Here is a 57671-nt window from a genome sequence, read left to right as displayed (position 1 = left end):
TTTTCAAGGCGACTCACTTACGCACCACCGACACGGTGCAGTGGGCATGCGCAATGACCTGGCGCGCCACGGAACCGATCAGCCAATGCTCGAAAAACGTATGGCCGCGATGCCCGACCACAATGTGATCAATGCCGCGCGTTTCGGCATACCGCACGATTTGCTGCGTGGGGTGACCCACCTCGACCTGGAATTGGACATTCAGGGACTCGTGATCGAGCCGACTTTTGAGCGAGTCCAGGAGCCCGCTGTAATGCCGACGCGAGTTCTCGATTACCGCCTCGGTCTCGACTTCGTTGCTCAGTTCCGGCGGACGAGCCACCGCGAGGACATGCAGCTCTGCACCGTACTTGCGGGCGAGATCGACGGCAAACAGGAATGCCTGGTCGGCCGATTCCGAACCATCGTAGCCCAGCAAAACCCTGCGGATCATGGCGCTCTCCTTGTTGGCGTCTGCTGCGCGGTTGGTGGTGACAACGTGGTTTCGGTCACCGCATTTGTGCTCAGCAAGTGGCGCGGCAAAAAGAATGCATTCGCGATCAGCGTGGGCACCACAGCGCTGCCGATGACCGCCGCCACGAGCGCGGAATACTGGGCCTGATCGATGAGTTGATGGGAAAGCCCGAACAAGGCGGAAATCGTGCCGAAGGTCAGGCCGGTGGCCATCAACAGCGTCGTGTATAAGCCCTCCTGTCGGGGTGAATTGTAGAGTCGCGTGACTGGATAGACTCCGGCTATTTTGGTTGCCATCTTCGCCACAAGCAGAACCAGAAACGCGGCCGGCGCAGCCACGAGTGCCTGCACTGAAACAAGTGATCCGGCGCGGATGAAATAAAACGGGGTCAGCAGACCGAACGTGAGCGTGCGCAACCGTCGCACCAGGGCGTGATCCTTGCCTACGGTGCCGGCCAGCACCATGCCGAGCAAATAGGCGGGCAGCACTGCTTCACTGTCTGCCCAAGTGGCGAGTGCGCCCATGCCGAACAAGGCGAACATCAGAAACTTGGCCTCCAGTTCCGATGGCCGGCCGCCGTAGCGACGGAAGAACCGGGGGGTGAGCCATGGCAGCACGATAAAAATGGCCACCCCCGCGCCGAGAAAGATCAGGGTTCTGTAAGTGAATGGTGCAAAGATAAGTCCGAGCGCGACCACCGTCGCCAAATCGGTGATAAAGCAAGCCGCCAGTACAACTTTTCCATAGTCCGTTGCATTGAGGCCGAATTCCAGCATGACGGCGTAAACCACCGCCACCGAAGTGGTGGACATCGCGATACCCGCAAGCCAGCTTGCCTCCGGTGACCAGCCCAGCCCCCAGCGAGCGATCGCAGTGCAGCCCAGAAAGGGCGCAGCAAAGCTCGCCAGTCCTATGGCGCTCGCCTGCTTCCATTGTTTGCGAAACACGACTGGATCCAGTTCCGCGCCGGCCAGAAACGTTAAAAGGATCGCGCCGGCGCCCGAGAGGAACTTGATCCAGGTTGCGTCCCCCGCCAGCAAGGCGCTGCCCAACGCCGCACCGATCACGAGCTGCGCGATCGTGCCTACTACGATCTCGGACAAGGCGGTCGCAATCCGGAACCGAATCGACAGGAGCGATGCCGCCAGCGCCAGGCCCAGCCAGAGCGAGGCCTGCGCCCAGATCTCGGTCATTGTTCGCTCTCACCGAGCGTGCCGAACTCCACTGTCGATTTGACGTAGAAGACCTGGACGCCTTCTGCCCGCAACCGCGCGAAGAGGCGATCGGATTCCTCCGCGGAGACCGCCATCACAACTTCCACGGGCTGGTCGGCAAGATCGAAGAAGTGCGCGGAATGAATGCGGCGATGATGGCCGAATCCTTCTGCACCCGTGAACATCGTCGCGCCGCGCAAACCCATCTGCTTGGCCAATTGCACCAACCAGTCGCCAATCTGCTTACCATGGTGACGGCGGTCCTGCTGGGTGAAAAACGTGATTTGGTATCCGTTCATGATTCCCCTCCTCAGCGAGTATTCACGACTGCCATTATGCAACTGCCGCCAGCGTCATTAACAACGAACCGGTGACGACCGAATGGACCTGTCCTTTTTGTTGCAAACATTTTTGGACAGGTGCGCGAATGCCTACGCGACCCGTCCGGGCCAAAGCGTAGGCATCATCAGCCACCCTCGAATGAGCGTGGCGGTTAATGGAGGAATGCCATCTCCATGCTGTTGCGAATCTTAGCAAATCCCGCTTGTTCTGACACAGGCGAATACCACCGCCACTCGCTGATGAAAGCGGGTAGTTCCCGGCGACGCCGGGAGGCATCGCAACGCATGGACCAGCTCAGCGCTTGTCGGGGGAATAAGCCGTCGCAGCGCGGGACGGCTGCAGCAGCTGGAAAAACACTTCGTCCTGCTTGACCATGCCGAGTTCGGAGCGGGCCCGTTCCTCGATCGCGTCGTAACCCTGCTTCAGGTCCAGCACTTCGGCGTCGAGCATCGCGTTGCGTGCCGCCAGCTGCGTGTTGGTCTCGCGCTGGGCTTCGACTTGGGCGTCGAGTTCATGCACGCGCAGCCACCCGCCTTTGCCGAACCAGAGCGGATTCTGGATCAGCGCGATCAACAGCACGAGGACGAGGCCGAGGAAGCGCATTCGATCAGCCGCGATGCAACTGGTAGAACGCATCGCGGCCGGCATAACTCGCCGAATCGCCGAGGTCTTCCTCGATGCGCAGCAACTGGTTGTACTTGGCCAGGCGATCGGAGCGCGACAGCGACCCGGTCTTGATCTGCAGCGCATTCGTGCCGACTGCGAGGTCGGCGATGAAAGTGTCCTCGGTTTCGCCCGAGCGGTGCGACACTACAGCGGTGTAGCCCGCGCGTTTGGCCATCTCGATCGCCGCGATGGTTTCGGTCAGCGTGCCGATCTGGTTGATCTTGATCAGGATCGAATTGGCGATGCCCTGGCGGATGCCTTCGGACAGGATCTTGGTGTTGGTGACGAACAGGTCGTCGCCGACGATCTGCACTTTCTTGCCCAGGCGGTCGGTGAGAATCTTCCAGCCTTCCCAGTCGCCTTCGGCCATGCCGTCCTCGATGCTGATGATCGGATACTTGTCCACCCACGCCGCCAAATAATCTGTGAACTCTCTCGCGCCGAGCATGAGCTTCTCGGAGGCGATGTCGTACTTGCCGTCCTTGAAGAATTCCGAGCTGGCGCAGTCGAGCCCGATCGCCACCTGCGAGCCGGGTGTATAGCCCGACGCTTCGATCGCTTCGATTATCAGCTTCAACGCCGCTTCGTTGTTGGGCAGGCTGGGCGCGAAACCGCCTTCGTCGCCGACCGTGGTGGACAGGCCCTTCTTATCGAGCAGTTTTTTCAGCGTCTGGAAAATCTCGGCACCGCAGCGCAGCGCTTCGCGAAAACTCCCGGACCCCAGCGGGATGATCATGAATTCCTGCAGGTCGAGGCTGTTGTTCGCATGCGCCCCGCCGTTGATGACGTTCATCATCGGCACCGGCAACTGCATTCTTCCCGCGCCGCCGAGGTAGCGATACAGCGGCAGGCCCGATTCCTCGGCAGCCGCCTTCGAAACCGCGAGCGATACCGCCAGCATGGCGTTGGCGCCGAGGCGCGACTTGTTTTCGGTGCCGTCGAGTTCGATCAGGGTCTGGTCGATGAAGCACTGCTCCACCGCATCCAGGCCGACGATCGATTCGCAGATTTCGGTGTTGATGTGCTCGATCGCCTTGAGCACCCCCTTGCCACCATAGCGGCTCTTGTCGCCGTCGCGCAGTTCGATGGCCTCGCGCGTGCCGGTCGAGGCGCCCGAGGGCACGGCCGCTCGACCGCTGACACCGGATTCGAGCAGGACATCGGCTTCGACGGTAGGATTGCCGCGAGAGTCGAGAATCTCGCGCGCAACGATGTCAACAATGGAGCTCATCCTGTGGTTTCCTTGTCATCGATCCGTTCGGTTATCGGGCTGGTTTTGCCAGCAGTGCGCTTTCGGCGAGCCCGCGGGTTTTCACCAGTTCATCGAGCGACTTCAGCGTTTCGAGCAGCGACTTCATCAGGTGCAAAGGCCATGCATTCGGACCGTCGGACAGCGCCTTTTCCGGATTCGGGTGCGTTTCCATGAACACGCCGGCGACGCCGGTTGCCACCGCGGCGCGTGCCAGCACCGGCACGAATTCGCGCTGGCCCCCGCTCGAAGTGCCTTGCCCGCCCGGCAGTTGCACGGAATGCGTGGCATCGAACACCACCGGACATTCGGTCTCTCGCATGATCGCCAGCGAACGCATGTCGGAAACCAGATTGTTGTACCCGAAGGACGCGCCGCGCTCGCACACCATGATGTTGTCCCATCCGCTCGCCTCGCGCGCCTTGTCGACGACGTGCTTCATGTCGCCGGGGGCAAGGAACTGGCCCTTCTTGATGTTCACCGGCTTGCCGCTCATCGCCACGGCGCGGATGAAATCGGTCTGCCGGCACAGAAACGCGGGCGTCTGCAGCACATCGACCACCGCCGCTACCGCCGGCACCTCGTCTTCCGCATGCACGTCGGTCAGCACCGGCACGCCGATCTGCTTCTTCACGTCGGCAAGAATCTCCAGGCCTTTGTCCACGCCGAGGCCGCGGAATGATTTGCCCGAACTGCGGTTGGCCTTGTCGTAGGACGACTTGTAGATGAACGGTATGCCGAGCGCAGCCGTCATTTCCTTCAGCTTGCCCGCCGTATCCATCGCCATTTCCCGCGACTCGACGACGCAGGGGCCCGCTATCACGAATAGTGGATGATCGAGGCCGACGTCGAAACCGCAGAGCTTCATGTCAGGCGATGCTCTTGATCTTGGCCGGCTCCCGCGCAACGTGATCATCGCTTTCGCGGTAGCGCACGGCGGCGCGGATGAAGGCCGAAAACAACGGATGGCCAGCGCGCGGCGTGGAGGTGAATTCCGGGTGGAACTGGCAACCGAAGAACCAGGGATGGTCCGGCAGCTCCATCATCTCCGGCAGGTTCTCGCTCGGCGTGCGCGCGGAAACCTTGTAACCCTTCGATTCGAGTGCGGGCACGTAGGCGTTGTTGACTTCGTAGCGATGGCGATGCCGCTCGTTGACCCGAGTCCCGTAGATTTGCCCCGCAAGCGTGCCGGGCTCGACAGGACACGACTGCGCGCCGAGCCGCATGGTCCCGCCCATGTCGGATTCACCGCTGCGGCGCTCGACCCGGCCGGTGCGATCCAGCCATTCGGTGATCAGTGCGACCACCGGATGCGGCGTATCGGGATCGAATTCCGTGCTGTTGGCGTCCGCGAAGCCGCCCACGTTGCGCGCGAATTCGATGGTGGCGAGTTGCATGCCGAGGCAGATGCCGAGATAGGGAATCCTGCTCTCGCGCGCGAGGCGAATCGCCGCGATCTTGCCTTCGACGCCGCGCTTGCCGAAACCGCCCGGCACCAGGATGGCGTCCATTTTCGCCAGGCAACCGACCCCATCCTTCTCGATGCTCTCGGAATCGATGTAATGAATGTTGAGCTTGGTGCGGGTATGGATGCCGGCGTGGATCAGCGCTTCGGAGAGCGACTTGTAGGAATCGGCGAGGTCGACGTATTTGCCGACCAGCGCGACGTTCGCCTCGTGGAGCGGATTCTCGCAGTCGTGAATCAGCTTTTCCCATTTCGACAGGTCGGCGGGTTTTGCCGTGATGTCCAGCTTGCGGCAGACGATTTCGTCGAGCCCCTGCTTGTGCAGGAAACCGGGAATCTTGTAAATCAAATCGACATCCACCGCCGAAATCACGGCCTCTTCCTCGACATTGGTGAACAGCGCGATCTTGCGGCGCTCGTTGTCCGGGACCATGCGGTCGGCGCGGCACAGCAGGATGTCGGGCTGTATGCCGATCTCGCGCAGTTCCTTGACCGAGTGCTGCGTCGGCTTGGTCTTGATCTCGCCGGCCGACGGGATGTACGGCACCAGCGTGAGGTGGATGAAGCAGGCGTTGCCGCGACCGTTCTGGATGCTCATCTGCCGGACCGCTTCGAGGAATGGCAGCGACTCGATGTCGCCGACCGTGCCGCCGATCTCGCAGATCGCCACTTCGGCGTCGCCCGCTCCCATGCGAACGAAGTTCTTGATTTCGTCGGTGATGTGCGGAATGACCTGCACCGTGCCGCCGAGGTAATCGCCGTGGCGCTCCTTCTTGATCACGCTTTCGTAGATCTGACCCGTGGTGAAGTTGTTGCGCCTGGTCATCTTCGCGTTGACGAAGCGCTCGTAGTGCCCGAGGTCGAGATCGGTCTCGGCGCCGTCCTCGGTCACGAACACCTCTCCATGCTGGAAAGGACTCATGGTGCCGGGATCGACGTTGATGTAGGGGTCCAGCTTGAGGAGGGTGACGTTGATGCCGCGGGATTCGAGAATTGCGGCGAGAGACGCGGAAGCGATACCTTTGCCCAGGGAAGAGACGACACCACCGGTTACAAAGATAAATTTTGTCATTCCATACTCGCTCCGACTTGCCTGCGGAATCTTAACCCAATACGGCGGCGGGCGTCACAAAATATTGTGGCGCCCCGCCCTGCTTTCAAGTCAGGCCGCGGCGGCTTTTCTCTCGGCGTACTTGCCCAGGAACATCCAGGTCTCGACCACCGTGTCGGGATTCAGCGAAATTGCATCGATGCCCTGCTCCATCAGCCACTCGGCGAGGTCCGGATGATCCGACGGTCCCTGCCCGCAGATGCCGACGTACTTGCCGGCCTTGCGGCAGGCCTGGATCGCCATGGCAAGCATCGCCTTGACCGCCGGGTCGCGCTCGTCGAACTGGCCGGCGACGATGCCGGAGTCCCGGTCCAGGCCGAGGGTCAGCTGGGTCATGTCGTTGGAGCCGATCGAGAAGCCGTCGAAATGCTGCAGGAACTGGTCGGCGAGGATGGCGTTCGACGGAATTTCGCACATCATGATGACTCGCAGGCCGTTCCTGCCGCGTTCCAGCCCGTTTTTCCCGAGCAGTTCGATGACCTGTGCCGCTTCGCTCACGGTGCGCACGAACGGCACCATGATTTCGACGTTGGTCAGCCCCATCTCGTCGCGCACTTTCTTCAGCGCGCGGCACTCCAGCTCGAAGCATTCGCGGAAAGAATCGGAAATGTAGCGCGACGCCCCGCGGAAACCGAGCATCGGATTTTCTTCTTCCGGCTCGTACTGCCTGCCGCCGGTGAGGCTGGAGTATTCATTGGATTTGAAATCCGACATGCGCACGATCACCGGCTTCGGGAAGAATGCAGCGCCGAGCGTGGCGATGCCTTCAGTGAGTTTGTCGACGTAGAACGAAACCGGATCGGGATAACCCGAGCAAAGCACATCGATCGCTTCCTTGAGATCCGGCTTCAGTTTGGCGTACGCCAGCGCCGCCTTCGGGTGCACGCCGATCATGCGTGCGATGATGAATTCCAGCCGTGCCAGGCCGATGCCGGCATTCGGCAAGCGCTGGAAGTCGAAGGCCAGTTCGGGATTGCCGACATTCATGCTGATCTTGACCGGCACGTCGGGCAGCTTGTCGAGCTGGATGTGCAGCACTTCCACGTCGAGGATGCCCTGGTAGACGAAGCCGGTATCGCCCTCCGCACACGACACCGTGACGTGGTCGCCCTCGCCCAGCTTCACGGTTGCATCACCACAACCCACCACCGCTGGAATGCCGAGCTCGCGGGCAATAATGGCGGCGTGGCAGGTGCGTCCGCCGCGGTTGGTGACGATCGCCGAAGCCTTCTTCATGACCGGCTCCCAGTCGGGGTCGGTCATATCGGTGACCAGTACGTCGCCGGGCCTCACCCGGTTCATTTCGGACGCATTCTTGACCAGCCTGACCGTACCCGTGCCGATGCGGTTGCCGATGGCGCGCCCGGTGACCAGTTCGTCGCCACGCTTCTTCAAGCGGAAGCGTTCCTGGGTTTCTTCCCTCGCCTTCACGGTTTCGGGTCGTGCCTGCAGGATATAGAGTTTGCCGTCGACCCCATCGCGACCCCATTCCACGTCCATCGGCCGGCTGTAATGCTTCTCGATGGTCATCGCGTAACGAGCGAGTTCCTCGACCTCGGCGTCGTTGATGGAGAAACGGCGTTGTTCCTCCTTCGGAACGTCCAGCGTCTGCACCGAGCGGCCCGCGGCGCGGCTGTCGGTAAACACCATGCGCAATGCCTTGGAGCCGAGGTTGCGACGCAGGATAGCCGGTCGACCGGCAGCCAAGGCCGTCTTGTAGACGTAAAACTCGTCCGGGTTGACCTGTCCTTGCACCACGGTCTCGCCCAATCCGTAGGCGGAAGTAATGAACACGACCTTGTCGAAACCGGATTCGGTGTCCAGCGTGAACATCACGCCCGCGGCCCCCTTGTCGCTGCGGACCATGCGCTGCACGCCGGCCGAGAGTGCCACGTTCGAATGGGCAAAACCCTGATGCACGCGGTATGAGATCGCGCGATCGTTGTACAGCGAGGCGAACACGTGCCGGATCGCCAGTACCACATTGTCCAGCCCGTGGATGTTCAGGAAAGTTTCCTGCTGGCCGGCGAAGGAAGCGTCGGGCAGATCTTCCGCGGTCGCCGAGGACCGCACCGCAAAAGTCGCTTCGTTTCCCTGCCCTCTGACCAATGTCTGATACGCAGAGGCGATGTCGGCTTCCAACGCGGATGGCAGCGGCGCTTCCAGGATCCAATGGCGAATTTGCTTGCCGACTTCCGCCAGCGCGGTGACGTCCTCGACATCGAGCTTCAAGAGGGATTGCTCAATGCGGGCGGCCAGGCCACCGGCTACCAGAAACTCCCGGTAGGCTTCAGCCGTCGTGGCAAAGCCGCCCGGTACCCGCACGCCGGCACCGGCCAGCTGGCTGATCATCTCTCCGAGGGAGGCGTTCTTGCCGCCGACGCTCTCGACGTCGGTCATGCGAAGCTGTTCAAACGGAATGACGTAACGCTGTTTGCTCATTCGACGGTCCGCGATGGAAGGGTGAAAAAGGTGTTATTTTACCGGCGGAACCATTCTTGTGCGCCACAACATGACGATCAACCGCACCGCGTTCTTCGTGTCCGACCGCACCGGCATCACAGCCGAGATGCTGGGCCACAGCCTGTTGACCCAGTTCGAGCACGTGTCGTTCACGGAAGTCACGCTGCCTTTCGTCGATTCCCTGGAAAAAGCGCAGGACACGGCGCGCCAGATAAACCAGACCGCCAAAAAGGACGACAACCGGCCGCTGATCTTCAGCACCCTGGTGGACAAGAACCTGAGCGGCATCATCCAGGCCGCCAACGGGTTTTACATCGACTGCTTCCAGGCGTTCATCGCGCCGATGGAAACCGAGCTCGGCGTGAAGTCTTCCCACACCGTAGGACGATCGCACAGCGTGCGCAACAACAATTCGTATTTCAACCGGATAGAAGCCGTCAATTTCGCGCTGTCGCACGACGATGGTCAGACCACCAAGGAGCTGGATGAGGCCGACGTCATCCTGGTGGGCGTATCACGCTGCGGCAAGACGCCGACCTGCCTGTACATGGCGTTGCAGTTCGGCATCCGCGCCGCCAATTATCCGCTGATCCCGGAGGATTTCGAGGCGAAGAAGCTCCCCTCGGCGCTGAAGGACCATCGCAAGAAGATGTTCGGCCTGACCATCCGCGCCGATCGGCTGCAGCGCATCCGCCACGAACGGCGGCCGCGCAGCACCTACTCGAGCATGGAAAATTGCGAATACGAAATCCGCGAAGCCGAGATCCTGATGCGCGCGGAGGGCATCTCCATTCTGGATACGACGACGCGCTCCATAGAGGAACTCGCGACGACCATCCTGCAGAAAGCCAACCTGCAGCGGCATGTCTATTAAGTCAAAATCTCAACGCAGAGGCGCAGAGGACGCAAAGGACGCAGAGAAAACCTGAGAACTGCGGAAATGGGAATGCGGGCATGGACGACAATTGATTTGATACCGAATTCAGTTGCTTCCTCTTGGGTTTCTCCGCGTCCTCTGCGCCTCTGCGTTGGGTTGAAAGGTTTAGTCGCCGAGGTCGAGGCAAAGCGAGCGCACCGGCGCGAAGCTGCGCCGATGGATAGGGCAGACACCGAAGCGCCGCAGGGCCTCCAGATGCTGGCGCGTGGAATAACCCTTGTGACGGGCGAATCCGTAATCCGGATAGAGCGCGTGCATCTCCACCATCAGCGCGTCGCGAGCAGTCTTGGCCAGGATCGACGCCGCCGAAATTTCCGCCACCAGCGCGTCGCCATCGACGATAGCCCGCGCGGGAAAGCGCACGTCGGGACAATGCAGTCCGTCGACCAGCACTTCGTGCGGCTCGATGGTCAATTGTTCCACCGCGCGCCGCATGGCGAGCAGGCTCGCCCTCAGGATATTGATGCGGTCTATCTCTTCCACCGATGCGCTTGCCAACGCCCAGGCGGCGGCACGGCCGCGGATCTGGATGGCGAGTTCCTCGCGGCGTTCGCGCGACAGCATTTTCGAATCGGCCAACCCTTCGATCGGATCGTCTTCGCGCAGGATTACACATGCGGCAAACACCGGCCCGGCGAGCGGCCCTCTGCCCGCTTCGTCCACGCCGCAGACGAGCAGGCCGCGCGTCACGCGCGCACTCCTTCCTGCTCCGGCGCCGCCGCAGCGACCGGCACCGGTGTACGCGCGGTGCCGAGCAGAGGCAGGATGGCCTCCACTGCGCACGCTGCCGTGTCCTGCCTGAGCGAGCGATGGATTTCGAGGAATCTCTCTTCCAGCCTTTGGCGCACTACCTTGTCCTGCAGCTGATTGCACAAGGCCTGCGCCAGATTCTCGGCGTTCGCATCGTCCTGCAGAAGTTCGGGGACGACAAACTCTCCGGCCAGAATGTTCGGCAGTCCGGCATAGGGCAGATGCGCCTTGCGCCGCATGATCCAGGCAGAGATGCTCGGCATCTTGTAGCTGATCACCATCGGCCGCTTCAGCAACGCAGCCTCCAGCGTGGCAGTGCCCGAAGCCACCAGCACCGCGTCGGCGGCCGTCATTGCCATGTGCGCATGCCCGAACAGGATGGTCATCGGCAGCGCCTCGGCCTGCTGGCGATAAATAGCCTCTTCGAAAATCATGCGCGTCTCGCGACTGACCAGCGGCACCAGAAAATGTGCGCTTGGAATCTGCTCGATGATGAGCTTGGCCGTGGCGACGAACAGCTCGCCCATCTCGCGGACTTCGCTCTGCCGGCTGCCGGGCAGCACGGCGACCACAGTCTGCTTCGGTGATATGCGCATTTGCTCGCGCGCCGCATCGCGATCGGGATATTCCGGCAATTCGTCGGCTAGAGGGTGGCCTACATAGGCGACGGGAACGCCGGCACGCTCGTAGATTGCCGGCTCGAACGGGAACAGCGCCAGGATCTTGGACGACGCACGCTTGATCTTGTGGATGCGCTCGCCCCGCCATCCCCAGATCGAGGGACTGACGTATTGCACCGTGGTGATGCCGCCGGCGCGCAGTGCGACTTCCAGGTCGAGATTGAAATCCGGGGCATCGATACCGATGAACAGATCGGGCGGATCGGCCAGGAGCCGGCGCTTGAGTTCGCGGCGCACCCGCAGCAGCTTCGGCAGGCTCCTGATCACTTCGACGTAGCCGCGCACCGCAAACCACTCCATTGGGTACCAGGATTGCATGCCGGCTGACTGCATGCGCGGCCCGCCGATGCCATAAGCCTCCAGGCGTGGAATACGTTCCTTCAGCGCCTCGAGCAGATGCGCACCGAGCAGATCGCCGGAGGCCTCGCCCGCCACCAGGGCGATGCGGATTTTCCGGCCCGATAAGTCGACCATGAGATCTAACGGATGATGCTGCGTGTCGAGGAGTCGAGGAATTCCACGAACATTTCGAGCTCTTTGTAGTCGGCTGCCTGTCCGCGCAACGCCGCCTTGGCTTCGTCCAGCGCCAGACCGGATTTGTACAGGGTCTTGTACGCACGACGGATTGCTTCAATGGCTTCGATGTCGAAGCCGCGGCGCTTCAGGCCTTCGACATTGACGCCGTGAGGTTCCGCTGAATTTCCGCTTGCCATCACGAATGGCGGCACATCGCGCAGCACGATCGATCCGCCGGCGGTGAACGCATGCGCACCCACCCGGCAGAACTGATGGACCATCGTGCCGCCGCCGAGGATGACATGGTCGTGAATCGCGACGTGCCCCGCCAGTGTCACCATGTTCGCCAGGATGGTATGGCTGCCGACCTGCGAGTCGTGCGCCAGATGCACGTAGGCCATGACCCAGTTGTCGTCGCCCAGCCGGGTGACGCCGACGTCCTGTACCGTGCCGGTATTGAACGTGCAGAACTCGCGAATCATGTTGCCGTCGCCGATCTCCAGGCGTGTCGGCTCGCCCGCGTATTTCTTGTCCTGCGGCCCTTCGCCAAGGACGTTGTGATGGAAGATGCGATTATTCTTGCCGATGCGGGTGTGCCCGCTGACGACGGTATGTGAACCGATGGAGGTGCCGCTGCCGATCTCGACGTGCTCGCCGATGACCGCGTAGGGTCCGATCTCGACGTCCTGCGCGAGCTTCGCGCCGGAATGAACGAGGGCGGTGGGGTGGATCATTGCGCTACATTCCCCGAATTGTTCCCCGGATTCGCGCGCATCGTACAGAGCAGCTGTGCTTCCGAAACCACGACGTCTTCGACGAAAGCCTGCGCTGAAAACTTCCAGATGCCGCGTATGGCGCGCAGGATCTGCACTTTCAGTATCAGACGATCACCCGGCATGACCGGCTTCTTGAAGCGTGCCTCGTCGATGCCGACGAAGTAGTACACGCTCCTGCTGTCGCTCTTCAGATTGAAAGTCTTGAAGGCCAGCACAGCCGCGGCCTGCGCCATCGCCTCGACGATCAGCACGCCGGGCATGACGGGGTAATGCGGAAAATGTCCTGCGAAAAACGGTTCATTGATGGTGACGTTCTTCAGCGCAGTGATTTCCTTGCCCGGATCCACCGACAGCACGCGGTCGATCAGAAGCATCGGAAACCGATGCGGCAAATGCTCCATGATCTCCTGAATTTCCATCGCGTTCAAAGTCATCCCCTTCCCTTTTTTTTCACTTCGTCCTCGAGACTGCGGACTCTTTCCATCAGTTCGTGAAGGTGGCGCACCAGGGCCGCATTCTTCAGCCATTGCGCATGCGATTGCATAGGGAAAACCGCCGTATAGGTTCCCGGCACCGTGATCGATTTCGCGACCAGCGTTCCACCCGACACGACGACGCGATCGGCAATCGTCAGGTGTCCGGAGATCATTGCGTTGCCGCCCAGCATGCAGTATTTGCCAATTCGGGTACTCCCGGCAATACCGGTGCACCCGGCGATCGCGGTATGGGCTCCGATGTGACAGTTGTGGCCGATCTGGATCTGGTTGTCCAGTTTCACGCCCTCTTCTATCACCGTGTCGTCCAGAGCACCGCGGTCGATGGTGGTGCCGGCACCGACCTCCACGTCGTCGCCGATTACGACACGGCCGATCTGCGGAATTTTCAGCCAACGCCCTTCGTCCATCGCCATGCCGAATCCGTCGGCACCGATTACCACTCCCGAGTGCAGGATCACGCGCTCGCCGATTGCGCAATCGTGATAGATCGTGACGTTCGGGTGCAGGCGGCTGTACGCACCGATGCGCGCATCTTGGCCGACAAAGCTGTTCGCGCCAATTACGGTGAACTCGCCGATCCGGGCACCTTTCTCGATCACGGCGCAAGCACCGATTGCCGCGGATGCTGCAACGCTAGCGCGCGCGTCCACGACCGCATGGGAATGGATTCCCGGGGGAGGCCGGTCTTCAGGATTGATCAGGGAGGCGATACGCGCATAGCTGGCATAGGGATTCTTGCAGACGATGCGCGGCAACTGTGTCGCATCGGCGGAATCTTCCGACAACAGGACCGCGGCTGCGCGCGTGGTGGACAACAGCTTCTGGTATTTGCGGTTGGTGAGGAAGGAAAGGTCTTCCGGGCCGGCCGTTTCCAGCGGGGCCACCTGGCGGATGCGCACAGCGGCGTCACCGAGCACGGTGCCGCCGAAACGCCCGGCCAGTTCCGCCAGGCTGAAAAACTTGCGCGCGTCCCCTTTCATTCGAGCCTGGTGGCTTGTGCTGCGCCGTCGAACACGCGGGCTGGCGTTCGCCAAAGACGCAATGCCCGCTACTTGTCTGCGAGCGCCTTGATCACTCTGTCGGTGATATCGATGCGCGGGCTGATGTACACCGCTTCCTGCAGAATCAGGTCGAACTTCTCGCTTTCCGCGATCTGCTGGATGACCTTGTTGGCTCGTTCCAGCACGGCGGCGAGCTCCTCGTTCTTGCGCAAATTCAGGTCTTCGCGCAGTTCGCGCTGCATGCGCTGCAGGTCGCGATTCATGCGCGCGAGGTCCTGCTCCTTGTCGCGTCGCTCCGACTCGCCCATTGTCACCCCATCCTTTTCGAGACTGGCCTGCATGTCGCGCGCCTGCTTGGCGAGCTTCTGCAGTTCCTGGTCGCGGGCAGCGAACTCTTTCTCGATCTTTTTCTGCGCCTTCACCGCCGGCGCCGCTTCCTTGAAAAGTCTTTCGAGTTTGACGAAGCCGACCTTGAGATCCGCGGCGGCGACGAGGTTCGAACTCGCAATCAGCACCGCGGCGGCAAGCACAACCGGGATTTTGTTCAACTTCGGTTCTCCCTCTCGTCTGATCGCACCAAAATTAGAATACCGTGCCCAGCGAAAACTGGATGCGTTGCAGCCGGTCGTCGGGCTTCGGGTTCAACGCCTTGGCGAAGCTCAGTTTCAACGGCCCGACCGGCGAGTACCAGTTGAATCCAAGGCCGGTCGAATAACGCATTGCCTGGAAATCGTATTTCTCGCCGACCGTGCCGGCATCCACAAACCAGCTCAACCGCACCGACTTGTCTTTCTGCAGCCCCGGGAAGGGAAACAGGATTTCGGCGCTGCCCAGCAACAGGCGGCTGCCGCCAAGCGAATCTCCGTTCGTATCTTTAGGCCCGACGGAAGCAGTCTCGTAGCCGCGCAGCGAATTCACGCCGCCCAGATAAAACACCTTGAAGAAAGGCAGCGGCTTGTTCTGATATCCGTCCGCGTAACCGATCTGGCCGTTCGTGTAAAACACCACGTCCCGTGTCAGAGGATGATACCACTGATGCTGGTAGCTGGCCCTGTAGTAGGTGAGGTCTCCGCCCGGCATCCCGATTTCCGCCGTGATGCGCTGGAGCGTGCCGCTGGTGGTATAGATTACGCTGTCGCGTTTGTCCCTCGCCCAGCCGACGGTGCCCAGATAGTTGTCGACTACCGAGCCAAATTGATCGACAAAAGTGAAGTAACGTTGCGGCGTGGTGGCCAGCAGTCCGATCTCGGTGCGCTCGAATGCCAGGCCGTAGTTGATGGTGTCGTATTCCGTGATCGGCACGCCAAAGCGTACGCCGGTTCCGATGGTCGACGTGTTGTAGCTGCCGATCGCCGACAGGTTCGACGCATCCACCCTGCGCTTGTATACATCGAAGCCGCGGCTCACGCCGTCGTCGGTGTAGTACGGATTGGTGTAGGACAGAGAATAAATCTGGTTGATGCTGCCGGTGCTGACCTGGAACGACAGCGCGTTGCCGGTGCCGAAAATGTTGCTCTGTGACACGCCGGCCGAAAGAATGACTTTCTCCGCCGTGGAATAGCCGATGCCCGCGGTCAAGTTGCCGGTGGCGCGTTCGGTGAGTTTGACTTCCACATCCACCTGGTCGGTGGTTCCCGGCACCGCCGGCGTATCGACCTGGACATCCGAAAAATAGCCCAGCTTGTCGACACGCTGTTTCGAGCGATTGAGTTTTTCGGTGTTGTACCAGCCGCTTTCGAGCTGGCGCATTTCGCGCCTTACCACCTCGTCGCGCGTGTTGGTGTTGCCGAAGATGCCGATACGGCGCACGTAGACGCGGCGGCCGGGATCGATATACAGCGTGAAAGTCACTTCGTCCTTCTCGCGATTGATTTCCGGCACGGGGTTGATGCTGGCAAATGCATAGCCTTCATTGCCTAGCCGATCCTGAATCAGCTTGGTCGTTTCGGTCAGGCGCTCGCGGGAAAATACGTCACCCGGCTTAAGTTTGATCAGCTTGGTGAGCTCTGCTTCCGGGACGATCAGGTCCCCGGCGAGTTTGATTTCGGCAACCCTGTACTTCTTGCCCTCGGTCAGGTTGACCGTGATGAAAATATCGCGTTTGTCCGGTGTGATCGACACCTGAGTGGAGTCGATGGTGAACTCGAGGTAACCCTGGTTGAGGTAGAACGAACGCAAATTCTCCAGGTCCGCCTGCAGCTTAGGTTTGGAGTACTGGTCGTTCTTGCTGTACCAGGTCAGCCATCCAGGGGTGCGCAAGACGAATTCGCTGGTGAGATCGCTGTCCTTGAACACCTTGTTGCCGACCATGTTGATCTGGCGGATTTTCGCCACCTCTCCCTCCGAGATGTCGAAGTTGAGCGCCACGCGGTTGCGCTCGAGAGGTGTGACCGTTGTGGTGATCTGCACGCCGTACTTGCCGCGGCCGATGTACTGGTTCTTCAACTCCCGCTCGGCGCGTTCCAGCAGCGCGCGGTCGAAAATGCGCGATTCGGCCAGTCCGACCTGCTTGAGACCTTCCTTGAGCTGCTTGGCGTCGAATTCCTTGGATCCGGTGATTTCGACCTGCGCGATCGCCGGCCGCTCCTCGATCAGGACCACGAGAATGTTGCCGTCGGCCTCCAGCCTCACGTCCTTGAAAAAACCGGTGGCGTACAACGCTTTCACTGCGGCGGTGACGCGCTCCTCGTTGACCGTGTCGCCGATCTTGATCGGCAGATACGAGAATACCGTTCCGGCTTCGGTGCGCTGAATACCCTCGACGCGGATATCCTTGACCTGGAAAGGTTCGAAAGCTTGGGAGGGAAGGCTGACGAGGCTCGATAAGACCAGGAACAGTAAACGCTTCTTCATCCGCTTAATCAGCCACCGAACAGGCGGTTTATATCGTTATAGAGGGCGAACGCCATCAAGCCGAACAGCAGAACCATGCCGACCTGTTGGCCCACTTCCATCACCCGGTCGGATACCGGGCTGCCCTTGACGATTTCGGCGACATAATACATGAGGTGTCCGCCGTCCAATAACGGCACGGGCATCAGGTTCAGCACGCCCAGGCTGATGCTGATCAGCGCAAGGAAACTCACGTAGGCCAGCCAGCCGAGCTGGGCGGATTGCCCCGCATAGTCGGCAATGGTGATCGGGCCGCTCAGATTTTTCAGCGATATGTCGCCAACAATCATCCTGCCGAGCATCTTGAGCGTGAATGTCGACACGTCCCAGGTCCGTTCGACGGCTTTTGCGACGGATTCGAGCGGCCCATAGCGCACTTCCGTGATCAATCGTTTGACCGACGCCTCATCGATTTTCGGGGCAGCACCGATGCGTCCCAGCGCCTTGCCGCCCTCCTGCTTCGCTTCCGGCGTTACTGCGAACTGGTGCGTCGCCCCGGCGCGCATCACTTTGAACCGGAGCGAGTGTCCCGGCGCGCGAGTGATCGACGCAACGAGTTCCTCCCACGTGGCGATGGCACGTCCGTCGATCTCGAGAACTTCGTCCCCCTCCTTGAGACCATCGCGTTCACCGGCACCGCCTGCGATAAGGCGTCCGATCACCGGTTTGAGCGGCGGCTGGAAACGTGTCAATCCGATCGCCTGCAGCAGGTCGACGTCGATCTTTTCCGGTCCGATCGACGACAGATCGAGCCGCCGGAATTGAATGTCGCCGTGTTCGGTATGCATTTCCAGTTGGACGGTAGCCTTTTGCAGCGAATGTTCCAGCAGCGCCCACCTGAGATCCTGCCAGGTGGCCACTTCGGCGCCATCGATGCTCGCGATCAACTCGCCCGCTGCGATCTGGGCGTTCGCCGCCGGTGTGCCCGGAACCGGTACGCCGACGACCGGGCGGATGCCGGGAACTCCGTGCATGAACAACATCCCGTAAAGCAGGATGGCGAGCAGGAAATTGGCCACCGGTCCGGCAAGCACGATGGCGAAACGCTTCACCACGGTTTGCCGGTTGAATGCACGATGGCGCTCCTCGGGTGCGACCGGCCCTTCCCGTTCGTCGAGCATCTTGACGTAGCCACCCAGCGGGAAGGCCGAAACCGCCCACTCCGTCTGATCGGCGCCGAACTTGCGGCGCCACAACGGCAGACCGAAGCCAACCGAAAAGCGCAGTACCTTCACGCCGCACAGGCGTGCGACGAGATAATGGCCCAGTTCGTGGAACACGATCAGCACACCGAGTGCGACTACGAATGCGATCAGAGTCGAGAAAATGGACATGGTCATCGGTACACCGCTACGGCGCCCAGTAGTTGCTCGGTTTCCGCGCGCGCCTGCGCATCGGCTGCCAGCACGTCTTCGAGTGTGCGCACGCGGCTGGCCGTGATGCGCGCAAGCACCTCTTCCACGACGCCCGAAATACGGGCAAAGCCCAAGCGGCCGGACAGAAAACCGGCTACTGCGACTTCATTGGCTGCATTCAATACGATCGGCGCGTTGCCGCCCACCTCGAGCGCGCGGTAGGCGAGCCGCAGGCAGGGGAAGCGGTCGAGGTCCGGCCGCTCGAATTGCAGCGAACCGATCGCGCACAGGTCCAGAGATTGCACACCGGGATCGATGCGCTCGGGATAGGCCAGCGCATGAGCGATCGGCGTGCGCATGTCGGGATTGCCGAGTTGCGCCAGCACGGACCCGTCGACGTATTCCACGAGCGAATGGACGATACTTTGCGGATGTATGACCACCTCGATCTGCGACGGGTTCGCCTTGAACAGGAAACTCGCCTCGATGACTTCCAGACCCTTGTTCATCAGCGTCGCCGAGTCGACCGAAATTTTGCGGCCCATGATCCACTTCGGGTGGGCGCAGGCCTGCTCCGGCGTAACCTTGTCGAGCAACTCGCGCGCCGTGCGCAGGAACGGCCCGCCCGACGCGGTCAGCCACAATCGTTTGACGCCCGCGCGCGGGAAGCTGCCGTCGAAGTCGCGCGGCAAGGCCTGGAAAATCGCATTGTGCTCGCTGTCGATCGGGAGCAGCATCGCGCCGCTGGCCGCCACCGCATCCATCAGCAGGCCGCCAGCCATGACCAGCGCTTCCTTGTTGGCGAGCAACAGTTGCTTGCCGGCATGAGCCGCTGCCAGCGTCGAGCGCAATCCGGCGGACCCGACGATCGCAGCCATCACCGCATCCACTTCGGGAGCGGCGGCGATTTGTTCGAGCGCCTGCGCACCGGACAGCACTTCGCAGTCCAATCCCGATTCGCGAACCTTCAGCCGCAATTGCCCGGCCGCCGCCGCGTCCGCCATCGCGGCAAACCGCGGTCGATACCGGCGGCATTGCTCGAATAACCGATCGACCTGCCGATCCGCCGATAACGCGACGACTTCGAAACGATCGGAATGGCGATCCACCACGGCGAGCGTGTTGGCGCCGATGCTGCCGGTGGATCCGAGGATGGCAAGCCGCTTCATGTTCAACCGAGCGCCGGCAGATAGTAGAGCGCGGCGAACGGCAACGCCGCCGTGAGGCTGTCGATTCGGTCGAGGATACCGCCGTGGCCGGGCAGCAGGCTGCCGCTGTCCTTCGCACCGACTCCGCGTTTGATCCACGACTCGAACAGATCCCCGACAATGCTGATCACTGTCATCGCGGCGATAAAAATAATCGTAACGAGACGATCAAAGACATTCGCGGACGGCTGCAGTACGAAGCTCGCGACAAATCCATATATCAGCACGGCAGCGAATGCACCAATGACACCTTCCCAGGTTTTGCCGGGACTGATCTGCGGTGCCAGCTTGCGGCGACCGAAACTGCGGCCGGCAAAATAAGCGGCGGTATCGGCGATCCAGACCACCAGCAACATTGCCAGCAGCAACCAAGGCGACCTTTGCAGAAAAGCAGCGGCGAGCCACGCCGGAACCAGAACGATCCAGCCGACCGTGCCGAGAATCAGCGGTTGCGTCACGCGCCGTCCGCGATACAGCCAGAGCGGCACCGCGATCGTCCAGAACATCAGCGCCACCACGAACAGCAGGCTTGACAGTCCACTGGCGCCGCCCGAAAACCTTGCGCTCGAAAATGCCGCCACAAATGCGAGGCAGCTCGCCAGGATGATGCCGATGAATACAATGCGAGTGGTGCGCTGGTATCCGGCAAGACGCGCCCATTCGCCTGCCGCCAGCGCAATCGGGAAGCAGGTCAACAGCTGCCAGCCGGTACCGGGCAGCAGGAACGTGCAGGCCAGCAGCAGCGGCACCAGCACCATGGCGGTCAGTACGCGCAGTTTGAGCACGGATCGGGCGGCGCCGGCGCCTGCCGCCGCCGGGTTAGCGGGAATCCCCACCGGACTCACGCAGCGGATCGACCGGCACGGGTTCACCGGCGAGCTGCTCGCTGGTGCGACCGAAGCGGCGCTCCCGGTTTCGATAGGAATCAATCGCGCGACCAAGCGATTGCGCATTGAAGTCGGGCCAGAGTTCGTCGGTGAAATAGAACTCGGTGTAGGCGAGCTGCCAGAGGAGGAAATTGCTGATGCGCTGCTCGCCGCCGGTGCGGATGAAAAGATCCGGCTCGGGCGCATAGTTCATCGCAAGATACGGACTGAGATGCGCTTCGCGATAGCCTCCCGGCGGCTGGGTCAGATCACCTGTCATGCGGTTGACAGCCTGCAGAATGTCCCAGCGGCCGCCATAATTCGCGGCGATCGTCAGCGTAAGCTGGTCGTTGGCCGCCGTGAGCGTCTCGGCTTCGGCAATCATCCTGTTCAGCCTCGGCTCGAAGCTCGACAGGTCGCCGACCACTTTCAACCTGATGCGATTTTCGTGCAACTTGGCAACCTCCTGCTCGAGCGCGATCACGAACAGTTCCATCAGGAACGAAACCTCGTCCTTCGGGCGCCGCCAGTTCTCGCTGCTGAACGCGAACAGCGTCAGATACCGCACGCCCTGCGTCACGCAGGCCCTGGTCACCGCGCGCACCGCTTCGAGCCCACGCCTGTGCCCCGCCACCCGCGGCAGAAAACGGCTTTTCGCCCAGCGTCCGTTGCCGTCCATGATGATGGCGACATGGCGCGGAACTGCGCCGACCGGAGGAACCGTGATGGTGGAACTGTTGAACACGCGGGATGTCAGACGGCCATCAGATCGGCTTCCTTGGCTGCAAGGGCCTTGTCGATCTCGGCGATATTGCGATCGGTGAGTTTCTGGATCTCGTCCTGCGCACGACGATCGTCGTCTTCCGAAATCGCCTTGCTCTTGAGCAGTTCCTTCAATCCGGTATTTGCATCACGCCGCACGTTGCGCACCGCGATCCGTGCGTTCTCGGCTTCGCCCCTCACCACTTTCGTCAGATCGCGGCGGCGTTCCTCGGTCAGTGCCGGCATCGGCACCCGGATCACCTCGCCCATCGACGCGGGGTTCAATCCCAAGCCGGAATCGCGGATTGCCTTCTCGATCGCCGGAACCATTTTCTTTTCCCATGGCGTGACACTGATGGTGCGGGCATCGAGCAGGGACAGGTTTGCGACCTGATTCAACGGCGTGGCGTTGCCGTAATAATCGACCTGGACATGATCGAGAATGCCGGTGTGCGCCCGGCCGGTGCGAACCTTGCCCAGGTCGACCTTCAGCGTCTCCAGCGTCTTGTGCATCTTCTGGTCGGCCGACTTCTTCACGTCTGCAATGGTCATGTCGTCTTCCTCCTAACGGCTTCTCAGGCGTAGACCAGTGTGCCTTCGTCCTCGCCCAGCACCACCCTCGTCAACGCACCAACCTTGAATATGCTGAACACGCAGATCGGCAGTTTCTGGTCGCGGCACAGTGTCAGTGCGGTGGCATCCATCACCTTGAGCTTCTTCACGATCGCCTCATCGAAACTGATGCGCTGGTAACGCATCGCGTCCGGATGCGTCTTGGGGTCGTCGGTATAGACACCGTCCACCTTGGTCGCCTTCAACACGATGTCCACATTCATTTCCATGCCGCGCAGCGCCGCAGCAGTGTCGGTGGTAAAAAACGGATTGCCGGTGCCGGCGGCAAAAATCACCACCCGCCCTTCCTCGAGATAGCGCATCGCCTTGCCGCGGATGTAGGGTTCCGCGACCTGCTCGATATTGAGCGCCGATAGCACGCGACTCTTGAGTCCCTGCCGCCGCATCGCGTCCTGCAGCGCTAAAGCGTTCATCACCGTGGCAAGCATGCCCATGTAATCCGCGGTCGCGCGATCCATTCCCGCTGCCGCCGGCGCAACACCGCGAAAGATGTTGCCGCCGCCGATGACCACGCCGACCTCGACGCCGAGGTTCAGTATCTCCTTTACTTCGGCGGTGATGCGATCGATGGTCTCGCGGTTGATACCATAAGCATCGTCCCCCATCAGGGCTTCCCCCGACAGCTTGAGCAGGACGCGTTTATAGGCGGGTTTCATTTCATCCGCGGCCAGGTCCCGTTCAGTGCGCCTGGGCGGCCTGCGCCGCCACTTCGGCGGCAAAATCGCTCGACTTCTTCTCGATGCCTTCTCCTACGATGAACAGCGTGAACGCATTTACCTTCGCGCCCCTGGACGCCAGCAGCTTTTCGACCGTGACCTTGTCGTCCTTGACGAAAGGCTGGCCGAGCAGCGTGACTTCGGCGAGATATTTCTGCACGCTGCCCTCGACGATCTTGTCGATGATGTTGGCTGGCTTGCCGGATTCCAGCGCGCGCGCCTTGGCGATGCCGCGCTCACGTGAAATCAGGTCCGCGGAGATTTGATCCCTCGAAACGGAAATCGGCTTGGAGGCTGCGATGTGCATCGACAAGTCCTTGCCGAGCACGTCGTCGCCGCCTTCCAGGTCCAGCATTACGCCGATCCTGGTGCCATGCAGGTAGTACGCGAGCTTGCCTTTGGCCTTGTGAACCGCAATGCGGCGCACGCTCATGTTTTCGCCAAGCTTCATGACCAGCGCCTGGCGTGTTGCCTCGACGGTCTGGCCCGGGGACAGCTCGGCCCTGGCGAACGTATCGACGTCCGTGATGCCCCTGGACGCCGCCAGTTCGGCAACCGACTTCACGAACCCGGCGAAATTCGCATCCTTGGCGACGAAGTCGGTTTCGCAGTTGATTTCGACCAACGCGCCGAGTTTACCGTCACCGGAAACGTAGACGCCGATCGCACCCTCCGCAGCGACGCGCCCCGCCATCTTGCCCGCCTTTGCACCGCTCTTGATGCGCAGCAAGTCCTCGGCCTTCTTCATGTCGCCGGCCGCTTCTTCCAGCGCCTTCTTGCATTCCATCATGCCGAGCCCGGTGCGCTCGCGAAGTTCCTTGACCATGCCCGCGGTAATGTCCGCCATTCTTGCCTGCTCCTTGAGTCGCGTCCGCTCTTTCGATTGGCTGCGTTCGTCCAGAGTTCCAGTTAGAAAAATCCAGTTGCAAAAAAAAGGGGCGTGCGCCCCCTTTTTTTTGGCAACTGCGCCGTTCAGGCCGTGGCCTGTTCTTCCGTGCTGTCGACTTCCACGAATTCGTCGCTGACAATTTCCTTGATGGTCTGGCTGCGTCCATCGAGGATCGCATCCGCGATCCCGCGTGCGTACAGCCGCACTGCGCGGCTGGCATCGTCGTTGCCGGGAATGACATAGTCAACGCCATCCGGAGAATGGTTGGTATCCACCACCCCCACCACCGGAATGCCCAGCTTGTTGGCTTCGGTAATCGCGCCTTTCTGATAGCCGACGTCGATGACGAACAGCGCGTCCGGCAGTCCGTTCATTTCCTTGATGCCGCCCAGGCTGCGATCGAGTTTCACCAATTCGCGCTGGAAGGTGAGTTGCTCCTTCTTCGACAGTTTCTCCAGTGAGCCGTCCTGCACCATCAGTTCCATGTCGCGCAAACGCTTGATCGAAAGCTTCACGGTCTTGAAGTTGGTGAGCATGCCGCCGAGCCAGCGATGATCGACGAACGGCGTGCTGGCGCGCACCGCCTCTTCGCGGATGATTTCACGCGCCTGGCGCTTGGTGCCGACGAACAGGATGCTGCCTTTGTTCGAGGAAAGCTGACGGACGAATTTCACCGCTTCCTGGTACATGACCAGGGTCTTCTCGAGGTTGATGATGTGGATCTTGTTGCGATGACCGAAAATGAAAGGCGCCATCTTCGGATTCCAGTAACGGGTTTGGTGTCCGAAATGGACGCCCGCTTCGAGCATTTGACGCATGGTGACCGACATGAATTTCTCCTGTAAGGGTTAAGCCTCCGCCTGCCGGACCCTGTGCGGGCACCCATACTTGGCTGGCGTGTGTATTACCCCGATTCGGAATGACCGGGGTTAACTGAAAATTATATCAGCGGCACCCCGGTCGCCTCAACCATTTTCACGCATGGTCAATGGCTTAACGGCCTGCGGATCTATGCCGCTGACGGCGGGCCTCGTACAGACAGATGCCGGCCGCCACCGAGACGTTCAGGCTTTCCACCTGGCCGAGCATGGGGATCGAGATCAATTCGTCGCAAGTTTCGCGGGTCAGCCGGCGCAGGCCCTCGCCTTCGGCCCCCACGACCAGTGCCAGCGCGCCGGAAAGTTTCGCGTCGAACAAGGTCCCGCCTTCGCCCGTACCGACTACCCAAATTCCCTTATCTTTCAATTCCCTTAGCGTTCGCGCGAGATTCGTAACAGGAATGAAAGGCACGGTTTCCGCTGCGCCCGAGGCAACTTTGTGGACGGTGGCGTTCAAGCCGGTAGCGCGGTCCTTGGGCGCGACAATCGCGTGCACGCCCATGGCGTCAGCTACCCTGAGGCAGGCACCCAGGTTGTGCGGGTCTTGTACCCCATCGAGCACCAGCAGAAAAGCCGGCTCGCCAAGATTGTCCAGCACTTCGTTCAGCGAAGCGGCGAGCGCCACCTCCTCGACGAAGGCCGCAACGCCTTGGTGCCGGCCGCCTTTGGCGAATCCCTCCAGCCGCTCGGTATCGACCTCCAGAAGCCGCACGCCTGCCGCCTTGGCCAGATCCGCGAGGCGGCGCGCGCGGGGGTCGCGGCGCCTGGCATCCAGCAACACTTCGATTACCGCCTCCGGCCTCCGCTTCAATGCAGCCGTCACCGCGTGCAACCCATAGACGACCCGCCTGCCATTCATCGCGAGTCTTTCGCAGCCTCATCGAGCACGAAATCGATTTTGGCCGTTTCGAGATCGACTCTCACGAGTTTTACCGGAATGCGATCCCCAAGCCGGAAACGTTTTCCGGTGCGTTCGCCTAGCAGCTGATGCTTGGCAGCGTCGAAGTGGAAATAGTCGGGGCCCAGTTCGGAGATATGCACCAAGCCTTCCACATAAACCTCGTGGAGCGCCACAAATACACCGAAGCTGGTCACACCACTGACGGTGGCCGTGAAGCGCTCGCCGATGCGGTCCTGCATGTAGTAGCACTTGAGCCAAGCTTCGACATCGCGGGTGGCTTCGTCGGCACGGCGCTCGGTTTCCGAGCAATGAATACCCAGTTCCTGCCAGTTGCCGGGTTCGTAGCGCTTGCCCGCAAGGACCGCCTTGATCGAACGATGGATGAGCAGATCCGGATAGCGCCGGATCGGAGACGTAAAGTGCGTATAGGCCTCGTAGGCCAGGCCGAAATGACCGACGTTGTCCGGGCTGTATACCGCCTGCCGCAGCGAACGCAGCATCACCGTCTGCAAAAGTTGGACATCCGGGCGCGTCTTGATTTTTTCCAGCAGGCGCGCGTAGTCCTTGGCCTGAGGGTTATCGCCGCCGGTCAGTTGCAGACCGAATTCGCGCAAAAACTCGCGCAGCGCGGCGAGCTTCTCCGGCGTCGGCCCCTCGTGCACGCGATACAGCGCGGAATGATCGTGGCTCGACAGGAAATCCGAAGCGCACACATTGGCCGCCAGCATGCATTCCTCGATGAGGCGATGGGCATCGTTGCGCTGGGTGGGGACGATGCGCTCGATCTTGCCCTCGTCGTCGAAAAACATCTGCGTCTCGACCGTCTCGAAGTCGATCGCGCCGCGCAATGCCCGGGCCTTGACCAGACCTTGATAGAGCGCGTGCAGCGTCTGAAGATGAGGCACCAGGTCTTTGAGTTCGCGCGCAGTCTCGCCCTGCGGATCTTCGATTACCTGCGCGACCCTGGTATACGTCAGCCTCGCGCGCGAATGCATCACCGCCGGATAGAAGCGGTAAACGGCAATATCACCTCGCGCCGAGACATCCATTTCGCACACCACGCACAGACGGTCGACCTTCGGCATCAGCGAACACAAGCCGTTCGACAGCACCTCCGGCAGCATCGGGATCACGCGACGGGGAAAATACACCGAATTGCCGCGCTCCCGCCCCTCCAGGTCGATGACGTCGCCGTGCTGCACATAATGGCTGACGTCGGCAATGGCCACCCAGAGCTTGAATCCCTTGCCGCGGCGCTCGCAGTAAACCGCGTCGTCGAAGTCCTTTGCGGTTTCGCCGTCGATCGTCACCAGCGGCAGGTTGCGCAGATCTTCGCGTCCCTTGAGGTCTTTTTCGGTAACCACGGCCGGAAACTTCGCCGCCGCTTTTTCGACCTCCGCGGAAAATTCGTGGGGCAGATCATGCTTTCTCAGCGCGATCTCGATTTCCATTCCCGGATCGGCGTAGTTGCCGAGCACCTCGACGATACGTCCGACCGGTTGCGCGTGGCGCTGCGGTTGCTCGATGATTTCGGCGATTACGACCTGGCCGGGTTTCGCGCCGCCGTTTGCGCCTGCCGGAATCAGAATGTCCTGGCTGATGCGGCGATCCTCCGGCGCCACGACGCCGATGCCGTGCTCGTTCAGGAAGCGGCCGACTACTTTCACGTTGGCGCGCTCGAGTACTTCGACAATATGCCCCTCGCGCCGACCGCGTGCATTGATGCCGCCTTCCCGGGCGACCACGCGATCGCCGTGCAGCACCTTGGCCATCTCACCGGGATGCAGGAACAAGTCCTCGCCCTCACCGTCGCGCACCAGGAAACCGAAGCCATCCGGATGGCCCTGCACCCTGCCCTTCACCAGATCGAGCTTGTCGACCACGCAAATTGCATTCTTGCGATTGCGCATGATCTGGCCGTCGCGCTCCATCGCACCCAGACGGCGCTCGAACGGATCGGCTTCATGCGGCGCGATGGAAAGCAGTTGCGCCATCTTGTCCACCGAGACCGGAACACCCTGTTCGAGCAGGATATCGAGAATATGTTCGCGGCTGGGCAGCGGATGCTCGTAACGCGATTGTTCGCGCTCGAGAAAAGGATCGCGCGCGCGGATGTCCGTGGCGCGCCCGCGGGCAGCTGTCTTGCCGCTGGCGGACTTGGAATTTTTCTTTGTGGTTTTCATTCCGACAATCGGTTGGAGGCAAGCGCCGCTTCGTTGACAAAGCAGCGCTTTCCCATTACATTTTGCGCCCTCTCGTGCCGAGATGGCGGAATTGGTAGACGCACCAGGTTCAGGTCCTGGCGGTGGCAACACTGTGGAGGTTCGAGTCCTCTTCTCGGCACCAGATCGACATTTCCCCGCAATTCTTCCCGCAACGTTCCTCGCCTGCGCACTTGACTACCCCCGCTCGAACGGATGGCGCAGGACGATGGTTTCGTTACGATCGGGGCCGGTCGAGATCATGTCCACCGGCACACCACCGGCCTGCTCGATGCGTTTGAGGTAATTACGCGCATTCGCCGGCAAATCCTCGTAACGCGTGATCCCAACGGTGCTCTGCGTCCATCCCGGAATTTCCTCGTAAATCGGTTCGCAACCGGCCGAAGCGTCGGCGCCGGACGGAAGAATGTCGATTCGTTCACCGCTGAGGTTGTAACCGACACCGACTTGCAGCGCCTCCACGCCATCTAGCACGTCGAGCTTGGTGATGCACAAGCCGGACACACCGTTGATCTGAACCGACCGTTTGAGCGCTGCGGCATCAAACCAGCCGCAGCGTCGTGGCCGCCCGGTCACCGAACCGAATTCTTTCCCGCGCGTGCGCAGTTGCTCGCCGATATCGTCGTCCAGTTCAGTCGGAAACGGTCCCGAGCCGACGCGCGTGGTATAAGCCTTGGTAATGCCGAGCACGTAATGCAGCATCTGCGGCCCGACGCCGGCACCCGCCGCTGCCGCACCTGCGACGCAATTGCTCGAAGTCACGAATGGATAAGTTCCATGATCGATGTCGAGCAGCGTTCCCTGCGCGCCTTCGAACAACAGATTCTTGCCTGCGCGATGCGCGTCGTAAAGTGCACGCGGCACATCGGCAATCATCGGCGCAAGCTGCTCGCGCAACGCAAGGGTTTCGTCGTGCGTCTTCTGAAAATCGACCGGCTTTGCCTTCAGGTAATGCTCCAGCACGAAGTTGTGAAAGTCGAGCACTTCGTGCAGCTTTTCTTCGAATCTGCCGGGAACGAACAGGTCCTGCAGTCGGATCGCGCGACGCGCAACCTTGTCCTCGTACGCCGGCCCGATGCCACGGCCGGTCGTGCCGATCCTTCCTATACCCTTCGCCGTCTCGCGGGCCTGATCGATCGCCACGTGATACGCGAGAATGAGCGGACAGGCGTCGCTGATCTTGAGTCGCGAGCGCACGTTGACGCCGACCGACTCCAGTTCGGCGATCTCCTGCAGCAGCGCAGTCGGCGACAACACCACGCCGTTGCCGATGTAGCAACTGACGCCTTCGCGCAGGATACCGGACGGAATCAACCGCAGGATCTGCTTGCGCCCGGCGATGACCAGCGTGTGACCCGCATTGTGACCACCCTGAAAACGCACCACACCCTGCGCGTGATCGGTCAGCCAGTCGACCACCTTGCCTTTGCCTTCGTCACCCCACTGGGTGCCGATGACTACGACGTTGCTTGCCATCAAGACCTCTGGTTGTGTTTCGTTTACTTCCGGTTTCGTTGGTCTGAAGCGAACGGCTCCAGCTTCCAGGCACCACCCTTGGCGACCAGTCGCTGCGAGCAGTTGAGTTCCGCGCGGTTCGCCTCGTGCCCCGGCAGGTCCGACACGACGATCGCACCGTCTGCGCGCAACCTTGCCACCTCGGCCTGCAGGGCGGCATCGGCCGGCTGGTAGGGCGCGAGTACGCGCAGCGGCCCGGCCTCTTCGTTCGCCATCTCGGCGAGTTCGCGCAAATCCATCGTGAATCCGGTTGCCGGACGGGCGCGCCCGAACGCACGGCCGACTTCATCATAACGTCCGCCGCGCGCGATCGCTTCCGGCCGGTTGCCGGCATAAGCGGCGAACACCACGCCGCTGTGATAATGATATCCGCGTAGCTCCGCGAGATCGAAGCACAGTTCCTTCACATCACCGTTCAATTGCCCGCCGATTTGCGCGAGCGCATCGAGACAGGCGATCAACTCCGGATACTGCGGCAGGCGCTTGCGCGCCGTGGTCAGCACCTCAGATCCCCCGTAGAGTTCCGGCAACAACATCAACGCCTCGCGCGTCGCCGCATCGAGCCCGTTCGACAGTTCACGCAATGCCGGAACGTCCTTGGCCTGCAGTACCTGAAACAGTTCCGCTTCCTGCTGCGCACTCGCGCCGGCCCGGGTAATCAGCGCGCGAAACACGGACACATGGCCGATATCGAGGTGGACGCCATTCACCCCCGTGGCCTGAAGCGCACGCAACATCAGCGTCTGAATTTCGATGTCGCTCTCCAGCCCGGCGTGACCATAGATCTCGGCACCGATCTGCATCGGCTCGCGGGTACGCAGCAGCCCGGAAGGCTGCGTATGCAGCACCGTTCCCGCATAGCACAATCGGGTGACACCCTGACGGTTGAGCAAATGCGCGTCGATGCGCGCCACTTGCGGCGTCATATCCGCGCGCAATCCGAGCAATCGCCCGGACAACTGGTCCACCAGCTTGAAGGTTCTCAGATCCAGGTCGTGTCCCGTGCCGGTCAGCAGCGAATCGAGATATTCCAGCATCGGCGGAACGACCAGTTCATAGCCGTGCGCAAAAAACAGGTCGAGGATGCGACGGCGTAACAATTCCACTCTCGCCGCTTCGCCGGGCAGGAGATCTTCGATGTACTCAGGAAGCAGCCATTTCTGCATGATCATTCGACACGGAGAACCGACCCGTATGCAACGCTACGGTTCAAAAGGCCATGTTGGGCTATTTCGTCAGGAAAAGCAGCAGCAGTCCGGCCAGCATCGAGGACAGGCCCACGAACCGGATCTGGCCGTCGGACATTTCGGTCAGCCGGCGGAAGGCATCGCGCCATACCGTCGGAAGCAGGAAGGGAAGCAGGCCCTCGATGACCAGCATCAGTGCAACGGCCATCATAAGGGTATTCGTATAAGCTTCCATCGTCCTCTTCCCACCGCGCGCAAGCGGCATTCCGCCCACTACCGCCGTTGATTATTTTGCGCGTCCCGCCGGGTTCTTCAGGTACTTGAAGAATTCCGAATTCGGCTCGAGTATCAGCAGGTCTCCCTTGTTCTTGAAGCTTTGCCGATAAGCCTCCAGACTCCGATAGAACGCGTAGAACTCGGGATTGCGCTCAAAGGCTCGCGCGTAGATCGCGGAAGCCTTGGCGTCACCATCGCCCTTCAGACGCTGGGCATCGCGGTAGGCCTGGGCGATCACGACCTGGCGCTGCTTGTCGGCGTCGGCGCGGATTTTCTCCGCCTCCGCAAAGCCGGTAGAACGCAGCTCGTTGGCCACGCGCTTGCGCTCGGCCTGCATCCTGCCATATACGGATTCGCTGACCTCGGGTGTGAAATCGACCCTCTTCAGACGCACGTCAAGGACCTGGACGCCGATCTCGCGCGCGATCTGGTCCGCCCGCTCGCGCATCAGGTCCATGATCTGTTCGCGCTCGCCCGAGACGACATCATGGATCGTGCGCTTGCCGAACTCTTCGCGCAGGCTGCCATTGACGGCCTGGGTCAGCCGCACGCGTGCGAGGCCCTCGTCACCCTGCACGCTGACGTAGTACTGCCTTACGTCGATGATGCGCCATTTTACGAACGAATCCACCAGGACCGGCTTGTTCTCGGACGTGACAAACTTCTGCGCTTCTTCGGCATCGAGCGTAAGAATGCGGGCGTCGAAATAGCGTACGTTGTCGACCAGCGGCATTTTGAAAAACAGTCCCGGCACAGTTTTTACGGAAACGATTTCGCCCAATCGGAACACGATGGCATTCTGGCGCTGGTCGACGGTGAACAGACTCAAGCTGGCCACGACCAGCGCGACCACGATGGCAATCAGCACGGTGCTGACGTTGACTTTCATCGTGCCTCCCTGTCGCGACTGCGGAAGGCATCGCGCGAGCGCGGCGAAGATTCCGTCGGTGCCGGTGTCGGCACGACCGCCTCCATAGGCGCCTGCTTCGCGCCCGCATCAACCGGCGGATTGGCACTGCTGCTCATCTGCATAAGTTTGTCGAGCGGCAGATAAAGCAGATTGCCGCCGCTTTTCTGGTCGACCACGACCTTGCTGGAGTTGGCAAGCACCTGCTGCATTGCGTCCAGGTAAAGACGCTGACGGGTCACCACCGGCGCCTTGCTGTATTCCGTGACGATCTGGCTGAAACGCGATGCCTCGCCCTCGGCGTTGGCGATCACGCTCTGCCGATACCCTTCTCCCTCCTGAAGAAGCCGCGCCGACGTGCCCTTGGCTTTCGGCACGACATCGTTGAAATACGACTGGCCTTCGTTGATCTGCCGTTCGCGATCCTGGCCGGCCTTTACCGCGTCGGCGAACGCAGCCTGGACTTCCTCGGGCGCCTGCGCGTCCTGCATGGTCACCCGCGTGACTGTGATACCGGTTTTGTAGCGGTCGAGGATTTTCTGCAGCAGGATCTGCACCGTCTCGACGATCTTTTCCTTGCCGCCGGAAAGCAGGAAATCCATCTTGTTTTTGCCCACCACCTCGCGGATGGCCGACTCGGAAGCTTGCATCACCGACTTGTCGGCATCGCGATTGTTGAACAGGTAGTCCTTGGGATCCTTGAGGATGTACTGCACCGCGAACTGGATGTCGATGATGTTCTCGTCGTCTGTGATCATCAGCGATTCGTTCTGCACTTTGCTTTTGACGTTGTTGCGGTAACCGATTTCAATGGTACGAACGCCCGTCACGTTGACGACTTCAGCGGATTCGATCGGCCACGGCAGATGCCAGCGCGGGCCCGACTCCGTGATTGCGTCGAACTTTCCGAAGCGCAGCACCACGCCGCGCTGGCTGGCATCGACGATATAAAAGCCGCTCGCCAGCCATACCACCAGAATGAGGATGACCAACAGTCCGAAACCGCCGCCGAACTGGCGCCCGGTCGGGCCCGGTGACGGCGCGCCGCCCCCGCCCTTGCCGCCGAACAAGGAGTTCAACCGCTGATTCAAACGACGCCACAATTCGTCGAGGTCGGGGGGGCCATCGTTGCCGCGCTTTCCCCACTGCGGATCATTCAATGCCATTCGTGCTTGCTTTCAATTTGACAGGAGGCCGGCCCTGACTAAGGACCTTCGGATTCAGGCTGCGGCAACCCCTATGGCGTTGCCCTGCCCTTCGAGCAATTCAGCCAGCATGGAGCGCAAAAATTCGATGCCGGCACCGGTTTTCGCGCTAACGCGAACTGTCGCGATTTTACCATACTGATCGCGCTCGACCCCGGGTTGCAAGCCGGTCGCGTCTATCTTGTTGAACACCATCACCTGGGGCACGAAATCGGCACCGATTTCGACGAGCACCTTGTTCACTTCCGCGATCTGGTCATCACGCGCCGGACTTGCCGCATCCACCACGTGCAGCAGCAAATCGGCACGCACGGTCTCTTCCAGAGTCGCGCTGAATGCCGCCACCAGAGTATGCGGGAGATCACGGATGAAACCGACCGTATCCGACAAGATGATTGATGCGCCGCCGGCTCCGCTGATGCGCCGTGAAGTCGTATCCAGCGTCGCGAACAACTGGTCCGCTGCATAGGTTTCGCTGTGCGTAAGCCGATTGAACAGCGTGGACTTGCCGGCGTTGGTATAGCCGACGAGCGAGACCGACAGGCCCTGACCGCGCTGGCGCGCGCGTCGCTGGGTCTGCCGCTGACGAAGCACAGTGGCAAGCTTGTCCTTGAGGACCTTGACCCGCTTGCGCAACAACTGGCGATCCGTTTCCAGCTGGGTTTCACCGGGGCCGCGCAGGCCGATGCCGCCTTTCTGGCGTTCCAGGTGGGTCCAGCCGCGGACCAGCCGCGTTGCCAGGTGCTCGAGTTGGGCCAGTTCGACCTGCAGCTTGCCTTCGTGCGAACGCGCGCGCTGCGCGAAGATATCCAGGATCAGGCTGCTGCGGTCGACAACCCGGCACTTGAAGCGCTTCTCGAGATTGCGCTGCTGCGCGGGTGACAGATCGTGATTGAACAACACCAGCGATGCGCCGCCAGATTGCACCGCTTCGGCGATCTCATCGACTTTGCCGGAACCGGCAAAGGTGGCCGCGTCGGGCCTCTGCCGTTTTCCTTTGATGATCGCGAGCGGTTCGACACCCGCGCTTTCGGCAAGCCGGCGGATTTCCTCCTGCGACTCGGCGAAATCCACATTACCGAAATCGAGATTGACAAGGACGGCGCGGTCGCCGCCGCTTGGGCGATCAAACATCGGAAGGATCGGCGGTCGGAACCGGCCTGACGGCGTGCAAACTCACGCCCCGCATCCCGCGGGTCGGGATGACTGCAAGGACGGGGACGGCAAAGCGGATGAAACGGGATTGACCAACACTCAATCTTCGGACCCGTGCTCCAAAGACAAGTTCACCGGACGCGCTGGCACGACAGTGGAAATCGCATGCTTGTAGACCATCTGTGTCACGGTGTTCTTCAGCAAGACAACGTACTGGTCGAACGATTCGATCTGTCCCTGTAACTTGATGCCATTGACCAGATAGATGGACACCGGCACATGCTCTTTGCGCAACGCATTCAGAAATGGGTCTTGCAACAACTGGCCTTTCGCGCTCATGGCTGCTCCTTATTCTATTTCTCGACCCGGGTTTACTGTACTGGATTTTAGGGTGCAATACCATCCGGTGGAAAAACCGCGTGGAAATCAACCCTTCCTGCGGCCCGCGAAGGGATTCCGGCCCTGTTTGAAAGACACTTTTACGGGAGTGCCGCGCAAATCGAAAGCGGCCATGAATGCACGTTCGAGGTAGCGGCGGTAACTGTCCGGCACATGATTCAAGGCGTTGCCGTGAATCAGGATCAGCGGCGGATTCATGCCACCCTGATGGGCATAGCGCAGTTTGGGGCGGGATACGCCGGCGCGCGGCGGCGACTGCTTTTGCACTGCAGCGAGCAATACGCGCGTGAGTTTGGGCGTTGACAGCTTGGCCATGGCAGCGGCATAGGCCGCATTCGCCGAACCGAGCAGCGCCGGGACGCCAACGCCGTTGCGCGCTGAAATGTAATGCACCGGCGCAAAATCCAGGAAGTTGAGCTTGCGGTCGTAGTCGCGCTTGGCTTTTTCGCGCGACTCTTCATCGGCGGCATCCCATTTGTTTATGGCCACCACCAGGGCACGACCGGCCTCGAGAATGAAACCCGCCAGGTGCGCATCCTGGTCGGATACGTCCTGCGTCACGTCGAGAACCAGCACCACGACATTGCAATCGTCGATGGCCTGCAGCGTCTTGACCACCGAAAACTTCTCCGCAACGTCTTCCACGCGCCCGCGGCGGCGCACGCCGGCCGTATCGATCAGCGTGTACGCGCGGCCGTTGCGCTCAAAGTCGATGTAGATGCTGTCCCGGGTGGTGCCGGGCTGGTCGAAGGCGATAACCCTTTCCTCGCCGAGCAGGGTATTGACCAGGGTCGACTTGCCGACATTCGGGCGGCCGACAATCGCTATCTTCGGCTGTTGGTCTTCCAGTTCCGGCTCGTCGTCATCGACGGGAAATTCTTCCAGAACGACATCCACCAATTCGTGCACGCCTTCGCCGTGCGATGCCGACACAGTCAACGGTTCGCCGAGCCCGAGTTCGTGGAACTCCGTAGCGGCAGTTTCATGCGCCAAGCCTTCCGCCTTGTTGACCACCAGCCATAGCCTGCGGGCGGTCTTGCGCAATTCAACGGCAATCTGCCTGTCGAGAGAGGTCAGGCCCTGACGCGCATCGACCAGCAGCAGCACGGCATCGGCTTCATCCACGGCCTGGCGCGTCTGGCGCGCCATCTCCTTGTAGATGCCGCCTTTGGCCACCGGTTCGAAGCCCCCGGTATCCACAACCAGAAAGGACCTCGCACCGCTTTTGCCATGCCCGTAATGACGATCACGGGTCAGGCCGGGAATATCGGCTACCAGCGCCTGGCGCGTGCGCGTCATGCGGTTGAAGAGGGTCGACTTGCCGACATTCGGCCGGCCGACCAGGACGATGGTGGGCTTCAACGGGAATTTTAAGGAGGACTGAGGGCTTCCGGCAGAGGGCTGGCGCACGCCGGCCCTATTTCTTGATGGCAATTGCGTAGACGCCGCCCCTGCGAGTCTGCACCAGCACCTTGTCATCCCCGATCAGCCTGGGCGCAGCCGCGATGCCACCGCCGTCGGTTGCGATGCGCGCAACGAACGATCCGTCCTCGAACTTCAGAAAGTGCACCTGGCCTTCGAAGTCGCCAACCACGACGTAGTCCCTGGTTGCCAGCGGCGCACTCAGGTTACGGTAGGAAAGCTTGTCCTGTTTCCACGCGCTGGCGCCGCTGTTCCTGTCGAGCGCGACCACCGAGCCATTGTCTTCCGACAGATACACACTCAGGTCGTCGGCCGCCAGACTGCCAACACTGGATGCCGGTCGTGCCCACAACTGGCCACCCTTCTGCGTTTCGTAGCACGCAACCCGCCCCTGGAAGGTCGCGGCGCACACCCTGCCCGCCTCCACCAGCGGCGGACCCGCAATATCGGTGATGCGCTCGAGTTCGTTGTCGCCTTTTGGCGCCGCCACCACGGTTTCCCAGACCAGCCCCCCATTCGCAATATTCAGGACCACGAGTTTTCCCGCCGGCATGCCGGCAATCACGAAACCCTCGACGATGATCACGCCCGGGTTGGCCCGCAATGTCAGCGGAGGCGGCGTGGTCTGGTACTCCCAGCGGCGCGAACCGTCCCGGGCATCCAGGCCGAAGATGCGGCTGTCACCGCTGCGCACGACAACGAATTCGCCGGCGGCCTGCGGTGCGCTGAGCACTTCGCTCGACACCCTCGACTGCCACAACGGCTTGCCCTCGAGATCGTAGGCGAGCACCGAACCCTTCGACGTTCCGACCAGCACCATGTTTTCGCCTACGCCCACCCCACCCGACAGCGGTGCCCTGGCGTCGAGCCGCCACAAGGTCTTGCCGTTCGCGGCATTCAGCCGCACCAGGTCGCCGCGATTGCTCGCCGCGAACACGCTGTTGCCAACTATCGCCGGCGTAAAGACATACCGGCCGGCGTCGCCGACGTTGACCCGCCATGCGACAACCGGCCTCGCCGAAGGTTTGAAGTCCACCAGCTTGACGGGCTGGGGACCCTTGCTGCCGCAGCCACCGAGCGCAACGCCCAGCAGCAACGTCACTACCAGACGCAGCGGCACTGACGCTCCGGTCACTTGTCGCCTCCCAAGGCATCGAGTTTGATCTGCACGACGTTGCGGTAACTGCTGTTGGGCAAACTTTTCTCGATTGCGGTCTTGTAAGCGGCGCGCGCCTCCGCACTTTTCCCCAGTGCGACCATGACATCGCCGCGCAAATCCGCATACAAAGTTTCCATTGCCGCACTGTGTTTGGTTTCCAGCAGCTTGAGCGCCTCGTCGTATTTTTTCTCGTCGAGCCGGATGCTTGCCAGGCGCAGCCGCGCCAGTTCAGCGGTTTCCTCGTCCTTGGCTTTGTCGATCGCCCACTGCAGTTGCTCGGCCGCACCGGACGGGTCGCCGTTTTCGTAATTGGTCTTGGCCAGCAGCAAGGCCGCAGTCGGACCGTAGGCGGTGGAGCCGAACCCTTCGATCATCTGCTTGCCGAGCGTGCGGATTTCCTTGACGTCATTCTTGCGCACGGCTTCCCCGAACTTGGTGAAAAGCGAGGACGCCTTTTCGGATTGACTGTGTTTGTAATAACGCCAGCCCTGCATGCCGGCGAACGCCACGAGAGCAGCCACGGCCAGCGTGACGATCAGCGCGCCGTATTGCTTCCAGAACTGTTTCAGTTCGGCTATCTGTTCCTGTTCTTCGAGATCGAAAGCCATGTCGGAATCTTCTGTAGTGAGTGAGTCAAGGATTGTTTGATTTGAGGATCATTGCCGCGGCTTGTTCCGCGTCGACCTGCACTTGTTCGCCCGCTTCGCGCATCGGCTTGAGCGAAACGACCCTTCTGCCGGCCTCCTCATCGCCGATGATCACCGCGAAGCGCGCGCCGCTGGCGTCGGCCCGCTTCATTTGCGATTTGAAGCTGCCGCCGCCGCAGTGAAGCACGACCGAAAGTCCGTGTTCGCGCAACGACTCCGCGACATTCCAGGCAAAGCGGGTCGCCGATTCGCCGCTATGGACCAGGTAGGCGTCCGCGGCGCGGGCTGGCACTGAAACCTGCGCTTCGCCCAGCAGCGCAAGCAATCGTTCGATGCCCATTGCAAAACCGCAGGCCGGCGCAGGCTTGCCACCGATCTGCTCGATCAGGCCGTCGTAACGCCCGCCGGCGCACACCGTGCCCTGTGCGCCAAGCCTGGTGGTGGTCCATTCATAAACGACGTCATTGTAATAGTCCAGACCGCGCACCAGACGATCGTTGATCGCGAATCCGATCCCGGCATTTTTCAGCAGGCCCTGCAGTTCTTCGAAATACCGGCACGAATCCTCATCGAGATCGTCTGCGAGCTTCGGTGCGGCCGCAATGACGTCCCGCATCGCCGGATTCTTGCTGTCCAGGACACGCAGCGGATTGCTATGCATCCGCCGCCGGGCGTCTTCGTCGAGCCCAGTGGAATGCTTCTCAAGATAGGCAATGAGCCGCGTGCGATGACGGCTGCGTGAAGGGGCGTTCCCGAGCGTGTTGATCTCGAGTCGCAGGCCGTCGAGGCCCAGCCGCTTCCACAGGCTTGCGCTCATGACCATGTGCTCCACATCCACGTCCGGACCGGAAAAACCGAGCGCCTCGACGCCGACCTGGTGAAACTGCCGATATCGGCCTTTCTGCGGCCGCTCATGGCGGAACATCGGACCGATGTAAAACACTCGTTGCGCGCCGTTGTAAAGGAGATTGTGCTCGATCATCGCGCGCACGCAGGAGGCCGTCCCTTCCGGCCGCAGCGTCAGGCTCTCGCCATTGAGCTGATCGACGAAGGTATACATCTCCTTCTCGACGATATCGGTGACTTCGCCGATGGAACGCACGAACAGTTCGGTCTTTTCCAGAATCGGCATGCGCATGTTGCGGTAGCCGTACTGCGCCAGCCAGCCACGCACCGTGTCCTCGAAAAACTCCCACAGTGGAGCCTGGCCCGGCAGGACGTCGTTCATCCCGCGGACCGCCTGAATCGTTTGCGTCATGAAACTAGCTTGTCTCTCGATTGTGTGGGCGCTCAGCCGAGCGCCCGTGCGGATTCTTCGTTGCTCGTCGCCGCCCGCCGGCCCTGTCCACCGGATCGGCCGTAGTGGCTGGCGACGTAGTCATCTACCAGGCGATGGAATTCTTCCGCGATGTGGTCGCCTTTCAGCGTTACGGTCTTCACGCCATCGACGAATACCGGGGCTACCGGCGTCTCGCCCGAACCCGGCAAACTGATGCCAATGTTGGCGTGCTTGCTCTCGCCGGGACCATTGACCACGCAGCCCATCACGGCCACGCGCATTTCTTCGACTCCGGGATATTGCGTGCGCCAGACCGGCATCTGCCGGCGCAGATAAACTTGAATCTTGTCGGCCAGTTCCTGAAAGACGGTGCTGGTGGTCCGCCCGCAGCCGGGGCACGCGATCACCATCGGCGTGAACGAACGCAAGCCCATGGTCTGCAGGATTTCCTGCGCGACGATGACTTCGCGGGAGCGATCCCCTGCGGGATCCGGCGTAAGCGAAATTCGTATGGTGTCGCCGATGCCCTGCTGCAACAACACCGCCAGCGCGGCGGTGGACGCGACAATACCTTTGGACCCCATTCCCGCTTCAGTCAGACCGAGGTGCAGCGGGTAGTCGCAACGCGCGGCCAATTCGCCATAAACCAGTATCAGGTCCTGCACGCCGCTCACCTTGCAAGAGAGAATGATGCGATCGCCGGGCAATCCGATTTCTTCCGCCTTCTGCGCGTTCTGCAGTGCAGACACGATCAGCGCTTCGCGCATGACGTCGGCCGCTTCCCCAGGCTCGGGCAGGCGCGCGTTGTCATCCATCATGCGGCCGAGCAGATCGGGATCCAGGCTGCCCCAATTGACGCCGATGCGCACCGGCTTGCCGTAACGGCATGCTGTTTCGATCATGGTTGCGAACTGATCATCGCGCTTCGACCCGCGACCGACATTGCCCGGATTGATCCGGTATTTATCCAGACCCTGCGCGCAATCCGGATATTGAGTAAGGAGTTTGTGGCCGTTAAAATGAAAATCGCCGATCAACGGCACCGGGCAACCCTCGCGCTCGAGCACGTTGCGGATTTCCGGTACGGCTGCCGCCGCCTCTGCGGTATTGACCGTGACGCGCACGAATTCCGAACCGGCCTCGGCGAGTTCCCTAACCTGGCGTGCGGTGGCCTGCACGTCCGCGGTATCGGTATTGGTCATCGACTGTACGACTACCGGCGCACCGCCGCCCACCGGAATGCCGGCGATGCGGACCTGGCGGGTTTCGTGGCGAAGAATGATTTTGCCGGGCATGAGAGGCGGCCGCGTCATTCCAGCGTCAGCCGCGCCACATCCACCCGGGTATGCGGTGCGAGATCGATACTCTTGTCGCCCTGGAACAGGCGCACGCCAGCGGCATTGCCGACCACAACGGATAGAGGTGGCTCGCCGCTGACGCTACGGCGGCTGCCGGCTGGATTGAGTTGACCGAAAATTGTGTTGCCGACGCGATCCTTGATCTCGACCCATGAGTCCTGTTCGAAGATCATGCGAACCGTCACACGTCCCGCAGCTTCGGCAGCCACCGCCGCACCGGTTCCAATCGGCAAGCGACGTTCGACGCGTCCGGGCCTTGCCTCAGTCTTCGCTTCTGCTTTTGCTTCCGGTTTTGCCGCAGGTCTTGCCGCGGATTCGACTTCCGGTTTTGACTCGGTTCTGACTTTGGCATCGGCACCGGTCTTCGCCTCAGTAGCGACCTTCGACGATGGCGCAGATTTGTCGCGCGCCGCGACCGTCGGAGCGGTGCGCCCCGCATCCGGCGCACGGCGACCGCCGAAATAGACCGATATTGCAATTCCAACCAAGAGCACAGCTATTACCGTCGGCCAAAGCCGGTATATTCTGTCTTCCACGCGCGCTGGTTGTGAACGTTCCTGCTCGCGCGGCGTGACTGCCGGAGTCACCGGCGGATCAAGCATCGAGTCGGTGGCACGGATCAAAGGCTCCGGATCGAGGCCGAGCAGCTTTGCGTAATTGCGGATGAACCCGTGAATAAAAACCGGGCTCTTGTATCCGGAGTAATCGTCACGCTCCAGCGCTTCGACCTGCCGCACGGACAACTTGAGTTGGCGCGATATATCGCCGAGGCTCAATCCCTGGCGGCGGCGCTCCTTAAAAAGGACCGCTCCGGCCGCACCCGGTCCCGCGGAAACAGCGGAGGATTCTGCGTCTGCGGCAGCATCGCTCACTGAAAGCGGCCCTCGTTGTATGCCTTTGTCTGTGGCGCGCCCGGATACCGGTTGTTCAGTTGGGCGCCATAACTCGCAAGAGCGCTGCGATTGTCCAGCCGTTGCTCGATGCGCACTCCTAGCCACAACGCGTCGGCAGACGGCGTCGATACCTGCATGTGACGGTTTAGCAGTGTCCGGGCCGTCGTTAGCTCGTTACGCTTGAAGGCAATATCGGCAAGCTGATACAGCGCCTGGGACTGGTTTGGTTGCAACGCCAGCGCCTTGCGCAGCCACTCCTCGGCCTTCACATCGTCGCCCTGCAGACGCGAGCAGACACCGGAATTCGTGTAAGCATTTTCCGGCGTGGCATAAAGCGGATTCTTCAGCGCAGTCGCAAAATATTTCATCGCCTCCTTCTCACGCTTGCGCTGGCATAGAAACAGGCCGTAATTGTTGTTCGCCGATGAATCGGTCGGATCGATCTTCAGTGCGCGCTCGAACGACTGTTGCGCGAGCGCATCTTCCTTGAGGGTCATGTACACCAGCCCGAGCTGGGCGTGTGCGGGAGCATAACCGGAATCCGCGCTGATGGCCTCCTTCAGCTCCTGCACCGCCACCGGCATCTGCCCTGCACCGTAATACGCCACGCCGAGCTCGGTATGGATTCGGGCACGATTCTCGGTCGCGTTCCTGGGCTCGCCAGTTTCCGATTTATTCACCTGGGTGGTGCACGCAGCCAGCAGCGCGACGAAAATCAGGATGGAAATCCTGTTCATGCAGACGCTGCTCATGCCGAAGCTGCCATCGTGCGCCGCGCCTTGCGCTGCGTGCGATCCTGCACTTGGCCGGCAAGCTGACCACAGGCGCCATCGATATCGTCGCCGCGCGTCTTGCGCGTCGTCGTGACCAGGCCGGCCCGCATCAGTACATCGCGAAACGCGCCGATGCGTTCGGGCGAAGAGCGCTCGAACCCGGAATCCGGGAACGGGTTGAAGGGAATGAGATTGAATTTGCAGGACACGCCCTTCACCAGCTCCACCAGCTGCTTTGCCTGCTCGACGCTGTCATTGACGCCATCGAGCATTACGTATTCGAATGTGACGAAGTCGCGCGGCGCGACCTTGATGTAGCGTTTGCATGCCGCCATCAGTTCTTTCAGCGGATATTTTTTGTTGATCGGCACCAGGCGATCGCGGAGTTCGTCGTCAGGTGCATGCAGAGATACGGCGAGGGCCACCGGCAACTGCCTGGCGAGCCGGTCCATGGCCGGAACCATGCCGGAGGTCGAAAGCGTGACGCGCCGGCGCGATAGTCCGTAACCGCAGTCGTCAAGCATGATCTTCATGGCCGACACGACGTTGTCGAAATTGGCCAGTGGTTCGCCCATTCCCATCATGACTACGTTGCTGATCACCCGCTCGCCCCTCGGCGTCGCCCCGAGCGCGCGATTGGCCCACCACAACTGGCCGATGATTTCCGCCACCGTCAGATTACGGTTGAATCCCTGCCTGCCGGTCGAGCAGAATGCGCATTCCAGTGCGCAACCGACCTGCGAAGACACGCAAAGCGTCCCGCGCCCTGTTCCGGGAATGAACACGGTCTCGATGCCGTTGGCGGCGCCCACGGAAAGCAGCCATTTGCGTGTTCCGTCGATCGCGGTCGAATCGGCCATTACGGACGGCGCCCGCACCATCGCGCCGGAGACCAGCTTGGCGCGCAAGTCTTTCGACAGGTCGCTCATGCTCTCGAACTCGGACTGCCCGAATTGGTGAATCCAGCGCATTACCTGCCGCGCACGAAACGGCTTCTCGCCGATTTCGGTGAAGAATCCGGCGAGCCGTTCCGCGTCGAAATCAAGCAGGTTGACGGGCATCAGCGCGAGTAGATATTCAGGGTGGGAAAGAAATAGGCGATTTCCACCGCCGCGGTTTCGGGAGCGTCGGAGCCATGCACTGCATTGGCGTCGATGCTGTCTGCGAAATCTGCGCGAATCGATCCCTTGGCCGCCTTTTTCGGATCGGTGGCCCCCATCAGATCACGGTTCTTCTGGATCGCACTATCGCCCTCGAGCACCTGAACCATGACCGGACCGGAGATCATGAAGTTCACCAGATCGTTAAAAAACGGGCGCTGGCGGTGCACTGCATAGAAACCCTCGGCGTCGTTACGCGACAAGTGCACCATTCTCGCCGCGATTATCTTCAATCCGCTAGCTTCGAACCGCGAATAAATCTGTCCGATCACATTTTTTGCCACGCCATCGGGTTTGACGATCGACAGGGTGCGCTCAACAGCCATCAAATATCTCCAATAGGTTTGTTTTTTTGAAGCTAATTCATAAGGATAGCATGGCGCCTCGGCGAAAGGAATGGCTTTGCCGCGAGATTGCGGCTGCCATGAGATCTTGGCGCCCGCCAGGTCTCCGAGGGGCGACCCCGAAAGGCTGGAAAATCAGTGATAGCATCAACTGTTCAGACTCCACTAACGACGACATGCCTCCCAATTCCAACAAACCGGCAGCGCCTCCCCAGGCACAGACAAAATCACGCACGGGACGACGACTGATCGCAGCAGCCGTACTGATCGGACTCGCCATCGGCGGACTGGCGCTGGTCGATCGGTTTCGCGAGCGCCCTGCGGGACTTACGCCGCCCCATGAACCATCGCAGGCGCTGATTACCCCGTCGGCGCCGGAATCCAACCTCCCAGCAGTCAAACCCGAGCCTCCGATAACGCCCCCGCCACCGCCGCAAGTGGTCAACAACGAGATGCTGGCACCCCCGCCCCGCGCAACCAGCGTTACGCCGTCAGCACCGCTTGCGACGCAACCCGCGCCCTCGGAGAAAGCCGCTCTGGCCCCAGGTAAGGCCTACATGGTCCAAGTGGGCGTGTTCACGTCGCCGGCCAACGCACAAGCCTTGCAGAAACAACTGCAGCGCGCCGGCATCGAGGCCCATCTCGAGACGCGGGTGCAGCTTGGCCCTTTCAAGGACAAACGCGACGCGGAAAAGGCACTGGCCCGCGCGAAGAAGCTGGGTATCAATGCCGTGATGGTCAGCGCCCGATGAGCGCGGGGAAAATCAGTACAGCAGGTTCGGCAGCCACAGGGACACAGCTGGCACATAGGTGACCAGTATCAGGTAAGCCAGCAACACGAACACCCACGGCAGGCAGGCGATCGACACCTCGGTCAAGCCCATTTTGGCGATGTGGCTGGCGACGAAGAGATTCAGCCCGACCGGTGGATGGATCATGCCGATCTCCATGTTCACCGTCATGATCACACCGAGGTGAATCGGGTCTATGCCCATGGTCTTCGCGATCGGTACCAGCAGCGGAGCCAGAATCAGGATGATCGAACTGGGCTCCATGAACTGGCCCGCCACCAGCAAGGCGACGTTAATTGCCATCAGAAACATCCAGGGCGACAGTTGCTGATCGACAACCCACTGCGACAGGACCTGCGGAATCTGCTCGGAAGTCAGCAGGAATGAGAACAGAATGGCATTGGTGATGATGTAGAGCAGCATCGCGCTTGTGTTCGCCGCCGATAGCAGGACCTTGGGCACTTCCCTGAGTTTGAGTCCCCGGTAGATGAAGACCGCCGCGATGAAGGCGTAGACCGCACTGACCGCGGCCGCCTCGGTCGGCGTGAAAATGCCGCCGTAGATGCCGCCCATGACGATCACCACGAGCATCAGCCCCCAGAACGCATCCTTGAAGGAATCCCAGATCTCGCGTCCCGAGGCTCGCGGCAGTGTCGGAAAATGCTTCTTGCGTGCGGTCACATACGTGACGAGCATCAGCAACGCCGCCAGAAGGATGCCGGGCACGATCCCGGCGATGAACAGTTTTCCGGCGGACTCCGATGTGCTGACCGCATAGATGATCATCACGATCGACGGCGGGATCAGGATGCCGAGCGAACCGGACGTGGTAATCACGCCGACCGAAAAGTGTTTCGGGTAACCATGCTTGATCATCGCCGGCAGCATGATCGAGCCGATCGCCACCACGGTGGCCGGACTGGAGCCCGAGATCGTGGCGAAGAACGTGCACGCCAGAATCGCGGCCATAGCCAGCCCGCCATGCATCCAGCCGACCAGCGCCAGTGCGAAACGGATGATGCGGCGAGCGATGCCGCCGTCTGTGAGAAAGCTGCCCGACAGCACGAAGAACGGCACCGCCATGATCGCGAAGCTCTCCAGCCCGGTGAACAGTCGTTGCGAGACGATGTCGACCGTGTCGATCGAAAACGAGGAAAACAGTGCAAGGAAAGTCAGCACCGTCATGCCGAGCGCGATCGAGATCGGCGTGCCGGTCAGCAGCAACACCAGGAGAATGACGAGGATCAAGGTGACGTTCATGCCGCACCTTCATCGGCCGTGCCGTGCGAATGCACAGGCAACTCACCGGACCGGAGGAAACGCACCATCACCTGCAGGAAGCGATAGCACATGAGCGACGAGCCGAGCGGGATGCACAGGTAGATCACCCACATCGGCCAGTCGAGGTCGGGCGAAATCTGTCCGGTGCCGTGGATGAACCAGACCCAGCGCACGCCCATGATCGCAATGGCTCCGGTGAAGAACGCGCCGAGCAACAACGCGATCGTCACCAGTACGCGCCGCAAGGCCGGCCGCACCGCGTTCACCAGTACGTCGACGCCGATATGGATGCCGGTACGCACGCCATAGGCGGCACCGAACTTCGCCATCCAGATGAAAAGATAGATGCACAGCTCCTGCGCCCAGGAGAAATTCAGGGAAGCGGCGTATTTCCACAGCCACGGCACCGCTGCGGATTGCCGGTGCAGCACGGCGGCGAAAATGACGAGCGTGGCCGCCGCCATGAAACCGGCGATCAGCCATTCCTCGATGTGATCGAGGATGCGGTTGAATGCCCGGATCAAAGTCTATTTCTTCCTGGTCTTGCGGGATTCGACTTCGGCGGCGATGCGATTGATCGCCTGCAGATTATCTTTGCCGACGACGCTTTCGAACTTGGCTTGTACCGGGAGCAGCGTTTCCTTCCAGGCCTTGCGCTCGGCTTCGGACAACACGTAGACCTCGGTCTTTCCGGACGCCTTCACGGCCGCAAGCGCGTCGTCGTTCTCCTTCTTGGCGATGTCGCGCTCATAGCGGGTGGCCTCGGCCATCGCCTTTTCCAGCTGACCGCGGATGTCGGCAGGCAGCGCTTCCCAGAACTTCCGGTTGGTGATCACCGCGTACACCAGGCAGCCGTGATCTGAAATCGTCAGATGCGATTGCACTTCATGCATTTTCTGGGTGTAGAGATTCGACAGCGGATTTTCCGTGCCATCGACCACTTTCTGCTGCAACGCCGAGTAAACCTCGGAGAAGGCCATCACCTGCGGCAGCGCGCCAAGTTCGCGCATGGTCGCTTCCAGCACCTTCGAGGACTGGATGCGCATCTTCAACCCGCGGAAATCTTCCGGCTTGCGCAGCGGCCGGTTGGCGGAGAATTGTTTGAAGCCGTTGTCCCAGTACGCCAGTCCCTTGAGCCCTTTCGGTTCGAGCTTGGCGAACAGATTCCTGCCGATGTCGCCGTCGGTGACGCGATCCACGGTCTCGGCATCGGGAATCAGGTAAGGCAAATCGAACAACTCGAATTCGCGCACGCCCAGCGGACCGAACTTCGACACCGAAGGCGCCAGCATCTGCACCGCACCGCGTTGCAGTGCCTCCATCTCTTCCCGATCCTTGTACAGTTGGCTGTTCGGATAGAGCTCGACCTTGACGCGCCCGCTGGTGTATTTCTCGGCGAACTGCTTGAATTTCTCCGCGGCCTTGCCCTTCGGCGTGTCGTTGGCCACGACGTGGCTGAACTTGATGATGATCGGCTCGTCTGCCTGCGCGGCGGTCATGCAGGCCAGCAACAAGAGTGCGAACAGGTTTTTTTTCATCGTCGTCTTTGGCGCCGTCATTTATCAGTGCGTAGCGGGCGCCGTCCTCCCTCGTTCGATTCTATCAGCCCGGTTCCCATTCCGGCGCAACGCCGGGCTCCGCTGCGGCGGCGCGAAACTCCGCTGCCACACCGATACCCGGCACCCAGGCGAGTTGTTCGCCGAAGAACACCAGCGGCATGCGGCTGCGCTCCCATGGCGGAATGGCATGCTCCTGCAGCAGACTCTTGAGTGCGCGCCGTGGCCTGTTTTCCCCCGGTTGCATGCGCTCGCCGCCGCTGCGGCCCCGGACCGTCGCCGCGCGTATGTCGAAATGGCGTTTGGCGATGCCTTCGCCGACCACCGCCCGCGATCGCAGCACACCCAGCCCATCCGGCAGAATCAACTCGTGATGGCCATCCCAGCGCGATTGCCAGTCCGCCGGCATGTCCGGGGAATTCTCGACGAGTTCCACGCGGTCGCGATAGCAGCGCAGGCCGGTGTCACCGAACGTAACCTGGAGCTCCGCATCGCGGCCGGCTTCGCGGCACTGTCTCAGTGCTTCCTCCAGCCTGGTGCGCGGCGGCATCTGCAATCCGCCGTCCGAGAAAAGCTGGCGCAGCAGATTCAGTGCGCGCGCATCGGACAACTGCCGCAGCCGTTCCGCCGATATCGCGCTGCGATCGAGTGATTGCGCATCGATTCGCGCCAGTTCCTCCGCGAGCAAAACATGATCGGCGAGATTGCGCGCGGTTCGCGCCAGCGTTTCGCGATAGGCCGGGAAGCGCTCGTCCAATCGCACCAGAAGCTCGTTGCGCAGGTAGTTACGGTCGTAGCGCATATCGGTGTTGCTGTCGTCCTCCACCCATTCCAGACGCCTCGATTTTGCGTAAGCCACGATCTGACTACGGCGAACTTCCAGCAACGGGCGCAGGATGAGCGGCGCGCCTGCCTTGCCGTTCGCCGCCGATTCCTGGCTCCTGATGACCGGCATGCCGGCCAATCCCTTCGGTCCGGCGCCGCGCAACAATTGCAGCAGGAAGGTCTCCGCCTGATCGTCGAGATGATGCGCGAGCGCGACGTAATCGGCATCGATCAAAGCGTAGGCGCGGTAACGCAACCGTCGCGCGGCGGCTTCGACGCCGGAACCGTCGGGCGTGACCTGTACGCGCTGCACCGTCAACGGAATTCCGCGGCGCTGGCAAAGCGAACGGCAGAATGTCTCCCATTCGTCGGCATGCGCGCTGATCTGATGATTCACATGAATCGCCGACAGCGACAATTCCCGCGAGGTACGCAGTTCATGGAGAAGGTCGAGCAGCGCCATCGAATCCACGCCGCCGCTCAGCGCGATCGCAACACGTTTGCCGCGCAGGGCGTATGCGTCCAGCGTGGCGTTCACGATTCCCGCGAGTTCGTCGGTCATGGTCATTGCCAGTCAGCGTGCCAAAACAAGATACCCCGCTCGCGCGGGGTATCCGGATAAATCGGCGGAACGGCGAAACAGCTCAGCGAACCGCCGCTTCCTTGAACTTGCCGTAAGCCATCAAACGCTCGAAGCGTGCTTCCACCAGATCGTTGATCGGCTTTTCCTGAGCTTCCGAGAGCGCCTCCTGCAGCGCCTTGCGCAAGGTCTGCATGATCGCCGTCGGATCGCGATGGGCGCCGCCCGGCGGTTCGGCCACCACGCGGTCAACCAGCCCCAGCGTCTTGAGCCGGTTGGCCGTGATGCCCAGGGTTTCGGCCGCATCCGGCGCCTTGTCGGCGCTCTTCCACAGGATCGACGCGCACCCTTCGGGCGAAATCACCGAGTAGATCGAATACTGCAGCATCAGCGTGACATCGCCTACGGCAATCGCCAACGCACCTCCCGATCCACCTTCACCGATGACCGTGACCACGATCGGCACGCGCAATTCCGACATCGCGTACAGGTTGCGTCCGATCGCTTCCGATTGCCCGCGCTCCTCCGCGCCGACTCCGGGATAAGCACCCGGCGTGTCGACGAACGTCATCACTGGCACGCCGAATTTCTCGGCGAGCTTCATCAGTCGCAGCGCCTTGCGATAGCCTTCCGGCTTCGGCATGCCGAAATTGCGATAGAGCTTGTCCTTGGTATCGCGCCCTTTCTGGTGGCCGATCGCCATCACCGTCTGGCTGCCGAAGCGTACCAGCCCGCCGACGATCGACGGATCCTCCGCGAATGAGCGGTCGCCCTGCAACTCCTCGAAATCGGTGAACAGATTCTGGAAGTAGTCCAGAGAATACGGCCGCTGCGGATGGCGCGCCACCTGCGAGATCTGCCACGCCGAAAGTTTCGCGTAGATATCCCGGGTCAGCGTGCTGCTCTTCTTCTGCAGGCGCGAAATCTCCTCGGAGATGTCGACCGCGGAATCGTCCTGCACATAACGCAGTTCTTCGATCTTCGCCTCGAGCTCGGCGATCGGCTGCTCGAAATCAAGAAACGTCGTCTTCATGAAGCCGTATTGTAACGACAGTTCGGCAAATGCGTCTCCGGGACCCGGCTACTTGCCGTACTGGGACACCAGATAATCGACGATTTTCTGAACGTCCGCCTCGGCAATGGGAGCGCCCATCGCCTTGATCATCTTGTTCACGGAGGCTTCCCAACCTTTGCGGTCGAGGAACGGCGAGTTCATCTGGATATAGTCGAGGCTGTGGCACATCGTGCAATTGGCCTCGACCAGTTGCTTTCCAGGGCCGTCCTTCAAATGAAAGTCGCTTTCCCCGGCAGATGCCGGGAGTACCGAGAGGAGAGCGAAAACCAGCAGTGTTCTCATGGGGTCTCCTAAGTCGCTTCGATCTCGACGCGCTGGACCACATTGTTATGGTAGCCGGCGGGATTGAAAATAAGCTCGAAAGTCTGCGTTGCACCGGCGCGATTGGTCGCCCTCGCCAGCACCGCATGCCGGCCCGGCCGCGCCGGCGTAAAACGGTGCGACCATTGGCGCCATGCAAAACGGCCGAGATCCGCACCCAGTTGCGCCGTTTGCCAGATTTTCCCTTCGTCCTCCGACACCTCGACGGTAACGATGCCGTAACCGCCGTCCCAGGCGACGCCGGCAACTGTGACAGCTTCGCCTAGCCGGGCTTTTTTACCGCTATCCGGGCTGGTGATGAGCGAGTTGACCACCATCTCGGTGATCGGCGTATTGGCCTCGGTCTCCTGGCTGATGAAACGATCGACGATCGGGAATTTGCCTTTTGGAATCCGGTAGGCGGGATTCATCCAGAAACCCTTGAAGGGTTGCGATACCGCGCCAATCGACGTCACGTGCTTCATCCAGTAAGTGGCGGTCCAGCCGGGCACAACGATGCGTGCCGGAAAGCCGTTCCAATGCGGCAGCTTTTCGCCGTTCATCGCGAACGCCACCAGCGTGTTCTCGTCCATTGCCTTCCAGACCGGAAGGCTCTTGACGAAGTTGGGCGTCTTGTCGAGCACCGCGCCATCCGCGCCCTGCAGCACGATTTCGACTGCGTCTTTTTTCAGCCCTGCCTTGTTGAGCAGATCGCGCAGGCGCACGCCGCGCCATTTCGCGTTGCCGATTGCACCGTGCCCCCATTGCACGCCTGGCACATGCGGCTGCGACAAGCCGCGCCGGTTGCCCGAACACATGCACACTGCGGCCACTTCGACCGTCTCGAAGCCGCGCGTCAGATTCTCGTAGGTCAGCTCAAGAGGCTTTTCGAGGGATTCCCCAGCAATGGCCAACTTCCACTGCGCGGCATCGATCTCAGGAATACCGGCCAGGTGGTAGCGCACGAAAAATGCATTGTTCGGCGTGAATGCTTCGTTGAAATAGCTGACGGGGGTTTCGAAATTCGGCGGACGGAAGGACTTTTTGATCAACGGCAGCTTGCCAGGCAGGCTACCCAATTGCGCGGACTCGAGCGTGCCGGAGGGCAACGAGGCCGGTCCGAAGTCGTTTGCTGCATTGGCGAATTCGACCCAGCGCGCCCCACCGGCAAGCAGCAGGCCGCCCGCGGAGACCTTCAAAAAATCCCGTCTGGTTCTCATTTCTCCTCCTGCTCCGTTCCCGCCATTGTCAGAACAGCACGCCGCTCTGCCCGCGAGGATCGCTGGCGGATTCGATCCGCCCTGTTTTCCTGTCGAGGAACACTGCCTGCATGTTACCCCACTTGCGCCGGCCGACTTCCACGGCGTGTCCTCTGGATTTCATCGCGTCGATCCATTCGTCCGGGAAACTGCCCGGCTCGATTTCGATGCGGTCGGGCAAATACTGGTGATGGTAGCGCGGCACAGCCAGCAAACGCGCGAGATCGGCTTGCGGTTGATCCACGTAATCGAGAATGCCTTCCAGGACCATCGAGATGATGCGCGATCCGCCGGGGGTGCCCAGCACGAGTACGCCGCGGTCGTCCTCGACAAAGGTCGGCGACATGGACGACAGCGGCCGTTTGCCCGGCTCGATGGCGTTGGCTCGGCTACCGACCAGCTTGTACAGATTGGGCACACCCGGCACGAGAACGAAATCGTCCATATGATTGTTCAGCAGCACACCGGTGCCGCCGGCGACGAAACCGGATCCGAATGGCCCGTTCACCGACAGGGTCGCCGCGACCCGGTTGCCGTCCGCATCGATGATCGAGAAATGCGTGGTATCGCCGCCTTCGTCGGCTGCGCCGGCTTGTTCCGCAAGTTCGCCGCTCGGCGTCGCGCGCGCGGGATCGATAGACGCGCCGCGGCGTCGCGCGTACTCGCGCGATGCCAGTCTCGCTGCCGGCACGGGAAAGAAATCCGGGTCACCCATGTAGCGCGCACGATCATGATAGGCGCGGCGCATCGCCTCGACCGCGTAGTGCACGCGGTCGGTTGTCGACAGGCTCGCCATGTCCACCGATTCGAGGATGAACAGGCTCTGCGCCAGAACCAATCCGCCCGAAGAGGGCAACGGCGCAGTGGTAATCTTCGCGCCACGGTAAGTGAACTTGACCGGCGGCCGCTCGATCACGCGGTAGTTTTCCAGGTCGGACAATTCCCACAACCCGCCCGCCGATTTCACCGTCTGCGCCAGCTTGCGTGCGAAATCGCCATGATAGAAACCCTGACCGCCCTGGTCGGCGAGCATGCGCAGCGTGCGCGCCAGTTGCGGCTGGATCACGACGAACCCAGCCGCGACGGCCTTGCCGTCGTCGAGAAAACTTTTTGCGGCGTCGGCGTTGTTCTTCAACAGCGCTTCACGTAACGCGCTCGCCGAGGCATAGCGCGCGTCCGCCGGAAATCCCCGCTCCGCCAGCCGGATGGCCGGTGCCAGCGAACGCACCAGGGGCAATTTTCCGTAATGGCCGGCGACCCAGTCGAGCGCAGCGGGCTCGCCGGGAATGCCGGCGGCGGTCGGGCCTTCGAGCGACGCCTGCTGTTTCGCCTGTCCGTTCTCGTCGACGAAGAATTCGCGCGTGGCCCGCGTCGGCGCCGTTTCGCGGGCATCGACGAATACTTCGAATCCGTCGTCGGCCCGATGCAGCAGAAAAAATCCACCGCCGCCGATCCCCGATGCAAATGGTTCGACGACGGCCAGCGCGGCGGCAACCGCTACCGCGGCATCGAAAGCGTTGCCTCCCGATTTCAGGATTTCGCATCCGGCCTGGGTGGCGAGCGTGTGAGCCGACGCGATGCCGCATTGCTCTTCCGCCACGACCGTGCGCGCGGCACAGGCAATGAGTAGAACACAGCCAAGCAGAAGTCGCGTGACGTAAAGCTTGGACCCGGATTTCATTGCGGCATGGCAGGAAAAGTCAGCATTACGCCGTGTCACCCGGCAAATCCGGCGCCGGCTTCTTCACGCGGAACCATGCCGCATATAGAGCAGGCACGAACAACAGCGTGAGAATGGTCGCAGAGATCAACCCGCCCATGATGGCGACCGCCATCGGCCCCCAGAAATTGCTGCGCGACAACGGGATCATTGCCAGTACGGCGGCGAGCGCCGTCAATACGATCGGCCGGAAGCGCCGCACGGTCGCGTCGACGATCGCATTCCATTGCGGATGACCCGCCTTGATGTCCTGTTCGATCTGGTCCACCAGGATCACCGAGTTGCGCATGATCATGCCGAACAGCGCAATAACGCCCAGATTCGCGACAAAGCCGAACGGCACGTTCCACGTCAGCAGGATGAAGGCCACGCCGATCAGCCCGAGCGGCGAAGTCAGCAACACCATGATGGTCTTCTGGAAACTCTGCAGCTGGATCATCAGCAGCGTGAGCACCGTTATCAGCATCAGCGGCATCACGGCAATGATCGAATTTTCGCCCTTGGCGCTCTCTTCGATGGCGCCTGCCATCTCAATGCGGTAGTACTCGGGCAGCTTGGCGCGCAGCGCGTCGAGCTGCGGGTCGATCTGCTTGGATATCACCGGCGCCTGGACGTCGCCGCGGGTGTCGGCGCGTACCGTGACGGACGGCTGCCGGTTGCGGCGCCAGATGATGCCTTCTTCGAAGCCGTATTCTATTTTTGCGATCTGCGCCAGCGGAATCCATTTTCCGGACTGCGTCGGCACATTGATCTCGGATAGCTTGCCGGGGTCGAGCCGCTCGCCGGTTTCGGCGCGGGCCAGCACTTCGATCAGTTTGTCCTTCTCCCGGTACTGGGTGATGCTGTATCCGGTCAGGATTGAGTTGAGCACGGTCGACAGGCCTTGCGAACTCACGCCGATGACGCGCGCCTTGTTCTGGTCGATTTCAAGGCGGATGTTCTTGACCTGCTCATTCCAGTCGAGGTGCACGTTCTGGGCATTCGGATTGGCGCGCACGATGGATGCGACTTCGAACGCGATCCTGCGCACCGTCGGTATGTCGTTACCCACCACCCGGAACTGAACCGGATAACCCACGGGCGGACCATTCTCCAGCCGGTTCACGCGCCCGCGCAGCACCGTGAACTCGGTTTCCAGGATGCGATTTATTCTGTCGTATAACACTTCCCGCGCCTTGTTGTTCTTCGTGACGATCACGAATTGCGCGAAGTTCGGATGACCAAGTTGCTGGTCGAGCGGGAGATAGAAGCGCGGACTGCCGTTACCCACGTAGGCGACATAGTTCAGGACGTTCTCGTCACCCTTGAGTTTTTCCTCCATTCGCTTCACTTGCAACTCGGTAGCCTGGAACGAAGCGCCCTGCGGCAACCACAGATCCACGATCAGTTCGGGACGGTTCGACGAGGGAAAGAACTGGTTCTGCACGAAGCGAAAACCGAAGATCGACAATGCAAATACCGCGACCGTGATGAGGATGACGGTCTTGCGATAATTCACGCACCAGTCCACCAGTCCCCGGAAGCGCCGGTAGAACGGGCTGTCGTAAACGTCGCCGTGATGGGGAGCCGTCGGCGCCGGGATCAAGCGTGGAATCCACCGATGCAGTGGCGCATGCAGGAAACGCTGGAACAGGGAGGGCGGCGGCGCATGGTGCGTGAGATCGGGCAGCAGCTTGTAACCGAGATAAGGCGTGAACAGGACCGCCACCACCCATGACACCATCAAGGCGATGGTCACCACCGCGAAAATGGAAAAGGTGTATTCGCCCGCGGACGACTTGGCAAATCCAACCGGGGTGAACGCGGCGGCGGTGATCAGGGTCCCGGTCAGCATCGGGAATGCAGTCGAGGTGTAGGCGAATCCAGCGGCCTTCGCCCGCTCCATGCCTTGCTCCATCTTGGTTGCCATCATTTCCACCGAGATAATGGCATCGTCCACCAGCAGACCGAGCGAGATGATCAGCGCGCCCAGTGAAATCCGCTGCAGGTCGATGCCGTACAGCTTCATCATCAGGAAGGTAACGGCCAATACCAGCGGAATGGATAGGGCGACGACCAGGCCGGTGCGGAAGCCGAGGCTGAAGAAACTGACTGCGAGCACGATCACAACGGCCTCAAGCAGCGTCCTCATGAATTCGTCGACGGACCGCTTCACGACCTCGGGCTGGTTTGAATACTGGTGCACCTCGATGCCGACCGGCAGGTCCCGCTTGATGCGCGCAAAGGACTTTTCCAGGTCTTGGCCGAGCTGCAGGATATCGCCGCCCTTGGCCATCGACACCGCCAGCGCGATCGCCTCCTGACCCATGTAACGCACTTTCTGCGAGGGCGGATCGACGTAACCGCGATAGACGTGGGCGATATCGCCGAGCCGGAACAAACGCCCGTTCGCCTGGATGCCGATCTCGCGGATGCTCTCGACCGAATCGAAGCTGCCGGAAATGCGCAGGAAGATCCGGTCCGAATGGGTATCGATCGAACCGGCCGGCGTCATCGCGTTTTGTTCGCGCAAGACATTGAAAATGGACAGCGGGTCGATACCGAGGGTGGCCAGTTTGCGATGAGACATCTCGACGTAGATTTTCTGATCCTGGTCGCCGACGACCTCGGCCTTGGCCACGGCCGGTACGCGCAGGATTTCCTTGCGCACGTCCTCGACATAATCGTTCAGCTCGGCGTAGGTATAGCCGTCGCCGGTAAAGGCATAGATGTTCCCGAACACATCTCCGAATTCGTCGTTGAAAAACGGGCCCAGCGTGCCTACCGGCAGCGTGAAGCGAATGTCGCCGATTTTTTTCCTGACCTGGTACCACACCCCGGCGACTTCCTTCGGCGGCGTCGAATCCTTGAGCGTCACGAAAATCGTGGCTTCGCCGGATTTGGTAAAGGAACGCACATTGTCAAGATACGGCGTCTCCTGCAGCTTCTTCTCCAGCCGCTCGGTGACCTGCTGTTCCATCTCCGCTGGCGAGGCGCCCGGCCAGATCGCCCTGATCACCATGACCTTGAACGTGAACTCGGGGTCTTCCGCCTGACCGAGCCTGAAATAGGAGAACAATCCCGCTGCGAACAGCGCAAGCATAAAAAAAAGCACCAGCGCCTGGTGCTCCAATGCCCACTCGGACAGGTTGAAGTTCTTCACTTCACCGCCTCTTTTACCGGCTCCTCGTGCACGCGGACCTTCTCGCCGACAAACAGCTTGTGCACTCCGGCGCGCACGACCATATCGCCTGGATTCAGGCCGGACAGCACGGCCACCTTGTCTTCCACATACTCGCCGACTTCGACCGGCACCAGCTTCACCTGGCTGCTTGCCTTGTCGACCACCCAGACCGCGGCATGTCCGTTATCCTGAAACAAGGCCGTGGCGGGCAGCATGACCGCGACAGTGCGCTGAACGCCCCTGAGGTAGACGTTGGCGGTCATGCCGAGCTTCATCGCCGGATCGGCATCGAGCACGCTGATCTTGGCGGCATAGGTGCGCGTTACCGGATCGGCGGAAGGACTGACCTCCCGGGCCTTGCCTTTGTAAATCTTCGCTGGATCCGCCCACAGCGAAATGGCGATTTCCTTGGAGGCGCTCAATTCGGACAATCGATTTTCGGGAATGCTGATGGCAACTTCCCGATCGTCGGTGCGCGCCAGCTTCATGACCGTCTGGCCTGCGGCAACCACCTGGCCGACCTCGATCAGGATTGCTGTGACTACGCCGGCGTGATCGGCGGCGAGTTCCGTATAACCGGTCTGATTCTTGGTGACTGCCAGTTGCGCCTGCGCCTGCTCCAACCTGGCCTTGGCCACGTTGTATGCGTTTTGCCGCCGGTCGAACTCCGCCTTGCTGATGAATTCCTTCTTGTACAGATCGGTATAGCGTTCGAGCTCGGCCTTGCTCTGCTCGTACTCGGATCTCGCCGCCGCCAGTTGCGATTGCGCACTACGCGCATTCAGCTGCTGGTCTTCCGGATCGAGCCGCGCCAGCACATCGCCTTTTTTTACGAGGCCGCCGACTTCCACGTTGCGCGCCACGATCTTGCCGGCCACGCGAAAGCTCACGTTGGTCTCGTAGCGGGGGCGTACTTCTCCCGAGTAACCGACATCGCTGTTGGTGCTGCCGATGGTCACGCGCACGACATTGACCAGCCGCGCCTCCGGAGTCGCCTGCGGCTTGTCGCTGCAGCCGGCGCAGACCGTTGCCAGCAACAGAAAGCACAGAAACGCAACCGGAGATGACATGGGACCGTCCTGGTTCATCTTCCCGCCTGAAGAAGGACAAATTCGATAGTCATATCCGGAATGACGACCATCACAGATTTACCGTAATCGACTCGCCAGGCTTGAGCAACACGGCTTGCTTCGGGTCCGGGCGCGCTTCGACCCGGTAGTGCAATTCCGGAAAGTCGCCGACGGAAGATTCCGCCGTGGCAAAGGGTGAAATATAGGTAATCGCCGCCTGTACGGGCTTGTCGCATTGCGCACAGACGAGTGTCACGCCGCGACCATTCTGCAAATGCGCAGCCACGGCCAGCGGCACTTCGAAACTTACCTTGATCTTGTCGACCGGGAGGATGGACAGGACCGGCGCGCCGGCGGGCACCCAATCCCCCTTGGCGTAGAGCGTTTCGGTGATCACGCCGCTGACCGGCGCACTAGCCGACTTCAGCATGAGCTTCCATTCGGCCTGCGCAACTTCGGCTTTCAGGGTTTCGATCTCGTCCGTTCCTGTGGCAGTTCGTTTTCCACCGGCGTGCTCGATCTGGTCAAGGCGTTTCGCCGCGTCCGCGTGTGCGGAGATTTCGCCCGCCTCGGCCTGAGAGAACAATTTCGTTCCTTCGGTAACCGTAGCGCCGCGTTTGACGTCGAGCGACGATAGATTGCCCGCCACCGGCGCCGCCAGCCTGACGACCTCACCCTCCGTCACGCCGCGAAAGGATCTCAACTCCTCCCGTGTGCAGCCGGCTGCCACCACTATCAGCAGTACGGCGATCAGGCGCCGCACCATGGAAAGAGACGGCGACTGTCTCACTGCGCGTCGTCCTTGAGGAGGAGGTTGACGTCGGCCAGGTCGGCTTCGGCGAGCTTGCCCACCGCCGCCTTGAGCTTCAACTGGTTCACGATCGTGTTATACAGCGCCTGCGCCAGGTTGCGCTGCGCCTCCGCCAGTT

The 57671-nt window shown here is 61.2% G+C and carries 55 protein-coding genes and 1 tRNA gene; 3 read left to right on the top strand and 53 right to left on the bottom strand.

The annotated features are described in order from the left end of the window. Positions 1–13 precede the first annotated feature (13 nt). The 8 genes from HY067_19695 to ppsA form a co-directional block, all read right to left on the bottom strand. Entirely contained in the window at positions 14–430 is a 417-nt protein-coding gene (locus HY067_19695) for a universal stress protein (GenBank protein MBI3530176.1), read from the bottom strand. Continuing rightward, positions 430–1647: a cation:proton antiporter gene (locus HY067_19690; protein MBI3530175.1), complete on the bottom strand. Its 1218-nt coding sequence runs from the start codon at positions 1645–1647 to the stop codon at positions 430–432. The genes HY067_19695 and HY067_19690 overlap by 1 nt, the downstream gene beginning before the upstream one ends. Next, entirely contained in the window at positions 1644–1967 is a 324-nt protein-coding gene (locus tag HY067_19685; GenBank protein ID MBI3530174.1) for a DUF190 domain-containing protein, read from the bottom strand. The genes HY067_19690 and HY067_19685 overlap by 4 nt, the downstream gene beginning before the upstream one ends. 337 nt (positions 1968–2304) lie before the next feature. Continuing rightward, a complete protein-coding gene (gene ftsB, locus HY067_19680; protein ID MBI3530173.1) occupies positions 2305–2613 on the bottom strand; it encodes a cell division protein FtsB in 309 nt (102 codons plus the stop codon). Between the two features lie 4 nt (positions 2614–2617). Beyond that, positions 2618–3907, bottom strand: coding sequence for a phosphopyruvate hydratase (gene eno / locus HY067_19675; GenBank protein ID MBI3530172.1), 1290 nt, complete (start codon positions 3905–3907; stop codon positions 2618–2620). A 31-nt stretch (positions 3908–3938) separates the two neighbouring features. Continuing rightward, positions 3939–4793 (bottom strand): 3-deoxy-8-phosphooctulonate synthase, encoded by an 855-nt coding sequence (gene kdsA / locus HY067_19670; protein MBI3530171.1) that lies wholly within the window; start codon positions 4791–4793, stop codon positions 3939–3941. A 1-nt stretch (position 4794) separates the two neighbouring features. Further along, entirely contained in the window at positions 4795–6462 is a 1668-nt protein-coding gene (locus HY067_19665; GenBank protein ID MBI3530170.1) for a CTP synthase, read from the bottom strand. A gap of 90 nt (positions 6463–6552) precedes the next feature. After that, positions 6553–8943, bottom strand: a complete 2391-nt coding sequence (ppsA, locus tag HY067_19660; GenBank protein MBI3530169.1) for a phosphoenolpyruvate synthase — start codon at positions 8941–8943, stop codon at positions 6553–6555. 70 nt (positions 8944–9013) lie between these two features. Between ppsA and HY067_19655 the strand changes: the two genes are divergently transcribed. Next, on the top strand, positions 9014–9838 hold the full coding sequence (locus tag HY067_19655) for a kinase/pyrophosphorylase (GenBank protein ID MBI3530168.1): 825 nt from the start codon (positions 9014–9016) through the stop codon (positions 9836–9838). Between the two features lie 168 nt (positions 9839–10006). Here HY067_19655 and rnhB read toward each other — a convergent pair whose 3' ends face one another. The 17 genes from rnhB to rnr all read right to left on the bottom strand — a co-directional run bounded on the left by rnhB (position 10007) and on the right by rnr (position 27404). After that, positions 10007–10591, bottom strand: a complete 585-nt coding sequence (gene rnhB / locus HY067_19650) for a ribonuclease HII (GenBank protein ID MBI3530167.1) — start codon at positions 10589–10591, stop codon at positions 10007–10009. Continuing rightward, positions 10588–11805 carry a lipid-A-disaccharide synthase gene (gene lpxB / locus HY067_19645; GenBank protein MBI3530166.1) on the bottom strand — a complete coding sequence of 406 codons (1218 nt, stop codon included), beginning with the start codon at positions 11803–11805 and terminating at the stop codon, positions 10588–10590. The genes rnhB and lpxB overlap by 4 nt, the downstream gene beginning before the upstream one ends. A 5-nt stretch (positions 11806–11810) precedes the next feature. Further along, positions 11811–12581: an acyl-ACP--UDP-N-acetylglucosamine O-acyltransferase gene (gene lpxA / locus HY067_19640; protein ID MBI3530165.1), complete on the bottom strand. Its 771-nt coding sequence runs from the start codon at positions 12579–12581 to the stop codon at positions 11811–11813. Beyond that, on the bottom strand, positions 12578–13042 hold the full coding sequence (fabZ, locus tag HY067_19635; GenBank protein ID MBI3530164.1) for a 3-hydroxyacyl-ACP dehydratase FabZ: 465 nt from the start codon (positions 13040–13042) through the stop codon (positions 12578–12580). The genes lpxA and fabZ overlap by 4 nt, the downstream gene beginning before the upstream one ends. 11 nt (positions 13043–13053) lie before the next feature. Further along, positions 13054–14100 carry a UDP-3-O-(3-hydroxymyristoyl)glucosamine N-acyltransferase gene (gene lpxD, locus HY067_19630; protein MBI3530163.1) on the bottom strand — a complete coding sequence of 349 codons (1047 nt, stop codon included), beginning with the start codon at positions 14098–14100 and terminating at the stop codon, positions 13054–13056. A 68-nt stretch (positions 14101–14168) separates the two neighbouring features. Beyond that, positions 14169–14669 carry an OmpH family outer membrane protein gene (locus tag HY067_19625; GenBank protein MBI3530162.1) on the bottom strand — a complete coding sequence of 167 codons (501 nt, stop codon included), beginning with the start codon at positions 14667–14669 and terminating at the stop codon, positions 14169–14171. A 34-nt stretch (positions 14670–14703) separates the two neighbouring features. Next, positions 14704–16974 (bottom strand): outer membrane protein assembly factor BamA, encoded by a 2271-nt coding sequence (gene bamA / locus HY067_19620; GenBank protein MBI3530161.1) that lies wholly within the window; start codon positions 16972–16974, stop codon positions 14704–14706. An 8-nt stretch (positions 16975–16982) separates the two neighbouring features. Continuing rightward, the gene (rseP, locus tag HY067_19615) at positions 16983–18347 is read right to left on the bottom strand and encodes an RIP metalloprotease RseP (protein MBI3530160.1); all 1365 of its coding nucleotides are present in this window, start codon (positions 18345–18347) and stop codon (positions 16983–16985) included. Positions 18348–18349: 2 nt separating this feature from the next. Further along, on the bottom strand, positions 18350–19537 hold the full coding sequence (locus HY067_19610; protein ID MBI3530159.1) for a 1-deoxy-D-xylulose-5-phosphate reductoisomerase: 1188 nt from the start codon (positions 19535–19537) through the stop codon (positions 18350–18352). Between the two features lie 2 nt (positions 19538–19539). Further along, complete coding sequence (locus HY067_19605; protein ID MBI3530158.1) at positions 19540–20361, bottom strand: phosphatidate cytidylyltransferase; 822 nt, start codon at positions 20359–20361, stop codon at positions 19540–19542. A 34-nt stretch (positions 20362–20395) separates the two neighbouring features. Continuing rightward, positions 20396–21199, bottom strand: a complete 804-nt coding sequence (uppS, locus tag HY067_19600; GenBank protein ID MBI3530157.1) for a di-trans,poly-cis-decaprenylcistransferase — start codon at positions 21197–21199, stop codon at positions 20396–20398. Further along, positions 21196–21756, bottom strand: coding sequence for a ribosome recycling factor (gene frr / locus HY067_19595; GenBank protein MBI3530156.1), 561 nt, complete (start codon positions 21754–21756; stop codon positions 21196–21198). Before frr ends, uppS begins: the two co-directional genes overlap by 4 nt. Before the next feature lie 23 nt (positions 21757–21779). Beyond that, complete coding sequence (locus HY067_19590; protein MBI3530155.1) at positions 21780–22493, bottom strand: UMP kinase; 714 nt, start codon at positions 22491–22493, stop codon at positions 21780–21782. Positions 22494–22515: 22 nt separating this feature from the next. After that, entirely contained in the window at positions 22516–23400 is an 885-nt protein-coding gene (locus tag HY067_19585) for an elongation factor Ts (GenBank protein MBI3530154.1), read from the bottom strand. Between the two features lie 125 nt (positions 23401–23525). Next, on the bottom strand, positions 23526–24272 hold the full coding sequence (gene rpsB, locus HY067_19580) for a 30S ribosomal protein S2 (protein MBI3530153.1): 747 nt from the start codon (positions 24270–24272) through the stop codon (positions 23526–23528). Positions 24273–24435: 163 nt separating this feature from the next. Continuing rightward, the gene (gene rlmB / locus HY067_19575; protein ID MBI3530152.1) at positions 24436–25179 is read right to left on the bottom strand and encodes a 23S rRNA (guanosine(2251)-2'-O)-methyltransferase RlmB; all 744 of its coding nucleotides are present in this window, start codon (positions 25177–25179) and stop codon (positions 24436–24438) included. Next, complete coding sequence (rnr, locus tag HY067_19570; GenBank protein MBI3530151.1) at positions 25176–27404, bottom strand: ribonuclease R; 2229 nt, start codon at positions 27402–27404, stop codon at positions 25176–25178. Before rnr ends, rlmB begins: the two co-directional genes overlap by 4 nt. A 76-nt stretch (positions 27405–27480) precedes the next feature. Here rnr and HY067_19565 point away from each other — a divergent pair. After that, positions 27481–27567 (top strand) — tRNA-Leu (locus HY067_19565). Positions 27568–27620: 53 nt separating this feature from the next. Here HY067_19565 and HY067_19560 read toward each other — a convergent pair. From HY067_19560 to ndk, 16 genes are all read right to left on the bottom strand, one after another. Beyond that, a complete protein-coding gene (locus tag HY067_19560; GenBank protein ID MBI3530150.1) occupies positions 27621–28919 on the bottom strand; it encodes an adenylosuccinate synthase in 1299 nt (432 codons plus the stop codon). A 23-nt stretch (positions 28920–28942) separates the two neighbouring features. Beyond that, positions 28943–30124: an ATP phosphoribosyltransferase regulatory subunit gene (locus HY067_19555; protein MBI3530149.1), complete on the bottom strand. Its 1182-nt coding sequence runs from the start codon at positions 30122–30124 to the stop codon at positions 28943–28945. Between the two features lie 61 nt (positions 30125–30185). Next, positions 30186–30410, bottom strand: a complete 225-nt coding sequence (locus tag HY067_19550; protein ID MBI3530148.1) for a DUF2065 domain-containing protein — start codon at positions 30408–30410, stop codon at positions 30186–30188. A 21-nt stretch (positions 30411–30431) separates the two neighbouring features. Next, a complete protein-coding gene (hflC, locus tag HY067_19545) occupies positions 30432–31310 on the bottom strand; it encodes a protease modulator HflC (GenBank protein ID MBI3530147.1) in 879 nt (292 codons plus the stop codon). Next, positions 31307–32494 carry an FtsH protease activity modulator HflK gene (gene hflK, locus HY067_19540; protein ID MBI3530146.1) on the bottom strand — a complete coding sequence of 396 codons (1188 nt, stop codon included), beginning with the start codon at positions 32492–32494 and terminating at the stop codon, positions 31307–31309. The genes hflC and hflK overlap by 4 nt, the downstream gene beginning before the upstream one ends. A 54-nt stretch (positions 32495–32548) precedes the next feature. Next, positions 32549–33667, bottom strand: a complete 1119-nt coding sequence (hflX, locus tag HY067_19535; GenBank protein ID MBI3530145.1) for a GTPase HflX — start codon at positions 33665–33667, stop codon at positions 32549–32551. Positions 33668–33787: 120 nt separating this feature from the next. Next, a complete protein-coding gene (gene hfq, locus HY067_19530; GenBank protein ID MBI3530144.1) occupies positions 33788–34027 on the bottom strand; it encodes an RNA chaperone Hfq in 240 nt (79 codons plus the stop codon). An 87-nt stretch (positions 34028–34114) separates the two neighbouring features. Next, positions 34115–35449 (bottom strand): ribosome biogenesis GTPase Der, encoded by a 1335-nt coding sequence (gene der, locus HY067_19525; protein ID MBI3530143.1) that lies wholly within the window; start codon positions 35447–35449, stop codon positions 34115–34117. Positions 35450–35504: 55 nt separating this feature from the next. Then, a complete protein-coding gene (gene bamB / locus HY067_19520; GenBank protein MBI3530142.1) occupies positions 35505–36644 on the bottom strand; it encodes an outer membrane protein assembly factor BamB in 1140 nt (379 codons plus the stop codon). Then, a complete protein-coding gene (locus tag HY067_19515; protein MBI3530141.1) occupies positions 36641–37276 on the bottom strand; it encodes a tetratricopeptide repeat protein in 636 nt (211 codons plus the stop codon). The genes bamB and HY067_19515 overlap by 4 nt, the downstream gene beginning before the upstream one ends. 25 nt (positions 37277–37301) lie before the next feature. Then, the gene (gene hisS / locus HY067_19510; GenBank protein MBI3530140.1) at positions 37302–38573 is read right to left on the bottom strand and encodes a histidine--tRNA ligase; all 1272 of its coding nucleotides are present in this window, start codon (positions 38571–38573) and stop codon (positions 37302–37304) included. A 32-nt stretch (positions 38574–38605) separates the two neighbouring features. Continuing rightward, positions 38606–39907, bottom strand: a complete 1302-nt coding sequence (gene ispG / locus HY067_19505) for a flavodoxin-dependent (E)-4-hydroxy-3-methylbut-2-enyl-diphosphate synthase (protein MBI3530139.1) — start codon at positions 39905–39907, stop codon at positions 38606–38608. After that, positions 39904–40824, bottom strand: a complete 921-nt coding sequence (locus HY067_19500) for a DUF4115 domain-containing protein (GenBank protein MBI3530138.1) — start codon at positions 40822–40824, stop codon at positions 39904–39906. The genes ispG and HY067_19500 overlap by 4 nt, the downstream gene beginning before the upstream one ends. Further along, positions 40821–41582 carry a type IV pilus biogenesis/stability protein PilW gene (pilW, locus tag HY067_19495; protein ID MBI3530137.1) on the bottom strand — a complete coding sequence of 254 codons (762 nt, stop codon included), beginning with the start codon at positions 41580–41582 and terminating at the stop codon, positions 40821–40823. The genes HY067_19500 and pilW overlap by 4 nt, the downstream gene beginning before the upstream one ends. A gap of 11 nt (positions 41583–41593) precedes the next feature. Further along, positions 41594–42679, bottom strand: a complete 1086-nt coding sequence (rlmN, locus tag HY067_19490; protein ID MBI3530136.1) for a 23S rRNA (adenine(2503)-C(2))-methyltransferase RlmN — start codon at positions 42677–42679, stop codon at positions 41594–41596. Next, positions 42679–43104, bottom strand: coding sequence for a nucleoside-diphosphate kinase (gene ndk / locus HY067_19485; protein ID MBI3530135.1), 426 nt, complete (start codon positions 43102–43104; stop codon positions 42679–42681). Before ndk ends, rlmN begins: the two co-directional genes overlap by 1 nt. Before the next feature lie 194 nt (positions 43105–43298). Between ndk and HY067_19480 the strand changes: the two genes are divergently transcribed. Continuing rightward, entirely contained in the window at positions 43299–43874 is a 576-nt protein-coding gene (locus tag HY067_19480; GenBank protein MBI3530134.1) for an SPOR domain-containing protein, read from the top strand. A 12-nt stretch (positions 43875–43886) separates the two neighbouring features. Here the strand turns inward: HY067_19480 and HY067_19475 are convergent, their stop codons facing one another. The 12 genes from HY067_19475 to HY067_19420 form a co-directional block, all read right to left on the bottom strand. Beyond that, positions 43887–45173, bottom strand: coding sequence for a TRAP transporter large permease subunit (locus tag HY067_19475; protein ID MBI3530133.1), 1287 nt, complete (start codon positions 45171–45173; stop codon positions 43887–43889). Next, complete coding sequence (locus HY067_19470) at positions 45170–45658, bottom strand: TRAP transporter small permease (protein ID MBI3530132.1); 489 nt, start codon at positions 45656–45658, stop codon at positions 45170–45172. Before HY067_19470 ends, HY067_19475 begins: the two co-directional genes overlap by 4 nt. Positions 45659–45721: 63 nt before the next feature. Then, a complete protein-coding gene (locus tag HY067_19465) occupies positions 45722–46732 on the bottom strand; it encodes a TRAP transporter substrate-binding protein (protein MBI3530131.1) in 1011 nt (336 codons plus the stop codon). A gap of 64 nt (positions 46733–46796) precedes the next feature. Beyond that, positions 46797–48137, bottom strand: a complete 1341-nt coding sequence (gene tilS, locus HY067_19460; GenBank protein MBI3530130.1) for a tRNA lysidine(34) synthetase TilS — start codon at positions 48135–48137, stop codon at positions 46797–46799. A gap of 82 nt (positions 48138–48219) precedes the next feature. Next, positions 48220–49188, bottom strand: a complete 969-nt coding sequence (locus HY067_19455) for an acetyl-CoA carboxylase carboxyltransferase subunit alpha (GenBank protein ID MBI3530129.1) — start codon at positions 49186–49188, stop codon at positions 48220–48222. A 48-nt stretch (positions 49189–49236) separates the two neighbouring features. Further along, entirely contained in the window at positions 49237–49512 is a 276-nt protein-coding gene (locus HY067_19450; protein MBI3530128.1) for a cytochrome c, read from the bottom strand. Positions 49513–49520: 8 nt separating this feature from the next. Continuing rightward, on the bottom strand, positions 49521–50750 hold the full coding sequence (locus tag HY067_19445) for a molybdopterin-dependent oxidoreductase (GenBank protein MBI3530127.1): 1230 nt from the start codon (positions 50748–50750) through the stop codon (positions 49521–49523). A gap of 28 nt (positions 50751–50778) precedes the next feature. Further along, positions 50779–52470: a gamma-glutamyltransferase gene (gene ggt, locus HY067_19440; GenBank protein MBI3530126.1), complete on the bottom strand. Its 1692-nt coding sequence runs from the start codon at positions 52468–52470 to the stop codon at positions 50779–50781. Positions 52471–52495: 25 nt separating this feature from the next. Continuing rightward, a complete protein-coding gene (locus HY067_19435) occupies positions 52496–55651 on the bottom strand; it encodes an efflux RND transporter permease subunit (GenBank protein ID MBI3530125.1) in 3156 nt (1051 codons plus the stop codon). After that, positions 55648–56742, bottom strand: coding sequence for an efflux RND transporter periplasmic adaptor subunit (locus HY067_19430; GenBank protein ID MBI3530124.1), 1095 nt, complete (start codon positions 56740–56742; stop codon positions 55648–55650). The genes HY067_19435 and HY067_19430 overlap by 4 nt, the downstream gene beginning before the upstream one ends. A 70-nt stretch (positions 56743–56812) precedes the next feature. Next, positions 56813–57532 carry an HlyD family efflux transporter periplasmic adaptor subunit gene (locus tag HY067_19425; protein MBI3530123.1) on the bottom strand — a complete coding sequence of 240 codons (720 nt, stop codon included), beginning with the start codon at positions 57530–57532 and terminating at the stop codon, positions 56813–56815. Continuing rightward, positions 57529–57671: channel protein TolC (locus HY067_19420; protein ID MBI3530122.1), on the bottom strand; the 143-nt coding region annotated here is incomplete at its 5' end. The genes HY067_19425 and HY067_19420, both read right to left, overlap by 4 nt.

Source organism: Betaproteobacteria bacterium, from assembly GCA_016194905.1.
GTDB lineage: Bacteria > Pseudomonadota > Gammaproteobacteria > Burkholderiales > JACQAP01 > JACQAP01.
Note: the sequence above shows the minus strand (reverse complement) of the source record. Positions and strands in the feature narration are given on the sequence as shown.

What these genes read in the sequence shown, in the direction of transcription:
- HY067_19690 (MBI3530175.1), bottom strand. Translation starts at nt 1,647, where the DNA reads ATGACCGAGATCTGGGCGCAGGCCTCGCTCTGGCTGGGCCTGGCGCTG.
- HY067_19685 (MBI3530174.1), bottom strand. Translation starts at nt 1,967, where the DNA reads ATGAACGGATACCAAATCACGTTTTTCACCCAGCAGGACCGCCGTCAC.
- ftsB (MBI3530173.1), bottom strand. Translation starts at nt 2,613, where the DNA reads ATGCGCTTCCTCGGCCTCGTCCTCGTGCTGTTGATCGCGCTGATCCAG.
- eno (MBI3530172.1), bottom strand. Translation starts at nt 3,907, where the DNA reads ATGAGCTCCATTGTTGACATCGTTGCGCGCGAGATTCTCGACTCTCGC.
- kdsA (MBI3530171.1), bottom strand. Translation starts at nt 4,793, where the DNA reads ATGAAGCTCTGCGGTTTCGACGTCGGCCTCGATCATCCACTATTCGTG.
- HY067_19665 (MBI3530170.1), bottom strand. Translation starts at nt 6,462, where the DNA reads ATGACAAAATTTATCTTTGTAACCGGTGGTGTCGTCTCTTCCCTGGGC.
- ppsA (MBI3530169.1), bottom strand. Translation starts at nt 8,943, where the DNA reads ATGAGCAAACAGCGTTACGTCATTCCGTTTGAACAGCTTCGCATGACC.
- HY067_19655 (MBI3530168.1), top strand. Translation starts at nt 9,014, where the DNA reads ATGACGATCAACCGCACCGCGTTCTTCGTGTCCGACCGCACCGGCATC.
- lpxB (MBI3530166.1), bottom strand. Translation starts at nt 11,805, where the DNA reads ATGGTCGACTTATCGGGCCGGAAAATCCGCATCGCCCTGGTGGCGGGC.
- lpxA (MBI3530165.1), bottom strand. Translation starts at nt 12,581, where the DNA reads ATGATCCACCCCACCGCCCTCGTTCATTCCGGCGCGAAGCTCGCGCAG.
- fabZ (MBI3530164.1), bottom strand. Translation starts at nt 13,042, where the DNA reads ATGGAAATTCAGGAGATCATGGAGCATTTGCCGCATCGGTTTCCGATG.
- lpxD (MBI3530163.1), bottom strand. Translation starts at nt 14,100, where the DNA reads ATGAAAGGGGACGCGCGCAAGTTTTTCAGCCTGGCGGAACTGGCCGGG.
- bamA (MBI3530161.1), bottom strand. Translation starts at nt 16,974, where the DNA reads ATGAAGAAGCGTTTACTGTTCCTGGTCTTATCGAGCCTCGTCAGCCTT.
- rseP (MBI3530160.1), bottom strand. Translation starts at nt 18,347, where the DNA reads ATGTCCATTTTCTCGACTCTGATCGCATTCGTAGTCGCACTCGGTGTG.
- HY067_19610 (MBI3530159.1), bottom strand. Translation starts at nt 19,537, where the DNA reads ATGAAGCGGCTTGCCATCCTCGGATCCACCGGCAGCATCGGCGCCAAC.
- frr (MBI3530156.1), bottom strand. Translation starts at nt 21,756, where the DNA reads ATGACCATTGCAGACGTGAAGAAGTCGGCCGACCAGAAGATGCACAAG.
- HY067_19590 (MBI3530155.1), bottom strand. Translation starts at nt 22,493, where the DNA reads ATGAAACCCGCCTATAAACGCGTCCTGCTCAAGCTGTCGGGGGAAGCC.
- HY067_19585 (MBI3530154.1), bottom strand. Translation starts at nt 23,400, where the DNA reads ATGGCGGACATTACCGCGGGCATGGTCAAGGAACTTCGCGAGCGCACC.
- rpsB (MBI3530153.1), bottom strand. Translation starts at nt 24,272, where the DNA reads ATGTCGGTCACCATGCGTCAAATGCTCGAAGCGGGCGTCCATTTCGGA.
- rlmB (MBI3530152.1), bottom strand. Translation starts at nt 25,179, where the DNA reads ATGAATGGCAGGCGGGTCGTCTATGGGTTGCACGCGGTGACGGCTGCA.
- rnr (MBI3530151.1), bottom strand. Translation starts at nt 27,404, where the DNA reads ATGAAAACCACAAAGAAAAATTCCAAGTCCGCCAGCGGCAAGACAGCT.
- HY067_19560 (MBI3530150.1), bottom strand. Translation starts at nt 28,919, where the DNA reads ATGGCAAGCAACGTCGTAGTCATCGGCACCCAGTGGGGTGACGAAGGC.
- HY067_19555 (MBI3530149.1), bottom strand. Translation starts at nt 30,124, where the DNA reads ATGCAGAAATGGCTGCTTCCTGAGTACATCGAAGATCTCCTGCCCGGC.
- HY067_19550 (MBI3530148.1), bottom strand. Translation starts at nt 30,410, where the DNA reads ATGCCGCTTGCGCGCGGTGGGAAGAGGACGATGGAAGCTTATACGAAT.
- hflC (MBI3530147.1), bottom strand. Translation starts at nt 31,310, where the DNA reads ATGAAAGTCAACGTCAGCACCGTGCTGATTGCCATCGTGGTCGCGCTG.
- hflK (MBI3530146.1), bottom strand. Translation starts at nt 32,494, where the DNA reads ATGGCATTGAATGATCCGCAGTGGGGAAAGCGCGGCAACGATGGCCCC.
- hflX (MBI3530145.1), bottom strand. Translation starts at nt 33,667, where the DNA reads ATGTTTGATCGCCCAAGCGGCGGCGACCGCGCCGTCCTTGTCAATCTC.
- hfq (MBI3530144.1), bottom strand. Translation starts at nt 34,027, where the DNA reads ATGAGCGCGAAAGGCCAGTTGTTGCAAGACCCATTTCTGAATGCGTTG.
- HY067_19515 (MBI3530141.1), bottom strand. Translation starts at nt 37,276, where the DNA reads ATGGCTTTCGATCTCGAAGAACAGGAACAGATAGCCGAACTGAAACAG.
- hisS (MBI3530140.1), bottom strand. Translation starts at nt 38,573, where the DNA reads ATGACGCAAACGATTCAGGCGGTCCGCGGGATGAACGACGTCCTGCCG.
- ispG (MBI3530139.1), bottom strand. Translation starts at nt 39,907, where the DNA reads ATGACGCGGCCGCCTCTCATGCCCGGCAAAATCATTCTTCGCCACGAA.
- pilW (MBI3530137.1), bottom strand. Translation starts at nt 41,582, where the DNA reads ATGAACAGGATTTCCATCCTGATTTTCGTCGCGCTGCTGGCTGCGTGC.
- rlmN (MBI3530136.1), bottom strand. Translation starts at nt 42,679, where the DNA reads ATGCCCGTCAACCTGCTTGATTTCGACGCGGAACGGCTCGCCGGATTC.
- ndk (MBI3530135.1), bottom strand. Translation starts at nt 43,104, where the DNA reads ATGGCTGTTGAGCGCACCCTGTCGATCGTCAAACCCGATGGCGTGGCA.
- HY067_19480 (MBI3530134.1), top strand. Translation starts at nt 43,299, where the DNA reads ATGCCTCCCAATTCCAACAAACCGGCAGCGCCTCCCCAGGCACAGACA.
- HY067_19475 (MBI3530133.1), bottom strand. Translation starts at nt 45,173, where the DNA reads ATGAACGTCACCTTGATCCTCGTCATTCTCCTGGTGTTGCTGCTGACC.
- HY067_19470 (MBI3530132.1), bottom strand. Translation starts at nt 45,658, where the DNA reads ATGGCGGCGGCCACGCTCGTCATTTTCGCCGCCGTGCTGCACCGGCAA.
- HY067_19465 (MBI3530131.1), bottom strand. Translation starts at nt 46,732, where the DNA reads ATGAAAAAAAACCTGTTCGCACTCTTGTTGCTGGCCTGCATGACCGCC.
- tilS (MBI3530130.1), bottom strand. Translation starts at nt 48,137, where the DNA reads ATGACCGACGAACTCGCGGGAATCGTGAACGCCACGCTGGACGCATAC.
- HY067_19455 (MBI3530129.1), bottom strand. Translation starts at nt 49,188, where the DNA reads ATGAAGACGACGTTTCTTGATTTCGAGCAGCCGATCGCCGAGCTCGAG.
- HY067_19450 (MBI3530128.1), bottom strand. Translation starts at nt 49,512, where the DNA reads ATGAGAACACTGCTGGTTTTCGCTCTCCTCTCGGTACTCCCGGCATCT.
- HY067_19445 (MBI3530127.1), bottom strand. Translation starts at nt 50,750, where the DNA reads ATGAGAACCAGACGGGATTTTTTGAAGGTCTCCGCGGGCGGCCTGCTG.
- ggt (MBI3530126.1), bottom strand. Translation starts at nt 52,470, where the DNA reads ATGAAATCCGGGTCCAAGCTTTACGTCACGCGACTTCTGCTTGGCTGT.
- HY067_19430 (MBI3530124.1), bottom strand. Translation starts at nt 56,742, where the DNA reads ATGTCATCTCCGGTTGCGTTTCTGTGCTTTCTGTTGCTGGCAACGGTC.